General features: G+C 28.5%; 50 protein-coding genes (2 of these 50 cut by a window edge). 35 read left to right on the forward strand and 15 right to left on the reverse strand.

Features of this window, described 5'->3' with window-relative positions:
• The 3 genes from ABDZ93_RS07860 to ABDZ93_RS07870 form a co-directional block, all read left to right on the forward strand.
• Nucleotides 1-4,602 carry the 3' portion of a diguanylate cyclase gene (locus tag ABDZ93_RS07860; protein WP_343825262.1) on the forward strand. Its footprint begins 795 nt before the window's first position, so 4,602 of the gene's 5,397 nt are visible here — the last part of the coding sequence; its start codon lies beyond the left edge, outside the window; its stop codon occupies nt 4,600-4,602.
• 283 nt (nt 4,603-4,885) lie between these two features.
• Nucleotides 4,886-7,813 (forward strand): insulinase family protein, encoded by a 2,928-nt coding sequence (locus tag ABDZ93_RS07865; protein WP_343825263.1) that lies wholly within the window; start codon nt 4,886-4,888, stop codon nt 7,811-7,813.
• 58 nt (nt 7,814-7,871) lie between these two features.
• A complete protein-coding gene (locus tag ABDZ93_RS07870; protein ID WP_425544763.1) occupies nt 7,872-8,387 on the forward strand; it encodes a nicotinamide-nucleotide amidohydrolase family protein in 516 nt (171 codons plus the stop codon).
• Between the two features lie 32 nt (nt 8,388-8,419).
• Here ABDZ93_RS07870 and ABDZ93_RS07875 read toward each other — a convergent pair whose 3' ends face one another.
• The 4 genes from ABDZ93_RS07875 to ABDZ93_RS07890 all read right to left on the reverse strand — a co-directional run bounded on the left by ABDZ93_RS07875 (nt 8,420) and on the right by ABDZ93_RS07890 (nt 11,954).
• Nucleotides 8,420-9,691 (reverse strand): S8 family serine peptidase, encoded by a 1,272-nt coding sequence (locus ABDZ93_RS07875; RefSeq protein ID WP_343825265.1) that lies wholly within the window; start codon nt 9,689-9,691, stop codon nt 8,420-8,422.
• 145 nt (nt 9,692-9,836) lie between these two features.
• The gene (locus ABDZ93_RS07880) at nt 9,837-10,727 is read right to left on the reverse strand and encodes a selenium metabolism-associated LysR family transcriptional regulator (protein ID WP_343825267.1); all 891 of its coding nucleotides are present in this window, start codon (nt 10,725-10,727) and stop codon (nt 9,837-9,839) included.
• Between the two features lie 113 nt (nt 10,728-10,840).
• Entirely contained in the window at nt 10,841-11,272 is a 432-nt protein-coding gene (locus ABDZ93_RS07885) for a DMT family transporter (RefSeq protein WP_343825655.1), read from the reverse strand.
• Between the two features lie 133 nt (nt 11,273-11,405).
• Nucleotides 11,406-11,954 (reverse strand): hypothetical protein, encoded by a 549-nt coding sequence (locus ABDZ93_RS07890; protein WP_343825268.1) that lies wholly within the window; start codon nt 11,952-11,954, stop codon nt 11,406-11,408.
• Nucleotides 11,955-12,296: 342 nt separating this feature from the next.
• Between ABDZ93_RS07890 and ABDZ93_RS07895 the strand changes: the two genes are divergently transcribed.
• The 6 genes from ABDZ93_RS07895 (at nt 12,297) to ABDZ93_RS07920 (ending at nt 18,075) form a co-directional block, all read left to right on the forward strand.
• A complete protein-coding gene (locus ABDZ93_RS07895; RefSeq protein ID WP_343825269.1) occupies nt 12,297-13,553 on the forward strand; it encodes a UDP-N-acetylglucosamine 1-carboxyvinyltransferase in 1,257 nt (418 codons plus the stop codon).
• A gap of 40 nt (nt 13,554-13,593) precedes the next feature.
• The gene (locus tag ABDZ93_RS07900; protein ID WP_343825271.1) at nt 13,594-14,379 is read left to right on the forward strand and encodes an MBL fold metallo-hydrolase; all 786 of its coding nucleotides are present in this window, start codon (nt 13,594-13,596) and stop codon (nt 14,377-14,379) included.
• A 141-nt stretch (nt 14,380-14,520) separates the two neighbouring features.
• A complete protein-coding gene (locus ABDZ93_RS07905; RefSeq protein WP_343825273.1) occupies nt 14,521-15,111 on the forward strand; it encodes a GerMN domain-containing protein in 591 nt (196 codons plus the stop codon).
• Nucleotides 15,112-15,194: 83 nt separating this feature from the next.
• The gene (locus tag ABDZ93_RS07910; protein ID WP_343825275.1) at nt 15,195-15,692 is read left to right on the forward strand and encodes an SEC-C metal-binding domain-containing protein; all 498 of its coding nucleotides are present in this window, start codon (nt 15,195-15,197) and stop codon (nt 15,690-15,692) included.
• A gap of 123 nt (nt 15,693-15,815) precedes the next feature.
• Nucleotides 15,816-16,457, forward strand: coding sequence for a lactate utilization protein (locus tag ABDZ93_RS07915; protein ID WP_343825277.1), 642 nt, complete (start codon nt 15,816-15,818; stop codon nt 16,455-16,457).
• Between the two features lie 283 nt (nt 16,458-16,740).
• Nucleotides 16,741-18,075 carry an FAD-dependent oxidoreductase gene (locus ABDZ93_RS07920; protein WP_343825279.1) on the forward strand — a complete coding sequence of 445 codons (1,335 nt, stop codon included), beginning with the start codon at nt 16,741-16,743 and terminating at the stop codon, nt 18,073-18,075.
• 121 nt (nt 18,076-18,196) lie between these two features.
• Here the strand turns inward: ABDZ93_RS07920 and ABDZ93_RS07925 are convergent, their stop codons facing one another.
• Complete coding sequence (locus ABDZ93_RS07925) at nt 18,197-19,066, reverse strand: fused DSP-PTPase phosphatase/NAD kinase-like protein (RefSeq protein WP_343825281.1); 870 nt, start codon at nt 19,064-19,066, stop codon at nt 18,197-18,199.
• A 254-nt stretch (nt 19,067-19,320) separates the two neighbouring features.
• On the opposite strand from ABDZ93_RS07925, the gene rlmH reads away from it, so the two are divergent.
• The 5 genes from rlmH (at nt 19,321) to ABDZ93_RS07950 (ending at nt 25,675) form a co-directional block, all read left to right on the forward strand.
• Nucleotides 19,321-19,800 (forward strand): 23S rRNA (pseudouridine(1915)-N(3))-methyltransferase RlmH, encoded by a 480-nt coding sequence (gene rlmH / locus ABDZ93_RS07930; RefSeq protein ID WP_343825283.1) that lies wholly within the window; start codon nt 19,321-19,323, stop codon nt 19,798-19,800.
• A gap of 263 nt (nt 19,801-20,063) precedes the next feature.
• Entirely contained in the window at nt 20,064-20,213 is a 150-nt protein-coding gene (locus ABDZ93_RS07935) for a hypothetical protein (protein ID WP_343825285.1), read from the forward strand.
• A gap of 444 nt (nt 20,214-20,657) precedes the next feature.
• Nucleotides 20,658-23,123, forward strand: coding sequence for a GxGYxYP domain-containing protein (locus tag ABDZ93_RS07940; protein ID WP_343825287.1), 2,466 nt, complete (start codon nt 20,658-20,660; stop codon nt 23,121-23,123).
• Between the two features lie 669 nt (nt 23,124-23,792).
• The gene (locus tag ABDZ93_RS07945) at nt 23,793-24,665 is read left to right on the forward strand and encodes a helix-turn-helix domain-containing protein (RefSeq protein ID WP_343825289.1); all 873 of its coding nucleotides are present in this window, start codon (nt 23,793-23,795) and stop codon (nt 24,663-24,665) included.
• A gap of 392 nt (nt 24,666-25,057) precedes the next feature.
• Nucleotides 25,058-25,675: a hypothetical protein gene (locus ABDZ93_RS07950; protein WP_343825291.1), complete on the forward strand. Its 618-nt coding sequence runs from the start codon at nt 25,058-25,060 to the stop codon at nt 25,673-25,675.
• Nucleotides 25,676-26,088: 413 nt separating this feature from the next.
• Here the strand turns inward: ABDZ93_RS07950 and ABDZ93_RS07955 are convergent, their stop codons facing one another.
• Complete coding sequence (locus tag ABDZ93_RS07955) at nt 26,089-27,618, reverse strand: thiol-activated cytolysin family protein (RefSeq protein ID WP_343825293.1); 1,530 nt, start codon at nt 27,616-27,618, stop codon at nt 26,089-26,091.
• Between the two features lie 401 nt (nt 27,619-28,019).
• Between ABDZ93_RS07955 and ABDZ93_RS07960 the strand changes: the two genes are divergently transcribed.
• Nucleotides 28,020-28,814: a class I SAM-dependent methyltransferase gene (locus ABDZ93_RS07960; protein WP_343825295.1), complete on the forward strand. Its 795-nt coding sequence runs from the start codon at nt 28,020-28,022 to the stop codon at nt 28,812-28,814.
• A 308-nt stretch (nt 28,815-29,122) separates the two neighbouring features.
• Nucleotides 29,123-29,935, forward strand: coding sequence for a DUF2225 domain-containing protein (locus ABDZ93_RS07965; RefSeq protein WP_343825297.1), 813 nt, complete (start codon nt 29,123-29,125; stop codon nt 29,933-29,935).
• 141 nt (nt 29,936-30,076) lie between these two features.
• Here ABDZ93_RS07965 and ABDZ93_RS07970 read toward each other — a convergent pair whose 3' ends face one another.
• Nucleotides 30,077-31,399 carry a sodium-dependent transporter gene (locus ABDZ93_RS07970; protein ID WP_343825299.1) on the reverse strand — a complete coding sequence of 441 codons (1,323 nt, stop codon included), beginning with the start codon at nt 31,397-31,399 and terminating at the stop codon, nt 30,077-30,079.
• 543 nt (nt 31,400-31,942) lie between these two features.
• On the opposite strand from ABDZ93_RS07970, the gene ABDZ93_RS07975 reads away from it, so the two are divergent.
• A complete protein-coding gene (locus ABDZ93_RS07975; protein ID WP_343825301.1) occupies nt 31,943-32,932 on the forward strand; it encodes a DUF4003 family protein in 990 nt (329 codons plus the stop codon).
• A gap of 91 nt (nt 32,933-33,023) precedes the next feature.
• Here ABDZ93_RS07975 and ABDZ93_RS07980 read toward each other — a convergent pair whose 3' ends face one another.
• From ABDZ93_RS07980 to ABDZ93_RS07990, 3 genes are all read right to left on the reverse strand, one after another.
• On the reverse strand, nt 33,024-33,470 hold the full coding sequence (locus ABDZ93_RS07980; protein ID WP_343825303.1) for a threonine/serine exporter family protein: 447 nt from the start codon (nt 33,468-33,470) through the stop codon (nt 33,024-33,026).
• Between the two features lie 2 nt (nt 33,471-33,472).
• Entirely contained in the window at nt 33,473-34,252 is a 780-nt protein-coding gene (locus ABDZ93_RS07985) for a threonine/serine exporter family protein (protein WP_343825305.1), read from the reverse strand.
• 235 nt (nt 34,253-34,487) lie between these two features.
• A complete protein-coding gene (locus tag ABDZ93_RS07990; protein ID WP_343825307.1) occupies nt 34,488-34,730 on the reverse strand; it encodes a hypothetical protein in 243 nt (80 codons plus the stop codon).
• 291 nt (nt 34,731-35,021) lie between these two features.
• Between ABDZ93_RS07990 and ABDZ93_RS07995 the strand changes: the two genes are divergently transcribed.
• The 4 genes from ABDZ93_RS07995 to ABDZ93_RS08010 all read left to right on the forward strand — a co-directional run bounded on the left by ABDZ93_RS07995 (nt 35,022) and on the right by ABDZ93_RS08010 (nt 39,599).
• Nucleotides 35,022-35,690, forward strand: coding sequence for a response regulator transcription factor (locus ABDZ93_RS07995; protein ID WP_343825309.1), 669 nt, complete (start codon nt 35,022-35,024; stop codon nt 35,688-35,690).
• A 170-nt stretch (nt 35,691-35,860) separates the two neighbouring features.
• A complete protein-coding gene (locus ABDZ93_RS08000) occupies nt 35,861-36,712 on the forward strand; it encodes a sensor histidine kinase (RefSeq protein ID WP_343825311.1) in 852 nt (283 codons plus the stop codon).
• A gap of 224 nt (nt 36,713-36,936) precedes the next feature.
• Nucleotides 36,937-37,689, forward strand: a complete 753-nt coding sequence (locus ABDZ93_RS08005) for an ABC transporter ATP-binding protein (RefSeq protein WP_343825313.1) — start codon at nt 36,937-36,939, stop codon at nt 37,687-37,689.
• Nucleotides 37,689-39,599 carry an FtsX-like permease family protein gene (locus tag ABDZ93_RS08010; RefSeq protein WP_343825315.1) on the forward strand — a complete coding sequence of 637 codons (1,911 nt, stop codon included), beginning with the start codon at nt 37,689-37,691 and terminating at the stop codon, nt 39,597-39,599. Before ABDZ93_RS08005 ends, ABDZ93_RS08010 begins: the two co-directional genes overlap by 1 nt.
• A 137-nt stretch (nt 39,600-39,736) precedes the next feature.
• Here ABDZ93_RS08010 and ABDZ93_RS08015 read toward each other — a convergent pair whose 3' ends face one another.
• Nucleotides 39,737-40,378, reverse strand: coding sequence for an undecaprenyl diphosphate synthase family protein (locus ABDZ93_RS08015; RefSeq protein WP_343825317.1), 642 nt, complete (start codon nt 40,376-40,378; stop codon nt 39,737-39,739).
• An 81-nt stretch (nt 40,379-40,459) separates the two neighbouring features.
• Nucleotides 40,460-41,113 (reverse strand): glycosyltransferase, encoded by a 654-nt coding sequence (locus tag ABDZ93_RS08020; RefSeq protein WP_343825319.1) that lies wholly within the window; start codon nt 41,111-41,113, stop codon nt 40,460-40,462.
• A 154-nt stretch (nt 41,114-41,267) separates the two neighbouring features.
• Between ABDZ93_RS08020 and ABDZ93_RS08025 the strand changes: the two genes are divergently transcribed.
• From ABDZ93_RS08025 to ABDZ93_RS08070, 10 genes are all read left to right on the forward strand, one after another.
• Nucleotides 41,268-41,954: an ABC transporter ATP-binding protein gene (locus ABDZ93_RS08025; protein WP_343825321.1), complete on the forward strand. Its 687-nt coding sequence runs from the start codon at nt 41,268-41,270 to the stop codon at nt 41,952-41,954.
• Nucleotides 41,944-44,475 carry an ABC transporter permease gene (locus ABDZ93_RS08030; RefSeq protein ID WP_343825323.1) on the forward strand — a complete coding sequence of 844 codons (2,532 nt, stop codon included), beginning with the start codon at nt 41,944-41,946 and terminating at the stop codon, nt 44,473-44,475. Before ABDZ93_RS08025 ends, ABDZ93_RS08030 begins: the two co-directional genes overlap by 11 nt.
• A 60-nt stretch (nt 44,476-44,535) precedes the next feature.
• Nucleotides 44,536-45,210, forward strand: coding sequence for a response regulator transcription factor (locus ABDZ93_RS08035; RefSeq protein ID WP_343825324.1), 675 nt, complete (start codon nt 44,536-44,538; stop codon nt 45,208-45,210).
• A 3-nt stretch (nt 45,211-45,213) separates the two neighbouring features.
• A complete protein-coding gene (locus tag ABDZ93_RS08040) occupies nt 45,214-46,233 on the forward strand; it encodes a sensor histidine kinase (RefSeq protein WP_343825326.1) in 1,020 nt (339 codons plus the stop codon).
• Between the two features lie 117 nt (nt 46,234-46,350).
• Nucleotides 46,351-46,812, forward strand: a complete 462-nt coding sequence (locus ABDZ93_RS08045) for a hypothetical protein (protein ID WP_343825328.1) — start codon at nt 46,351-46,353, stop codon at nt 46,810-46,812.
• Between the two features lie 17 nt (nt 46,813-46,829).
• Nucleotides 46,830-47,252 (forward strand): MarR family winged helix-turn-helix transcriptional regulator, encoded by a 423-nt coding sequence (locus tag ABDZ93_RS08050; protein ID WP_343825329.1) that lies wholly within the window; start codon nt 46,830-46,832, stop codon nt 47,250-47,252.
• 250 nt (nt 47,253-47,502) lie between these two features.
• Entirely contained in the window at nt 47,503-48,717 is a 1,215-nt protein-coding gene (locus ABDZ93_RS08055) for a NupC/NupG family nucleoside CNT transporter (protein ID WP_343825331.1), read from the forward strand.
• A 355-nt stretch (nt 48,718-49,072) separates the two neighbouring features.
• Nucleotides 49,073-49,384: a thioredoxin gene (gene trxA / locus ABDZ93_RS08060; RefSeq protein ID WP_343825333.1), complete on the forward strand. Its 312-nt coding sequence runs from the start codon at nt 49,073-49,075 to the stop codon at nt 49,382-49,384.
• A 57-nt stretch (nt 49,385-49,441) separates the two neighbouring features.
• Nucleotides 49,442-50,305: an NAD(P)/FAD-dependent oxidoreductase gene (locus ABDZ93_RS08065; RefSeq protein ID WP_343825335.1), complete on the forward strand. Its 864-nt coding sequence runs from the start codon at nt 49,442-49,444 to the stop codon at nt 50,303-50,305.
• 150 nt (nt 50,306-50,455) lie between these two features.
• Entirely contained in the window at nt 50,456-50,887 is a 432-nt protein-coding gene (locus ABDZ93_RS08070) for a MarR family winged helix-turn-helix transcriptional regulator (RefSeq protein WP_343825337.1), read from the forward strand.
• A gap of 213 nt (nt 50,888-51,100) precedes the next feature.
• On the opposite strand, the gene ABDZ93_RS08075 is transcribed toward ABDZ93_RS08070, so the two are convergent.
• The gene (locus ABDZ93_RS08075) at nt 51,101-51,376 is read right to left on the reverse strand and encodes a hypothetical protein (RefSeq protein ID WP_343825339.1); all 276 of its coding nucleotides are present in this window, start codon (nt 51,374-51,376) and stop codon (nt 51,101-51,103) included.
• A 268-nt stretch (nt 51,377-51,644) separates the two neighbouring features.
• Between ABDZ93_RS08075 and ABDZ93_RS08080 the strand changes: the two genes are divergently transcribed.
• From ABDZ93_RS08080 to ABDZ93_RS08090, 3 genes are all read left to right on the forward strand, one after another.
• Nucleotides 51,645-53,657: a penicillin-binding transpeptidase domain-containing protein gene (locus tag ABDZ93_RS08080; RefSeq protein WP_343825341.1), complete on the forward strand. Its 2,013-nt coding sequence runs from the start codon at nt 51,645-51,647 to the stop codon at nt 53,655-53,657.
• Between the two features lie 31 nt (nt 53,658-53,688).
• Nucleotides 53,689-54,141, forward strand: a complete 453-nt coding sequence (locus tag ABDZ93_RS08085) for a GNAT family N-acetyltransferase (protein WP_343825342.1) — start codon at nt 53,689-53,691, stop codon at nt 54,139-54,141.
• A gap of 80 nt (nt 54,142-54,221) precedes the next feature.
• Nucleotides 54,222-55,022, forward strand: coding sequence for a MerR family transcriptional regulator (locus ABDZ93_RS08090; RefSeq protein ID WP_343825343.1), 801 nt, complete (start codon nt 54,222-54,224; stop codon nt 55,020-55,022).
• A 46-nt stretch (nt 55,023-55,068) separates the two neighbouring features.
• Here ABDZ93_RS08090 and ABDZ93_RS08095 read toward each other — a convergent pair whose 3' ends face one another.
• Nucleotides 55,069-55,956: a nitroreductase family protein gene (locus ABDZ93_RS08095; RefSeq protein WP_343825345.1), complete on the reverse strand. Its 888-nt coding sequence runs from the start codon at nt 55,954-55,956 to the stop codon at nt 55,069-55,071.
• A 175-nt stretch (nt 55,957-56,131) separates the two neighbouring features.
• Complete coding sequence (locus tag ABDZ93_RS20075; RefSeq protein WP_425544764.1) at nt 56,132-56,332, reverse strand: thioredoxin family protein; 201 nt, start codon at nt 56,330-56,332, stop codon at nt 56,132-56,134.
• A 690-nt stretch (nt 56,333-57,022) separates the two neighbouring features.
• Here ABDZ93_RS20075 and ABDZ93_RS08100 point away from each other — a divergent pair.
• Nucleotides 57,023-57,671, forward strand: the beginning of a protein-coding gene (locus ABDZ93_RS08100; protein WP_343825348.1) for an HAD hydrolase family protein. 668 nt of this gene lie beyond the right edge of the window; the window shows 649 of its 1,317 coding nt (coding positions 1-649); the start codon lies at nt 57,023-57,025; the stop codon falls past the right edge of the window.

Genomic DNA, 57,671 nt, shown 5'->3' on the forward strand with positions numbered 1-57,671 from the left:
TCAATATATAACATGAACTTTAAATATAAAGTTAATAGTGAAGGAAGAGATTTAAATTTTAATATACCTTTAATAGGTAGAAATGAAGAGATAAAAATGATTATGGAGTCCGTAAATCATATAGTTAAATATCATGAAACTAAAAATATCATATTAGTTCATGGAGCAATTGGGGTAGGTAAGACTAGATTATTAAAACATATAAAATACATTATGAACATTAAAGAAAATAAAAGACTTAATTGTTTTTATATGAAAAGTAATAAAGAAGAAGCTACAAAGGTTACTATTACACAGTTATTAAGAAAAATAGTAAGTATTGCAGATAAAAACTTAATTAGCAAATACAAAAAAGAAATAATGCTTTTAGTTCCAGACATATATGGAGACGATAATCAGGAAAGTTTGGATTATTTTAAACTAGACAGCAAAGAAAGGCTTATGCTTATAGCTAAGATATCATCATTCATGCAAGAATATTACCATGATAATCCAGGACTAATTATCATAGATGATATGAATATGTATGATACATTAACATTAAATTTAATGCAATATATGTTGAATAAAACGTATTTTAGAAGCAATGTTCTTATTATTATAGGATATAGGGATGGAGATTGTCTTAATAACAATAATTTCACACAGTTTATTGAATACATTGCAGACAAAGTTGCGTTAAATGTTCATCTTAGATCATTAACAGAGAGTGATTCTGCAAAGATGCTGAGAAATATATTAAATGTTGAAAAAATATCAGATGAATTTATAGGTACATTTTATAAATATTCAATGGGAAACCCATTATTTATAGAAGAATCTTTAAAGGATTTATGCAATAGAAAAATCATATATATAAACGAAGAAGATGGTAAGTGGCATAAGCCTAATAACCATGATATGTATATGCCAATGAATATGGAAAAGGTCTGTGAAGATCAATTAAAAGATGTGGACAAACTATCATATGAAATTTTATATATAATTTCATTCTTTTATACTCCAATGCCAGTAAAAGTTTTAAAAGAAGTACTTGGAACAAATGGAAGCTACGTAGATGATATAGTTGCTCAGTTGGTATCTAAGGGCATATTATATAGTAGCATAGGAGATAATGGATTTGTATATACATTTTACAATAAATTTTTAAGAAGCTATTTATATAAGGATTTAGATCAATTTTTAAAAGAAAACACCCATAGAAAAATAGTAGTAGTACTTGAAGGATATTGTTATGAGGAATTAAATATTTATATAGAAGAACTTATATATCATCTTGAAATCTTAGGGCTTAGTAGAAAACTTATACACTATTATCAAAAGAATGAAGAAAGATTAGAGAGTATTAATAGTGTAAATGAAGCTATAAGATGCAGCTTTAAGATTCTAGAAACCATTGATAAGTTTGAAAATAGAGATGAATTTATTAAAGATGAAATAGAAACTAATATGAATTTGGGTAAATTATACAATAGTATATCTGAAAAAAGTGTTGCTATAGAATATTATATTAAGGCTCGAGAACTAAGTAAACATCAGGAGCTGATAATTACTAGCATAGATATTATGATAGAAATGATATGGATATACATGGATTTATGTAATGAGGCAGAGATAGAGTATTATACAAAGGAGCTATCAAAGGCACTAGAAAATGTAGATTATTTAAAAGGTACTATAGAATATTTAAGAATAAGAATAAGAAATTCATATAATACTGGTGAATATGAGAAAATTAAAGATATATGCAATCAAGGTATAAGTCTTTGCAAAGAAGAGCATATGGATTATAAAGTTGGTTTCTATAATAGTTATTGTAATGCATTAATTGCACAAAGTAAGGAAAAAGAAGCTTTAAAGATATTAAAAGAAACGGTTACTGAATGTTATGAAAAGAACTACATCAAAGCATTACCAAGAATATATAATAGTATTGGAGTAATATATTGTGACTATATTCAATGTGGAGAAGATGCATTAAAGTGGTTTAATAAGCTTCATGACGTAAGTAAATGTGAGGAAAATAAATATTATGAAGTAACAGCTTTGTCTAATATAGGATTCTCAAAATATATTTTAGTAAATTATGATGAAGCATACAATTATCTTAATCAAGGGTCTAATATAGCTACTCAAAATGAATTAATATATATGAATTTTTATAATTATGTGTATATAGCAGCTACATTATATAAGCAAGGAAAGTATTCAGAATGCTTTAGATATATAGATATATGTAATAAGTATATAGAAAGAAATTCAATTTTTGAGCAAGAATTAACACCATACTATATATTAGAATATTATGTAAATTGCTTAATTGGTAAAAGAAAAGAAGCTATGGAGTACTTATTAGAAGGTAAAAAAGCTTTTGATAATACTAATTCTTTAATGAGATATAAAATGGAGCTACTCTGCATTATAAATAAGATACTTTTAGATAGAGAATTGAAGAGTGTGGAAGATATAATTGAGGCTAGTGAAAAGATATTATATATAGATTTAAGGGTATCAATGTTATGTGATGCAATTTTACAACTTCTAAATCAAAACCTAAATGGTATAGCTGTAGAAATGTTCAATTATATTAAAAATTTTGAAGATCAAATAAAATCTAATCTTAATAAGTTAACATTAATATATATTGAAGCTGTTATAGATAAATGTGTTCCTATTAGCATTTTGGAAGAGACATTAGATTTATATAAGGAAATTAAAAATCCTAATTTAACTTGGAAAATATATTATAAAATAGGATATAGCTACTATAACAATGGGAATAAGGCTAAAGCAGCTTTATATATTTCAGAAGCTTGTGATATAATACAGGATATTTTATTGCAAATACCTAAAAATTATAGAAAATCTTTTTTGCAGAATGAAGGAAATATGGTAGCTTGTTTTGAAATATTATTACAAATAAAAAGCTACTATAATCAAAGAAAAGGAATAAAGTTAGATCGAATAAGTATTAATGCAACAGAAAATATCGAAGACTTATTTCAAATTATATTAGAGAGTGATTTTATAAATGATGAATTTATAAAATCTTTAAAGAATTCATCTCAAGATTATTTAAAAGATATTGATAGTATTGAGGATTTGCTAAATAATTTATGTGGAAATAGTCAAGATAGTATGGAGATTATATGCAAGTATATAAGTTATATTAGCCTAGCAACTAAAACTAGTATAATAATAGAGAATAACAACAGATTTTCTGTAGTAGCAAGTAATGATAATATTTTAGAACTGCCTGAGGATATGTCTATAGTTAACATAGCTAGAAATAAGGGAATACCTATTAGGTTAAGCAGAAAAGTTATTAGTGATGCAAATGGGAATATATTAAGTTATGATATTGAAAATAATATAAAAGCAGCTATGTGTATACCTATAACTAAAATTTCTAGAAATAGTAGGGGTATGAGTAAATATGATTATAATCATGATGTGGTAGGATATATATATGTAGAAAGTGGAAGGAAACTAAATAACATAAATCAGAACTCAATCGATCAGTGTGTAACTATAGGTAGAATTTTATACATGATAATTGATAAACTCAACATTAAGAGAAATTCCACTATAGACAAGTTAACTAATACATTAACTAGAAGATATTTGGAATCGTTTATTCATGAACAGATAGATAGGTCCTTTAATCTTAACTCTGAATTTTCAACTATAATGGTAGATATAGATAAATTTAAAACTATTAACGATACCTTTGGACATAGAATGGGAGACCAAGTATTAAGTAAGATATGTGAAGTAATAATAAAAAATATTCGACAAGTTGATGCAGTAGGAAGATATGGGGGAGAAGAGTTTATTATAGTATTGCCTGATACTGGTATAGAGGAAGCTAAGAATATAGCTGAAAGAATTAGAGTGAAAATTTATGAAGCCAAAGTTATGGGAGATAAGAGAGCGGTAACAGTAAGTTTAGGTGTAGCTAACTATCCTAATCATACAACTACCTATGAGGAACTTATCGAAAAAACAGATCAAGCTTTGTATGCAGCTAAAAATAGTGGACGTAATGCTACAAGAGTATGGGATGAATCCTATGGTTCTAAAATAAGCACTACTAATAAATTAAGTGGTATATTTGTGGGTAGTGAAAATCAAGACTATAAAAATGTATCTACTTTAATTGAATTCATAGATTTGATTAATGCAGAAGGGGATGTAGATGAGAAAATTGCCATTACAATCAATAGAATTACAGAAATTACTGAAGCTGACTCATGTACATTATTTACCGTAGAACAAGGAAAATTAGTAAATAGATATTCTAAAACTACAGGTAAAACTAATGATGAATTTGATGAAATACGTAACTACAGAAGAATTATGTCTGCAATAGAATCTGAAGAAAACATTTGCGGAGTAGATTGGGACTATTTAGATGAATATGATGAAATTAGAAATATTCCTGATTTAAAATCTAATATTATAGCTTTACTTAAAGGCAAACTAGATATAATAGGAGTAATATATTTAATTGCATCAATCAATCATAAGGAATTTACTTATGATGAATTAAATTTTGTTAATACTCTAGGTAAAATAATTGTTCCAATCCTAAAAGAATAGGGATAGTACTAAATTCATAGGTATGAAATTAGAGAACTAGTTTCATACCTTTTATTATAATAAAAGTTGATAATTAATAAAAAGTTAAAAATCTATATTTTTACATATGGTATATATAATATATAATTTAAATAAGAGTTATAGTATTTTTCAATATAGATTAAAGTGCTTATAAGTTATTTAAAATTTATATTAAAATATAATAATGAATATTAAAGTTTAGGAGATAAATAATAGTAGTACTATTAAAAGACAACATAATAAAATAGCTAGGAGGAGAAAGATGAATTATAATTTAGGAAAAATATATCATGGATTTAAGTTAAATAGAGAAGAAAAGGTTGAGGAAATAAATTCTATAGCTAGAGTTTTTATTCATGAAAAAACCGGAGCGAAGTTATTGCATCTGGAAAATGATGATTCTAACAAAGTATTTGCAATAGGTTTTAAAACACCGCCGAGTGATGATACTGGAGTTGCTCATATATTAGAGCACAGTGTACTATGTGGTTCACGCAAGTTTCCTACAAAAGAGCCTTTTGTAGAACTTATAAAGGGTTCATTAAATACATTTTTAAATGCTATGACTTTTAGTGATAAAACTATATATCCACTAGCAAGTAAAAATGAAAAGGACTTTTTGAATTTAATGGATGTATATTTAGATGCAGTTTTTTATCCTAATATATATAATACTAAGGAAATTTTAATGCAAGAGGGTTGGCATTATGAATTAGAAAATGATGAAGATGAGCTAACTTATAAGGGTGTAGTTTATAATGAAATGAAAGGCGCATTTTCATCACCAGATGGAATGTTAATGAGAGGTATTCAAAAATCATTATTCGAACATAATACCTATGGATTTGAATCAGGTGGAGATCCAGAGTTTATACCAGATTTAACTGAAGAAGAGTTTTTAGGGTTTCATAGCAAATATTATCATCCATCCAATAGTTATATATTCTTATATGGTGATGGAAACTTAGATGAGAGGTTAGCATTTATTAATGATAATTATTTAAGTAACTTTGAAAAAAAGGATATTGACGCTGAAATATTACCAGAGAAATCCTTTAAAGAAATGAAAGAAGTTGTTACTGAATACTCTATTTCTAATGAAGATAATGAAAATGAAAAAACATTTATGGCATTAAATTTTGTTACTGGAGAATGTACTAATGATGAACTATATATTAGTTTAAGTATTTTAGAATATCTATTATTAGAAACTCAAGGAGCTCCATTAAAACAAGCAATAATTGATGCTAATCTAGGAAAAGATGTATATGGAAGCTTTGATAATGGAATTTTACAACCGGTATTTAGTATAGTTCTTAAGAATAGTGATGAAAGTAAGAAAGAAGAATTTAAGAATGTGGTATTTGATACATTAAAATCTTTAGTTAAAAATGGAATTGATAAAAAACTTATAGAGGCATGTATCAATATTACAGAATTTAAGTTAAGAGAAGCGGATTTTCAGGGAATGCCTAAAGGCTTATTCTATTATATGACAGCTATGGATAGTTGGCTACATGATGGAGATCCTTTAATTCATTTAAAATATGAAAAGAACATGGAAAAAATAAAAAAGGCCCTAACTTCAAATTATTTTGAACAGTTAATTGAAAAATATATATTAACCAATAAACATAGCTCATTATTAGTATTAGTTCCTAAAAAAGGTTTATCTGATGAAAAAGAGAAAAAACTAAAAGATGGATTAAAGGCGTATAAAGAAAACCTCTCCTTAGAGGAAATACAAGATATAATTAATGAAACAAAATCATTAATAAATAGACAGAATACCCCTGATCCAGATGACATATTAGAAACTATACCAGTATTATCTATAGATGATATAGATGAAGAAGTTGAAGAATTAGATATTATAGAAGAAGATGCGTCTGGAGTGAAGCTACTTCATCATGATGCATTTACGAGTAAAATTGCTTACTTAGATTTTATGTTTGATAGTAGAACCATAGCACAAGAAGACATTTCATACATAAGTCTATTAACCACACTATTAGGAAAAATTAATACTAAAACCTATAGTTATGTAGATTTATCAAATGAGATACTAATTAATACAGGAGGGGTATATTTTAAAAATGAAGTATATGGTGACAGTAAAGATATCCTTAAATATAGTTCTTATCTTGAAGGGCATTGTAGTGTAGTAGTAGATAGAGTGCCAAGGGCTTTAGAAATATTGTCAGATATAATTAAGAATACCTCCTTTGAAGATAAGAAGAGAATAAGAGAACTGATAAGAGTACTGATATCAAGAATAGAAATGAGGCTTATGGATAGAGGACATCAAGTTGCAACTACAAGGTTAGGAGCTTATTTTTCTCCTGCTTATGCCTATATAGAAAAGACTTCAGGATATGAGTATTATAAGTTCTTAAAGGAGATAGAAAATAATTTTGATGATAGAATAGATAGCGTTATTCTAAAATTGGAATCTATAATGAAGAAGGTATTTAATAAAAATAGTTTAATAGTAACGATAACAGGTAAAGATGAAGAAGTTGATGCTGTAAAGAAGAATATATCTAAGATATTAGAAGTATTATCTGATGAAGAATTACAATTTAATAAGTATAGTTTCTATGAAGAAAATAAAAATGAAGGAATGCTTACTCCATCTAATGTTCAATATGTAGCAAAAGGATATAACTATAAAAAATTAGGATATGAATATACAGGAAAGTTATTAGTACTAAAGACTATAATTGGTATGGATTATCTATGGAATAAAGTTAGAGTACAGGGCGGAGCTTATGGAGCCTTTGCTAATATAGTAAGAAGTGGGAACTTAATGTTTGCAAGTTATAGAGACCCTAATATAAAAGAGACCTTAAAGACTTACGATAATGCTGCTAACTACTTAGATAATTTTACAACCACAAACAGAGAAATGCTAAAATATATCATAGGAACTATAAGTGAATTAGATATGCCATTAACTCCATCCATGGCAGGAGATGCGGCAGCTAGTTACTATATAAGAAGAATTTCTAAGGCAGATAGACAACAAGAAAGAAAAGAAGTATTATCAACTACAGTTAAAGATATTAGTAACTTCTCAAAATTAGTAGCAGATGTTATGAATATGAATTATATAGTAGTACTCGGTAATAATGGTAAAATTAAGGAAAATAAAGACGTATTTAAAAACTTAGAAAATGTGTTTAACTAAGGGGGGAGAAATTTAATCAGAGTTATAATTTGTTTATGAATTCTGACTAAAATTAATTATGATAAATAATAGTATATATGAAGAAGGAGAGATTACTCTAGAAGATACAATAGGAGAAATGCTAGTTAATAGAGGTTTAACCATTTCTACTGCAGAATCCTGTACAGGTGGAATGGTTTCATCGCGATTAATTAATTATCCCGGTATATCAAAAAGTTTACTTGAAGGAGTAGTGACCTATAGTAATGAAGCTAAGCTCAATAGAATTAATGTAAAAAGGGATACTCTTGAGAAATTTGGAGCTGTTAGTCATCAGGTAGCAGCCCAAATGGCTGAAGGAATAGCAAAGACGTCAGGGGCTGATATAGGAATATCAACTACGGGAGTAGCAGGTCCAGGAGGAGGAACTGCTGAGAAGCCAGTAGGAAGAGTATATATAGGACTATATTATAAAGGTAAAGTTACTACAAAAGAATTAAATCTTTCTGGAGATAGACAAAAAATAAGAGAGCAAGCTACAATAAGTATTTTAGATATGCTAAGACAAGAATTATTAAATGCTAAATTTATATAAAAAGTAAAGCACCCCATATAAGTAAGGGTGCTTTACTTTTTATGTTTATGCTTATTTTTGTTAGCCGTATTATTTACAATAGAAGCTAAATCTGTACCAAGTAAGTTGTTAATATTTATATATCCATTACCTTGTTTATATTTTTTATCATTTATCAAAATTGAATTTATTTTCAATAAGGTATATATATCATCAAAGGTAAAATCGTTGTTTATTTCAAATAATAGTGCACAAATACCTACTATAAAAGCACAGGATATAGAAGTTCCACTACGAATAGTATAGGGGGATGCAAGAGGTGTTGGATATATCCTTTCACCATCTCTCTCAGATATATAGTTACAGTCAGTGTTTAAAGAGATAATATCATCACTGGCAGCCACAAAGTCAGGTTTTTTTAATGTTTTATTAGAGCCACAACAGGAATAGTCACTTATTCTATAAGTAGAATCTGTATCTATGCCACCTATAGTAAGTACCTTATCAGATAGAGCTATACCTCTTATAGTATCTTCTTTATCTTCATTATTACCAGCAGGTACAACTATTATTATGTTTTTATTTCTAAACATAGTAAAAATTTTGTCATACAGAGATAGAATAAACTTATTTAAAGTTATTATCTCAAAAGGTGCACATATTATCTTTATATTAAATTCATCAATATTATTATATAAACATTCTAAAGCAAATAAAGTAGCCGAAATATATCCTTTACCAAGCTTATTAAAGGCCTTCACCATAACTAAGTGGCTATCAATAGCAATTCCACGTTGTTTTGCTTTTTTATTAGTACCTTCTCCACATATTAATCCAGAAATAAAAGTCCCATGACCATTGTCATCATAAGGGTATGTTGAACCATTAATTACATCAATAAACTTTTTTACTTTGTTTGATGGGGTCGATAAATCTATGTGGGGATATACGCCACTATCAATTATACCAATGCCTATGCCTTTACCAGAGATATCCCTATTTTTTAACATTTCAAATCTTTTATTATCTAAAAAAATTCCATTGGCATGAAGTATATTTTTGTTGCATAAAAATGCTATGTCGTCAATACATATATATTTGACTTCAGGAAGCTCTATAATTCTTTTAATAGATTTTTTGTTAGCAAGTACACATAAACAATGTAAGGATTTAATATTATATAAAATTTCACCCTTTGATGATTTAATTTTTTTCTCTATTGAATTTTTGATGGTACCATATTTTATTATAATTCTATATCTATTATATATATCATTATCTATCATATATTTAAGATTAGGGTCAAGTTTTTTATTAAAAAGCATAAAATACTCCTTATATACTCATTACACTTATTAGTATATGTAAACTAAAAATATTTGTTAAAGGTTTTAGAAAGTATAAAAATTAAAAGCTAAGACTGGAAGTTTTTACGTTCCAGTCTTAGCTTTTAAAACTTTTTAAGTTTTATTATAAATTGTATATGTTCTTACACATAGAGTAAAAAGCTCTGGCAATAGGGGTAAGCGTTCTTTTAGAACTTACTATTAAGAAGAGATCTCTTCTTAAGTCTACATTTTCTACTCGACTTATACGCATGTCACCACTAATAAATCCATCATCACATAGACTTTTACTAATAATAGAAATTCCTAATCCTAGATTGATAAGTTTAAGTTGAGCATGGACACTATTTACCTCACAAAGAACTTTTAATTTCTTAGGGTCTATCTTATTAGCATGAAGCTGAGCTTCTAAAGTATGTCGAGTGGCAGATTCTTTTTCTCTTATTATAAAAGGATATTTTACTAAATCATCAATAGAAATAGTCTCAGGTAAATTTAATTTAGGATTAGAAACAATAACAAGTTCATCATCCATTATCTTATAACTATTTATTTTAGAATTATCTATGATTGTACCAACTAAACCAATTTCACATTTTAGATCTATGATATCTTTAATTATAGATACAGAACCTTGTTCTTTAATGTTAAATTTAACATTTGAATAGAGTTCACTAAACTTTGAAACAAGTGTAGGTAGTAAGGAATTACAAGGAGTAGTACTAGCAGCAATGTTTAAAACACCAGTAATATTATTATTGAAGTTAGATAGATCGGTGATAGCATTATTCCTTAAATTTATAATATCATTAGCATATTGTAGAAAAGATTCTCCTACAGGTGTAAGATTAACTTCCTTAGATGTTCTATCAAATAATTGAATATTAAGTTCTTTTTCTAAACTAGAAATATGAGAACTTATAGTAGGTTGAGATAGGTAAATAGCATTTGCAGCCTTAGAAAAACTTCTAAGTTTAGAAACTGTAATAAATGCTTCTAATTGTTTAAAATCCATAGTCTACCCCCTATTAAAAATAATTTGAGATTCAATATCTCGATTTATTTGAAAAAAAGTTTTTTGTTTATGAAGTGCTAAAACTCCTTACGAAAAAATAGAAAAGATAGAAGCTATCCTTTCCATTTAAAAATTATAATTCCAGCTATCATTATGACAACACCAATGCATTCGCGCATTCCATATCCAGCTTCATTAGTACCAAACCAACCAAAATGATTGATAAGTGCAGCTGCAATAAGTTGGGCAATAAGAATAGTTGCTACAGCTATAGCTGGACCGAGACTAGACATACCTTTGATTACGGTAAAGGTAATAACAGTGCCTAATACACCAGCTAGAAGATAGATCTTGTTAGCATCTTTTAAATTTCTAAAGGTACCGTCACCAGCAAAGAATAATACTACAAGTGCAGTTACAAGTGCAATAGCCTGAGTTAATACTGTAGTTTCCCATAGTCCAATTTTTTTTGAGAGTTCTGTATTAAATACACCTTGAACGCTCATAGTTACCCCTGCAATTATCGAGAAAATTATACCCCACATAAAGTTTTTCACCATCCTTTTAAAGATAGCTTACCCGAATGTGTATATAATTATTAAAAATTTAAGGGGTACATCTCTGCTTAATTTTATCAAGTATAAAATTTGAATGGTAGAAAAAAATTTATTTATAATATTAAAATTCCTTTAAATCATAACTTTTAACTAAGGTATCTCGCCTATTATTAAGTTGTTTCCAAATTTCGATTTTATTTATCTTAGCGAGATTAAATAGATTTGTTTTATCTTTAGTTTCATCTAAGGTAAATAAATTGTTTGAATAAGCTTTTCTAATTGCGTTATTAGCATTAGAAATAGGCATATTAAAGTAGGATAGTGTTGAGAAATCTTTAACACTTATGCCATGAGTATTAAACATGTCAAACATACTTCTAGATATCTTATTTATGTACCCTTTATCTTTAACTTTTAAATTTACAGTATTAGATGTATCGTTAATGAAAATATCATTATCAATTCCAACTTTAAATTTTTTATAAGGAGATAAAATTTTTGAGATTATCTCATCTAATTTATCAAGCTCTGCATTAGAAACAGAACCCAGAGGAATGTACAAATTAGATATGTTTTTATATAACTTATATTTCTTGTTTAAAAATTTTTGGATAGATATAATGTCATCAACAGATTTATCATCTACCAATGCAACTAAATAATATTTCATTTTTTCCTCCCGTATGTAGATTTTTATTATAAAGTATTATATCATTATAAAATACTTTAACGCTACAATTAACAGTATTATAACATATAATAATAGGTTATAATAGACATATAATAGTTAATTATATTTTTAACTATTATATCAATATAAGAATTAAATATAAAAATTACACGTATAAATTTAAAATTTTTATTAAAATATACGAACATTGTGATATAATTATAATTATGAGATTTTAACAATAAAAAATTAAGTTTAATTGACATAGATATAGATAGACATGGAATTAAGTTAACATATGTAAAGTATGGACATTATATAAATAGTGAGGATGATACCTATATGGAAAAATTAGTTATAAATGGATATAATCCATTGTTTGGAAATGTAAATATTAATGGCGCAAAAAATGCAGCTGTAGCAATTCTACCAGCAGCAATTTTAGCATCTAAGGGAGTTTGCACAATAGAGAATGTTCCTAATATAGAAGATATAAATTGTTTGGAAATTATTTTAAAATATTTAGGATGTAAAGTACAATCAAGCTGTAATTCAATTAAAATTGATAGCACAAATATAGTAACAACCAATGCTACAATCCCAGAAGTAAGGAATATGAGAGCATCATATTACTTATTAGGATCACTATTATCTAGATTTAAGAAAGCTAGAGTAGAGCTTCCAGGGGGATGCCCTATTGGAGATAGACCAATAGACCAACATATCAAAGGATTTGAAGCTTTAGGAGCTACTGTTACAATAGAACATGGTGCAGTAAATCTTGTTGCAGAAAAATTAGTTGGAACAACTATATATTTTGATGTAGTTAGTGTAGGGGCTACTATAAATATTATGCTTGCAGCGGTTCTTGCAGAAGGTACTACAGTTTTGGAGAATGCAGCAAAGGAACCACATGTAGTAGACGTGGCCAACTTCTTAAATACTATGGGAGCTAATGTAAAGGGTGCTGGAACTGATGTAATAAAGATTACTGGAGTAGATGAACTTTCAGGATGTAATTATTCAGTTATACCAGATCAAATTGAAGCTGGAACTTTTATGATAGCAACAGCAGCTTGTGGTGGAGATGTTACATTAAATAATGTAATACCAAAACACTTAGAGTCTATTTCAGCAAAACTTGTAGAAATGGGAGTAGAAATTATAGAAGATGATGATAAAGTTATAGTTAGAAGTGGAAGTAACCTTAAAGGTGTAAACATAAAGACTTTACCATATCCAGGATTTCCAACAGATGTACAACAGCCAATGAGTACTCTTTTAACTATGGCTCAAGGTAGAAGCATTGTAAATGAAAGCATATATGAATCAAGATTTAAACATATAGATGAGTTAAAGAAAATGGGTGCCAACGTTAAAATAGAAGGTAGAATAGCTATCATAGATGGCGTTGAAAATTTGTCTGGAGCTAATGTTAAAGCCACAGATTTAAGAGCTGGTGCAGCTCTGGTTATTGCAGGTCTTGCAGCTAAAGGAAAAACTGAAGTTGAAGGCATTGAACATATAGATAGAGGATATTTGTATATAGAAGAAAAATTTAAAGCTTTAGGTGCAGATATTAAAAGAGTAACTATATAATTTTTATGTTCATTTTAGATATTAGATTGAGGAGATAATTATGAAATTTTGCCCATTATTTAGTGGTAGCAGTGGGAATAGTATATTTGTATCAGAAAATAACAGTAACATTCTAGTGGATGTTGGAATGCCAGGTAAAGCTATCGATAAAGAATTGGGGGACATAGATATAGATCCTAATTCTATAGATGGTATATTTATTACTCATGAACATTCAGATCATATTAAAGGGGCTGGAGTATTTTCAAGGAAATATGATATTCCGATATATGCACCAAGTCTCACTTGGGAAGCTATGGAAGGAAAAATTGGGAGTATTAAGGAAAAAAACATAAAAATAATAGATGGTAAATTTACTGAAATTAAGGATTTAACCATAGAGAATTTTCCTACACCTCACGATGCAGCGTCTCCTAGAGGTTATAGAATACATGGTTTAAAAAAATCATGTTGTATAGCTACTGATTTAGGTCATTTTTCAATAGAAGTAAGAATGGCATTAGAAAATAGTGATATGATTTTAATAGAAAGTAATCATGATATAGAAATGGTTAAATTTGGACCATACCCATATCCATTAAAACAAAGAATATTAAGTGCTAGAGGGCATTTATCCAATGAAGATTGTGGTAAAGCTATAGTAGATATTTTAAAAGGAAATCATAAAACTATATATTTAGGTCATCTTAGTAAAACAAACAATTATCCAGAGCTTGCGTATGAAACTGTAGCAAGTGTATTAAGAGAAAATAATATTAGCGTAGAAAAAGATGTAGAATTAAAGATGTGTAATAGAGATAGACACAGTGTATTATCAGAAATATAAACAGAGTTCTTAGCTTCTTTGAAGCTCTAGAAATCATTATCCAGGGACGTAGCCACTCTTTACTCCCACTTTGAAGAAGATGGTAGTATTAGAGTGTGTAGTCATCGGATAAAAAGCTTAGTTAGTAATAGGAGGTGTAGAATGAAAAAGAAGACCTTTAGTTTAGTATTAACAATAGTAGTAATTGTAATAGCATTAATTGTAGGTGGAGTTTATCTTGCGAAAACTATGAGTATAAAGAAAGATAAGGCAAGTATATTAAGTAAAGAAAAACTTGAAAATACTAAAGGAGCTACAGCGGATGATGGCTATATTGATATAACCTTATATTTTGGGGGAGATACTGGAAAGTCTGAACTTATAAAGGAAGAGAGACTAATTAATAGTGAAGATTTAATCGGTGAGATGATTATGCAAGAACTCATCAAAGGACCAGCTAAAGTTAGTGAAAAAAGCAAACCGATTTTACCAAAGGAAACAAGACTTTTAAGCTTTTCTATTAAGGATGGTATAGCAAATATTAATTTAAGTCCAGAGGCTATCTTTAAGATGTCTGAAGTTCAAGAAGAAACAATACTTAAATCTATATCAAACTCTTTGAGTCAGTTAAAATCTGTGAGTAAAATAATGATTACAGTAGATAATCAAGGTGTTGAAAGTTTAGGTGGAAACTATAATATATCAAAACCATTTACCAAGGATGAAATAGTTACTTTAAAAATACAGAAATAAGATATTATTGAAAGATAAATAAAAATTTATTATAATTAATAAGATAGATAAACAAATTTTGTTATAAAGAAGGAGAAAATAACATGAGCATATATAGCAATTGGACAAATTATGTTGTAGAGTTTGTAAAGGAAAATGGAGAACCTGCATTTTGGAGAGAGTATGCAAAGGTTGAAAAATCAATATATACCAAAGCATTAGCAATTGATGGCGGTGTTATTAGTGGAAAGTTCTCTGAACTAGTTAAAGAATTTGACGTTAATGAAATTTACTTTATGGGATTCCTAGATGGAATAAATGAAAGTATAGATAAAGAATTAGATCTTGAAGCTATAGAAAGTGATTCAGAAGTTAGTTTCAAAATAGATTATGAAAAATTATACTTCAATATGCTTGATTCTAAAGCAGATTATCTTTATACATTATCACAGTGGGATAGAATATTCTCACCAGAAAAAAGAAAAGAGATACAAAAAGCGTGGAGAGAATCAAAAACTGTAATAAATGAAGTTAAAATTGGTAGAAATGATGCATGTCCTTGTGGTAGCGGTAAAAAGTACAAGAAATGTTGCGGAAAATAATATAAACATTAGCCCTAGTGAAGCTTTTATTCATTAGGGTTTTTATTTATGTATTGTTGTAGGATATTCTATATATGGCTATAATATAATTAATTATATTATAAATTTACAGGGGGATTGTTTATGGATAAAAATATGAAATGGCTAAAGGAAAGTAGAGTTAATACTACAATTAATTCACTTAAGAAGAATGGTATGAATGGTTGTTTAGTAAATAGTCATGAAGAGCTAATTGAGAAAATTAATGAACTCACTAATGATGGGGATACTGTAAGTTGTGGTGGTTCAATGAGCCTATTTGAAACTGGAGTTATTGATTATTTAAGAAGTGGTAAATACAATTTCCTAGATAGGTATGAGGAAGGTTTAAGTAAAGATGATTTGAAAAAATTATATAGAGACACGTTCTCTGCTGATGTATATTTTACTAGTACTAATGCAATTACAGAAAAAGGAGAGCTATACAATGTTGATGGCAATGGAAATAGAGTAGCAGCTATGTTATACGGTCCAGATAAAGTTATAATTATAGCTGGAGTAAATAAAATTGTAACGAATATTGAAGAGGCCATTAAGAGAAATGAAAGAGTATCAGCACCTGCAAACTGCAAAAGATTAAATAGAGCAACTCCTTGTGTAAAAGTAGGCCATTGTATGGATTGTTATAGCGAAGAGAGAATTTGTAATGAGTATACTGTAATAAAAAGACAGGGAAATAAGAATAGAATACATGTAATTTTCTTAAATGAGGAATTAGGATACTAAAAGTTAAATATAGATATTAGAGTAGAGTTTATGATATATCATAAACTCTTTTTTTACAATTCTACGATATTTCATGAAAACTTAAGAAAAATTAAGAGAATGAAAGCTTATCTATTTATATATACTAATAGCAATATTGAATAAATTGAAATTTGATGTAATATATTATTAGATAATGATTGTTAAATAACAAACGTTATCATGAGAATATAATTAAGGAACTTTCACAATATAATATAAGAATAAATTTTATTAAGGTGTAAATTATAGGAGGTCATGTATTATGAAAATTGCAGTAGTAGGATGTACACATGCAGGAACGGCAGCAGTAGTAAATGCAAAACAACTTTATCCAGATAGCGAGATTACAGTTTATGAAAGAAATGATAATGTATCTTTTCTTTCTTGTGGAATTGCTTTAAGTGTATCTAATGTAGTAAATGAACCAGAAAAATTATTTTATAATTCTCCAGAAAACTTAAATAACCTTGGTATAAATATGAGAATGAGTTATAATGTAACTGACATTGATATGGAGGAAAAGACAATTACAGCTACAAATTTAAAAACTGCTGATATAGTTAAAGAAAAATATGATAAATTAATTTTAACATTAGGATCATGGCCAATAGTACCTAATTTTGAAGGAAGAAACCTTAAAAACATATTACTATGTAAAAATTATAGTCATGCAAAAACAATTATAGAAAGCTCAGCTAAAGCCAAGAATGTAATTGTTGTAGGTGCTGGATATATAGGGGTAGAACTTGCTGAAGCCTTTGAAATAAAAGATAAAAATGTAACTTTAATAGATGCAGAAGAAAGAATAATGAGTAAGTATCTTGATGAAGAGTTCACAGATATAGCAGAGAAAGAATTTAGAAACCGTGGAGTAAAGTTAGCTTTAGGTGAAAAAGTTCAAAAGTTTGAAGGAGAAAATGGCAAAGTATCTAAAGTAATAACTGATAAAGGTAGTTATGAATCAGATTTAGTAGTACTTTGCATAGGATTTATACCGAGTACTAGTTTAGTAAAAGGAAAATTAGATACTCTTCCAAATGGAGCAATAATAATAGATGAATATATGAGAACTAGTGTTAAAGATGTATTTGCAGCTGGAGATTGTTGTGTTGTAGAATATAATCCAGCAAGGGATAAGAGATATATTCCTCTTGCAACTAATGCTGTAAGAATGGGAACCTTAGTGGCTAAAAATCTAGTAAATCCAACTCTTAAGTATATGGGAACCCAGGGAACTTCAGGAATAAAGATATATGATAAATGTATAGCATCTACAGGGTTAACAGAAGAGGTTGCTAAGAAAACTACATCTATGGATATTGACTCAGTAATGGTTAGTGAAAATCATAGACCAGAGTTTATGCCTACCTATAATGAAGCAACCATAAAACTTGTTTATGACAAAGCTACAAGAAGAATTCTTGGAGGACAGATTATTTCTGATGAAGATTTAACTCAACACATGAATACCCTATCTGTAGTAATACAAAATAACATGACTATAGAAGAACTAGCAATGACAGATTTCTTCTTCCAACCACACTTTAATAAACCATGGAGTTTATTAAATACTGTAGCTCTTAAAGCATTAAAATAATAAATAAATGTATTGTTTATAACTTTAAAATAACTCATCATAATTGTTATGATGAGTTATTTTTATAGTAAAATGTATTATACTTTATTAAATTCAATAAAAGTAATAACAGTTAAAGTTTCTACGAAATCTGTTTATTAGAGCTAGATTCATTGGATTTGCATTTATTATAAAAATTATTTAAAAAGTTAAATATATCTCCTGAATAAAATTTATCACTGGTCTTTTTATCCATTTTAGATAATAAGATTTGGCGTGTAATAATGTCATTTAAGTTAACTTCTTTACAATTTTTCATAATATCATACATTATCATAAAAGTAGTAGTTCTCTCAAGTCCTTCTTGACCATGGAAATGGAACCAACTGTTTTCAGGTTGATTTTTCACAACATCAATAAAATAATTTACCATAGCATCAGTAGGTATACTTTTATCTGTTACAGGGATACGAATATAAGATAATGAATAAGCCTTAGTTTGATCAGATTCATTTTGAATTTTTGAAGGTATTACAACATCTTTAAAACCCTCTAAAGAAATAGGTTTATTAAGTGGAATAGAATTTAACCTAGAGTTTTCATCAGCAATAATTTCATTTACTGTTAAACCTTTGTTTGCATCGTTATTTGCATTTCTCCAACTGACAGGAATACCATCAATAAATCCATGAGATTCTTCTCTTAAATCAATAACAGTTATTGGATAGTTTCCTATAGAGCTTTTCATTAAAGGTATTCCGGTTTTAGAAAATTGACCACTACCAGAAATATTAAGTTTGTCTAGACCAGATAAATTTATATTCTCTGAGGGAGTAATTTGATCTGTGCTCTTACGAAAATATTTTGGTAACTGATTAGCAGTTGGAGAATCTATTGTTAAGGTTACAGTTGAAATAGGAGTAGCATAAGATATAACAGAACTAAAAGACATCATTATAGATAAAAGTATAGTTAAAGAAACAAATAAATTTATTTTGTTAAATTTTCTCATGTGTAGACACCACCTATATAGTATTTAATTAGCATCTATTATAATTTTACCTATGACATTCTAAATTATTCATAGTAAAATATAGTTATTATTTTATATATGATAATATAGAACTATAAGACTATGTATATATTTAACTATGAAACTATATAACTATTTAACTAGTTGTTTTGTTCATGCGGGTTTCAGAGGTTTTACTATTTAAATAGCATTATGTGTTTATGAATTTATGGAAAATTCTAGGAGGGGATTTAGTGAATATAACATTAATGACAGTAGGAAAAATAAAAGAAAAATATTTAAGAGATGCTATAGATGAATATTCTAAGAGATTATCAAGATACTGTAAGCTTGAAATAATAGAACTTCAAGATGAGAAAACACCAGATAATGCATCGGAAAAGGAAGAACTTCAAATAAAGGATAAAGAAGGCCAAAGCATATTATCAAAAATAAAAGATAATGCTTATGTTGTAGCCATGGATTTAAAAGGAAAGCAAATTTCATCAGAAGAATTTGCAGATTTCATAGGTAACTGTGGATTAGAAGGAAATTCTAATTTAGTTTTTATAATAGGAGGAAGCTTAGGGTTATCAGAGCAAGTTATAAAAAGAGCTAATTACAAAATATGTTTTTCTAAAATGACCTTTCCACACCAATTGTTCAGAGTAATGCTTCTAGAACAGATTTATAGAGGATATAGGATAATAAAGGGTGAACCGTACCATAAATGATGTAGACTTACCTTGAAACTATTGATATGACAGGTTTTAGTATATGCTATAGTGGCCTAAACCCTATCATAAATTATTTAGAGACTTAATAACCTAAAGATGTACTTTAATAAAAAAGAAGTATGTGGTATAAAATTCATAATAATTATATAGTTGTAAGTGTATTAATATAAGAAGTTATGGTGCTAGATTAGGACAATACTCAATATGTTTTGCACAACAAGCTAGGGAAAGTAGTTTAACATAATAAGGAGAGCTATCTAATGAAAGATAAATTCATTATAGCTCTAGAAAATAATGATTTAGATGAAATGAGGAAAATTCCAAAAGGTGATTTGCACAATCATATTACTAGAGATGGAAATAAGAGATATATTCAAGATTGGGCTGGAAAGCAGATACCTAAATGCTAAAGTTTAAAGATCTCAATGATATGAATAAGTGGAATGCGCAAAACATTAAACCTTTATTATTTGGTAGGCAAGGCTATGAGAAGAAAATCCGATAAGGGTATTAAATATAGATTAAGCAGTAATAAATTTGAAAAATTGTACTTTTTAACTGTTACGTGAACGGTACAATAAATAAATGAGGTTCTTAAATGTATATTATACCTGAATGATAAGTTTAGTACTTTATTTTATTAAAATAAAGCATATTAACTATTTTTTATAAATTTAATTATAGTTCTTAAATTTAAATAATAGAATCTTCCTAAAGTTAACTTTTGAATTATGATGGAATTTAAAGCAATAATAAAAAGTATAAAATGAACAATCTGTATATTGGTCAAGTTCTTATCCTATACTATGCTTAGAAGAATAAATGATTGCGGTATAGGAAAGAAGGGATTGTAATTGCATAAAAAATTGAAGGTATATGTACTTGTTTTATTAACAATGCTAATAACTATTTTTTCATCTTTTACAGTAAGTAAAAATGTAGTAGCTGAAGGTCCTGATGAAAATAAAGTAAATCTTGTCTTAGATTCGTTAACTTCCGATAATATTCTACCTAAAAACTTTCGTAAAACTTCAGATTTAACAATTATAAAAGATAATAAAAATTTAAATCTTAACGGATTAGACAAATTAAATATTTCTGGAAGTCAGCAATTTTCTGAACACAACCTTTCACTTTTAATAAACGCTATAGGAACTTCATCACCAATAACGGTGGTGGATTTAAGGCAGGAATCTCATGGGTTTATTAATGGACTTCCAGTTAGCTGGGCAGATTCAAAAAATAACGCTAATACAGGACTAACTAGAGAACAGGTTTTAGCAGATGAAGCTAATAAATTAAAAAGTATTGAATTGAATGTTCCTATTACTTTTTATAATCATCCTGAAAAAACTATGGTACCAACAAAAGTTCAAGATGAAAATGAACTTGTTAGCTCTAAAGCTTTATCTTATAATCGAATACCAGTTAGAGACGGTGGAATACCTACTGATGATATGGTTGATTATTTTATAGAATTTATTAATGCTCAGCCTAAAGATTCTTGGTTACATTTTCATTGCAAACATGGTGTAGGAAGAACTGGCACCTTTATGATTATGTATGATATGATGAAAAACAATAAAGAGGTTAGTGCCGATGATATTATAAGGAGACAATTAGCGCTAGGAAACTATAATGAAAAGGCTATCCAATCTTTTTATAATAACGAAAGAATAGATTTTCTAAAAAAGTTTTATGATTATTGCAAAATAAATGGAGATAAATACAATATAAAGTGGAGTGAGTGGAAGAAAACTTCAAGCGTTAATGGAGCAGTAGCTTTTCATGCTGCTCCAATATTTAAGCTTTCCTCCAACTATATAAAAAATCCAATAATACCTAAGTTTTTATATGTTATATCCCAAGATACAATGACGTCCAGCGAGAAGACGATGGTAGCTAGCCTCCAAGGGATAGTTAATGGCCAGTGTTCTTCTCAAATATATACACTTAATTCTTATCAGCCTGATTATGAAATATGGCTGGAAGATTTAAAAAATAATTATAATGTATCTTATGAAATGCTTTCAGATCCCTGGAAATTATTAAATATATACAAAGACTATATAGATGGATATGTGCTTTATAATAATAGGGTATCAAAAGATCCTTCAATAAATAATGCTTGTTCTCTTGCTTCTTTAAATAAAGCAATAGCTATTGATGAGGTTATAGAGCCTAAATTAAGGAGAGAGGGTATAGTAAAAATTATTGGAGATTGTAGAAATACTGATGAAGCCTGGGCATATGATAACCTATGGGATAAAGGGTTAAATCATTCAATAGTAATTCAGCTTTCACCTGAAAAGGAAGCGCCATTAAGAGATTATGCTATAATGGCTAAGTGTTTAGTATTTTATGAAGATAGTATAGATAAAACAATCCTTAGAGATAAAATATTTTCTTCTATGCAAGATAACTCTATTTGTTTAGGCTGGGGGCCAGATGAGTTTATTAATGTTAGTACAGCTTCAAAATATGGCGTAAGTGTAGTTGCTGCAGACTGGTCTTATAATTTAACATCTTTAAGTGCTTTTCCATCACTGCCTGTCACTAAAAAATTCTCAGTATCACTTCCTAAAAAAAATGCACATTATGTTACCTTTATAATGTCTGATGGAGACAATCAACAATGGAATCTTGGAACAAACTATGGCTCTTCCAAATGGTTTGGTCATCCCAATAGAGCTAAACTCAATTTAGGCTGGTCAATGAGCCCTTCTATATATTATTTAGCGCCTACTGTTTTTAATTTATATTATAAAAGTATAAGCAATGAGAAAACTAATAATAACTTCATGGTATCCCCTTCTGGAAATGGGTATATTTATCCAAGTAAATTTGATCCAAGTAAATTAGACATATATATTAATGCATTAAATGATTATATGCAGAAGGTAGATGAAGAGTATGTGGCAATAATAGATGATTCAGCCTTCAATAACATTGAGCTTTGGAATAAGTTTACTAAAGGAGTTAGTATTCAAGGATTGTTCTATCTTGATTATCATAGACATGATAAGTATCAAGGAAAAATATTATGGTCTAATAATAAACCTATAGTATCTTGTAGAGATATACTTTGGAATAACCTGGAAAGTGAAGAAGAGTTAGTAAAAAAAATTAATGACAGAGTAAATTCAGGTGAGATAAATGTATGCAGCCAAGAGGCATATACTTTTGTTTATGTTCATGTTTGGAGCAAAGGTGTTAATGATGTTGAAGCGGTTATTAGAAGACTAAGGGAAAATCCTGATGTAATAATAGTTCCTCCAGAAGCATTTATGGAATTGATAAGGAAAAATGTAAAGTACTAGATGGGTAAAATTCTTGGACTAGACATTTTATATGAAATTAGGAGAGTACAGAACAATCGTTAATGTTACTTAATGTGTGAAATGTCTACGGTATACCCGTTACGGTGAACCGTACCATAAATAAATGAGGTTTTGGCTTAAGCCCAGTTACATTACCTAACTAAGGCTATTTTTGTGCGTGAAAAACTGTATCACAAACAATAACACATTTACAAAATATGTTATTATAAAAAACAAGCAATTTTTACGTGCAAGATAAATAGGATTTGGGTGGAGACTTAGTTATGAAAAAATATTATAAATTTCAATTTAGCAAATAGATTAATACAATGGAATTGCAGATAAGCCACATCAATTTTACTTTAAATTGATGTGGCTTTTTTAACTACCTATTTTATACTTCTATATGAATTTTGCGAGTTAATTGTTGACGGTGAACCGTATCACAGATGAGGTAGACTTCCACTAAAAGCCATGATTTGATTAGTGTTAAGACACTAAAGTTATTAAAGTGCATTAAAAAGTGCTAATCTTTAAGGGAGTGGCACTTTTTTTATCTCTAGTTTTATATCAGAATAAAAAGCTAATTTACAAAAAAGCAAAAGATGTCCTTAAAGTATTAATACTATGCATTATAATTAAATTACGTTGCAACGGGGAGTGAGTTTTATGAGTTATGTTGAATATCTGCAGAAATCCATAGATTACATTGAAGAGAATATTAAGCAGCCTATCACAATTGAAGCTTGTGCTGAGGTTGCAGGATTCTCAAAATATCACTTTTACAGGCTATTCACCTTATTTGTTGGAGTTCCATTAATGGAATATGTGAGAAAGAGACGACTAGCTTACGCAATGCAGGATGTGAACAGAGGAAAACGTATTATTGATATTGCGCTTGATTTTGAATATGGCTCAGAACGGGCATTCCGAAGAGCATTTCAAAACGAGTATGGCGAATCACCAGCTAAATTTAGGAACAAGCATTATGCTATACCAGAAAAACCAATACTTAAAGAAAATAAATCTATAATTTGGGGAGGAATAAATATGGAATATAATTTTAGTGATGTAAGGATTGAAAAACTGGATACTATGTATGTGGCAAGTTCATGTGTAGTCAGCGATAATCCTGAGGCAGACGTAATAAATTTTATGACAGAATGGATGGAAAACAATAATATTGACATTAAATCAAGACAATTCGGATTCGATGTTCCTGTTTCAGAAGAGCAAAGCCAGAAGTGTCTTAGAGGATATGAGTATTGGGTAAAAGTAAAAGATAATAATAATATATCTGAAGGAGTGAAACTGAAAAAAATAGATGAATGTGATTATGCGATTTTAAGAATAACAAACCCGTTTTCAAATCCATTTGAAGTTATACCTGCCGGATGGAGGAGATTAGCGGAGTGGGTAAGACTAAATGGATATATGCCCGATTGCAGTAAAAGTAAAGTCTATAAGGAACGATACTGGCTTGAGGAAAAGCTTGAGGAAAATGGTGCTACGTACTTGGACCTCTATTTTCCACTAAATTAATTTCACTTAATGTATTACTTTAAAGGTTCTACGTAATAACCGTTACGGAGAACCGTACCATAAGTGAGCCTCCAAATTTTATATTTGGTTAGGTGAACTTACTCATTCGAACGCATGAGAGAAGGATTTTCATTTAACTTAAGCTATAGTTTGCCTAAGACTATTTTTTTAGGTGAAAATACCGTATCATAAGAAAGAAGGATATTTAAATATAGTATAATTAAAACTTATTATGTGTCCTCATTACTTTCTTAACTTGTTTTGTTGAAAGAATCATTGCAATCATATAAAGTCCTACATCAAAATAAGAAAATATATATAAGTTTATCAATAGATACTCTTATATAATTTTGTGCAAAATATAGATATACTTGTAGATCGGAAGTGAGAAAATGAACCATAAAATACAAAGAATTAATAGCTATGAGGATGATAGGTTTGATAAAGATATCTTAAATCAGCATGGTGCTTTTATTGTTGATGAAAAGTATAAATGCAGCTTTAAAATAATAAATAAAGATTCTGCAATTGTATTCTTTGATAAGGAGATTGATGTGTTTCAATTGATAGATGAATTTAGATTTTATTCTGAGCACATTATTAATTTCTATGACAAAAGTATGAAATTAATAAAAGCTTTTACACCTATTAATATATTTCATATAACTATTAAAGATATTCAGCCTTCACAGTTTTTCGTGGATATAGACAAAGTTAAAGCTGTAGAGTCTTTTATAAAGAGTGGAGAAGATATTACTGTTCCTTTAGCAAAAATAAAGGATTCTTTTATATCTTTGGATGGACATACTAGACTTTATTATGCAGTAAGTAAGGGGTATTCCAAAGTAAAAGGATATCTGACAGAACCAGGTGATTATCTAGAGGGCTTTGTAGAAGAAGCAAGGAAAAGAAAAGTTTATTCACCCTATGATCTTGAATTAATATCCCATGAAGAATATAAGATAAAGTGGTATAAGTTTTGTGATGGCTTTTTCAGTGAAAGGGAATAAAAGATTGAAAGCTTTAATGTAATCTGACAGTAGATTTTATTGAGATAATAAGATATTTGTTATTAGTTAACTGCATTACTTTTCAAATTAAATTATTATATTTAGTATATTATGAAAAGGAGTAGTTAGAATCAACACCTTTTACAGACTTTAAATCTTTAAATACTTTTGTTATTTTATCAATCCTTAATTCTATTTTCAATCCTTCTAAAAAAATGAATAAACCCTTGTCTTATCATTAGTCTATCAATGATAGGACAAAGGTTTATTCACCTTTTATATAGGTTTTATAAAGAGTTTGGTAAATTAATATTAAAGGTTGTATGACTATTTACGCTTTCTGTTTCTAATGTTTCACCATGGCGCTTAACAATTTCTTTGGCAATAGCAAGTCCTAGTCCTGAGTCTGATAATTAATGACTAATATTAGCTGTTGGATATAGTGTAGTTCCTCCAATTGAAACATTTATTTCATTTGTCAATGGAACATTATATTCATTAATAACTGTTCTCCACCATTCCCAAGCAAGACCTGTACACTCTCTTGCAAAAATTCTTATATTTTTTGTATTAGCTGGAAGTGGAATTACTGTAGAGTAATGAGCTGTTTTGTCCTCCCAACTTCCATCCCATGTTTTATGTTCCAGTACTTCTTGTCCATTCTCATCATAGGAAAATTCATCCCAAGATATATCGAACTGAGCAACATATGCACCGTAATGGTCAAGATTTATTTTTCCTTTAGAATATTCAGTAGATGTAGTTTCAATATAATCAGTTTTGTTATGAACTGCTGCAACTGAATTATCTTTTAAGAAGACACTTGTATATGATATAGGATATGCTGGATTTTTAGGATTAAATTCAGCATTATTTTTAATTACATTTCGTATTTCTTCAAAATCCTTTGTAATAATCTTGTTATGCTCTTTAGAATCTCCACCTAATACAACAGCAGTATATGAGCTTTCTTCCAAAATATCATTATATTTTGATTTAGCCTCTACGCTATTATCATTAAGCAATGCTTTAAATGCAGCTTGTACATCCTTGCTTTTAGAGGTTGTTTCTAATTTAACATAAATTGTTCTACCATAGGCTACATTTGATACCATAACAGGTGGTGCTGAATTACTTACTCCTTTACGCGTTAACTCTTTAAAAGTAACGCTATCATCAAAAAGATTTGATGGATTGTTAGGAAGCTCTGCACTTACGGTATAAAATATTTGCTTATATGCGGCAACCATAACTTTCTTTTCTCCATTTGAAATTGCATCAAAATCAATTCCAAGTGAACCATTCATAACTTTAGCGTTAACATTCAGAGCACTTGATAGCTGAGATTTGCTATAAACCATAGATTCTGAGTACTGCATTCTTGCAGGCAGTGTATGTGTTGTTGAGTATTTCTCATTCCAAGTAGATATTAACCCATCTATTTCTCCAGACACATTAGCATATGTTGGATTTTCAACTATTACTGTATTCTCTTTTTTCATACCTGGTAAATCTATACTAATATTTAAAGGTTTTCTTTTACACACCAATAAATTAGGTTGGTTTTCAACAAAACCATTATCGGCAAGTTGTAATGCTCCAGGATATGTGCGATCAGTCATAGAATCAATAATTGAAATGTCTACTGGCGAAGTTGTAAGTGATTTCTTATTGCGTTCAATTACTACAAATTTTCCTTTTGATCCTAAGCCTTCTTTTGGAACAAAACTTTCTATACTATCACCATTTGATGCCAGGATTTGATTTCTATCATAATTTAAGTTTGCTATACCGCTATCAATTTCTTCTGAGGGACTTGGTTGGCTCACTGATTTAGCTGTAGGTCCTTCAGCAAAGATGATAAGTGGCTGTTGAATAATGCAAAAACTAACTAACAAGCATATCAATAATTTAAATTTCTTTGTATAATTTAAGAATTTCACACTAGTTGCCCCCTTTTTAAATATATTAATAAATGCTCTTTATGAACAAATATTGTTATTTTTGCTATTGTTTTATATTTGTATATATTATACAATACATTTTCTGTATAATCAATGTTAATTTTGTATCAATGTTTTTTAAAATTCAAATATATTTTTATTTCTATTAACTACATGTAAATTTTATAATGAAATAACATAATTTTCATGATAAGATTTGTATATAGGCATTTGAAAGAGGTGAAACTCATTATGAGAAACAAACTAGGTAACTACTCAGTGCAGTTAATGTAATCTGATAGCAGATTGTACTGAGATAATAAGATATTTGTTATCAGTTAACTGCATTACTTTTCAAATTAAATTATCATATTTAGTATATTATGAAAAGGAGTAGTTAAATGAATAGAGAAGAGTTTAAAAATTATTTAAAAAATGAGGAAAAGCAGGTGTTTCAAGGATGGGATTTTTCGTATCTTGATGGTAGATGGGATGGAGAACATATACCGTGGGATTATGAAAAAATATTATTGTCTTATTTAAAAGCAGAACATAGGCTTTTAGATATGGGGACAGGAGGAGGAGAATTCCTACTTACTTTGGACCATCCATTTTATAATACGGCTGTAACAGAGGCATATCCACCTAATGTTGCAATTTGTCAGGAGAAACTGAAACCACTTGGGATAACAGTTAGGCAGGTATTTGATGATGCAGTATTGCCATTTGAAGATGCTTCTTTTGATATAATAATTAATAGGCATGAATCCTATGATATTAGTGAAGTTAATCGAATATTAAAGACAGGTGGGTGTTTTATTACTCAACAGGTAGGTGTAAAAAATGATGTTGATTTATCAGAAAAGTTAATCAATAATTTTAAGCCATCATATCCTACTCATGACTTGAAGCATAATATTAAAGCTTTTAAAGATAACGGATTTGAAATTCTTCAATCTGAAGAGTCATTTACTCCTATACGTTTTTATGATACAGGAGCGTTGGTATACTTTGCAAGGATAATAGAATGGGAGTTTCCGGATTTTTCTGTTGATGCTTGCTTTGAAAACTTATGTAAAGTAGAAAGAGAATTAAATGAGATTGGGTATATAGAAGGAACAGAGCATAGATTCCTTGTTGTTGCTAAGAAATTAGAAATGTCTAATAAGACAGGAAATATTTTACTTAATTATTAGAATAAGAAGTATTTTTATTTATAGATTACTCACTTGAGTGAGATAGGATGAATTGTACCATAAATAAATGCTAAATTTACGAAAGTTTAATAATAAATGATTTAAAAAAATTAACTCCAACCTTGAGTAGGCTGGAGTTTTTTGTGTGTATAAAATTATATTGTAATAAACCTTTGTTTTTTTATATTAATTTGATATAATATAAATTTATGGTAGTAAAATTACATATATTTAAATACACTTGTTAGTTTAGATTGCTATAGCGTGTGATAAATGAAGAATATTACTAAAGTAGGGGGCAACTTAGGGTGAATAAAATTTTTTCTTCGTTAAAATGCTTAGGACTTAATTATGAAGACGATATAGAATTATACACAAAGAAAGAAGATAAATACGATGAGGAAACAAAAGATAAAAAATCAACAAAAGTTGATATAAATACATTACTTTATGATAAGAAGGTTACTTGTCCAGTTTGTTTAAAAGCTTTTACATGTAGAGTTGTAAAGGCATATGTTCCCAAAATGAAATCAAAAGATACAGATGCTTTTATAAGATATGAGGGGGTAAATCCATATTTTTATGAGGTATTGGTATGTCCAACATGTGGATATGCAGCATTAAAAAATGATTTTCAGAAAATACAATCCTATAAACGTGAAGTTATACTTGTAAAGATAGGCAATCAATGGCAAGGGAAAGAATATCCTCAAATTTATGATGAAGAGATCGCAATTGAACGTTATAAGATTGCGTTACTAAATGCAGTTCTAGGGGAATTCAAAGATAGTACAAAGGCCATACTCTGTTTGAAAATTGCATGGATGTATAGGCTTTTAGAAAAGAAAGAAGATGAGAGAGAATTTTTAGAAAAAGCACTTCAAGGATTTGTTATTGCTTATGAAAATGAACGAACTCCAATATATGGATTGAGTATTTATTCTTTACAGTATATTATAGGTGAGTTATATAGAAGAATAGGGGACTATACAAATGCAAAACTATGGTTGGGAAGAGTTATCTTAAGCAAGGCAGATCAAAAACTTAAAGATAAAGCTAGAGATATGAGAGATTTGACAAAAGAATTAGAGATAAAAGTAAATGAAGCTACTTGTGAATAGAGACATATGATTGTATATTAATAAGGTATTTAAAAGACTTGTGGTCAACTACTACAAAATATTTAGATTTTAACTAATATTATAATAAAGCCTATAGTTTAATTTTGTGAAAACTATAGGCTTTATTAAATTCTTTATATATTAACCAATACCACCATATATTAGTCCTAAAATTATTACAATAATAGTTGTTGGTACGAAAACATATTTTCCAAAATTCATAAACCACATTCCAATTTTATATTTTGAACCTAAATTTAACTGAGCTAGAGTTTCATTTCTATCAAGTATGTAGAAGAATACAACAGCAGTTATTAATGCTCCCAATGGAGATAGCACTATAGTAATAAAGTTTGTGAAATTGTTAAATAAAGAACTGCTTAAACTTAATGGTATAGCTAGTATAAAAGCTAAAGTAGCTGTAATATAAGTAGTTTTCTTTCTACTCCAATTAGTTAAATTCATAATTGCTTCTACAGGTCCCTCTAACATAGCTATTGAGGATGAAATAGAAGCAAAAATAATACTTAAGAAGAATAAAGAACTTACTACTTGTCCTAATTTCATAGTCTGGAATATATTTGGTACAGTTACAAATAGTAAAGCAGGTCCAGAAGTAGGATTTAGATCTAAAGCAAATACTGCAGGCATTATTACAAAGGCAGCAAGTATAGCAGCCAGAGTATCAAATGATGCTGTAGTGATAGCACAATTAGGTATATCAAAATTTTCATCTGTATAACTACCACACATAACCATACAACATCCTGTTAAAGATACTGTGAAAAAGGCTTGTCCTAGAGCCATAACCCAAGTACTTGGGTTTAAAAGGTAGGACCAATCAGGAGTAAGAAGATACTTTACACCTTCTATTGAACCTGGTAAACTTAATGATTTACCAATTAGAAGTATAAATATAATAAATAATAAAGGCATAATTATTTTATTTATTTTTTCTATACCCTTAGAAATTCCAAAACTAACTATTACTAAGGTTATAAGAACAGCTAAACCATGCCAAAATACTGCAATATTATTATTTATAAAAGTAGTGAAGTAAGACTCTGTATTTATAGTTAATATTTCACCAGTTAAACTTATGAAAAGGTATTTTAATACCCAACCAATAACAACTGTATAGAACATAAATATACCAGTTAGTCCTAAGGTCGGAATTATAGATATAATAGAGCCATGTTTAATATTTTTTTCTTTGAATATCTTTTGAAGAGCACCCATTGATCCTACCCTAAACTGTCTACCAAAGGAAAACTCAGCAATTAAACCAATTGTTCCAAGTAGCACTACGAAAATAAAGTAGGGTATTAGGAATGCAGCACCGCCATTTTCACCTAATTTATAAGGGAACATCCATATGTTTCCTAACCCAACGGCAGCTCCAACACATGAAAGAATGAAACCAAAGTTACTAGAGAATTTTTCTCTTTTTTTAGTATTTTGCAATTTTAATTACCTCCTAGAAATATGATATAAAATATTTATAATAATAAAAAAGACTCATAGATTACACTATGAGACCCTTAACCTAGGATATAAAAAAGCCTCATAGTTTATCTATGAGGCTAAATTTATTGCAACATAAACTCTTTAGCTATCATAGATACAAAACACTCCATTGGTGTGGTTTGTATCTATAATAATTGTTATATAGACACAAACCTATCTAAAAAAGCTAAAGAAAAAGCTATTATTTAATTTTGAAATTGATAGGTTTGTTTTAAAATTCATAATCTTATCTCCTAATACGATATTTTATGTAATGTATCATATCATTGAAAAAAGTAGAAGTCAATAGATAGACACAGAATATATAGTTATAGGGTTTATAGGTATGAATGAAATATAGAAGAGTGGAATTAAAAATGATATAATAAATTATATGAAAATATAGTAATTATTTACAATGATTCTATTATAATAGTATTACTATAAATTAGGAAGTGGGATTATAGTCAATATGAGAATTAAAAGGAGAAGGTTAAGATAATGAATACGAGAATTGAAAACAAATTAGATATATTTGCAGATTATACAATACAATTAGGTAAAGTACTGAAATGGGATTATAGGTTGTCACATATGTTATGTTCAATGCTATATACCAATGAGGAACGTATATTAGATGCAAATCGTATAAAGGAAATGAGAGATTACATTAAAAAGAATACGTCAATATTTTCTAGTTTTAAAGGAACTACTCTCCCAATAATAGCAACAATGTTATCTTTAGATGAAAGTCCAGAAAGACTCTTTACTAAAACTCAATTGTTATATGATAAAATGAAACAACAAAATTTTCGTGGTTCGGAGTATCTTACCATTGCGGCAATGCAAGTTGCTAAAATAAAAATTGAGTCTGAGCATGACAGGGTTATTAATCGCATGAAGGAGTTTTATGATAAATTACGAAAAGTACATCCATTTTTAACAAGTACAGATGATTATATTTATGTTGCAATGGTTGCAATGACAGACATTGATTTGGACTTGGCTATCAGACGTGTAGTAACTATAGAAAATAGACTAAAGCCAATCCTTGGTGGTGGAAATGATATGCAGGCCTTGGCACTTGTGTTACTTATTACGGATAATGATGATGATGAATTATGCAGTAAAGTTTTAGAGCTCTATAAGTGCTTGAAGGATAAAAAATATAAATTACACTATAACGGAACAATGTCAACTCTTGGAGTTCTTGCCATGACATCTAGTAATATGTACCTCATAGCAGAAGAATTAGTGAATGGTGCAGAATATTTAAAAGATAAAAAAGGGTTTGGAGCATTTTCCATTGGTAAAGTGCAACGTGCTATGTTTTCTGCAAACTTTGTAGCACTTCAATATGTTGGTGATATGAAGAATAATCTATTAGAGGGAACCATATCTAATAATATTACTAATATTATTATTGCACAACAGATGGCAACCATTGCTGCAACGATGGCAGCAACCTCAGCAGCAAGTTCAGCAAATTAAAATATAAATATATGTGTAACCGTCTATACACATAAAGAACCCGGTGAGGGAAATAACTACCTTCACCGGGCATTTTTTTATTTTGCTATTTTCATATTTTACTACGCTTATACTTATAATTAGTGAAATGATATACAATAACTGAAACAACAATGATTCCAACAGCAATACCTAAGGCTGTTTTAAGTGTATTAAGAGCATAAATATCAAAATTTGTTTTATTTCCCATTACAGCATAACTCATAGAATAGTATAAGCTACCACCAGGTACAAGTGGTACGATAGATGGCAATAGAAATACAGTTGTAGGTGCTTTATGAAGTCTAGCTAAAACTTCGGAATATGTAGTAGCCAAAATTGCAGCTATCATATTAGATATAAATATATCATTGAAATAATAAAAAGAAAGTAGATAGATACACCAAGTAATAATACCTCCAATAGATGCATACAGTATCCTTTCCTTTTTTATATTAAATAATAAGGCAAATCCAAGGCTACCTATGTAAGCAGTAATGATTTGAATTAAATACTTCATTATTATAATATACCTCCTAATAAAATCAATGAAATAGCAAAACCACAGGCTATGGCTATGGCAATTAATATTGATTCAGTTAACCTTAATAGGCCAGCTATAATATCACCACAAAGCATATCACGAACAGAATTTATTAGTGCAATACCTGGAATAAGAAGCATAATATCACCAATAATAATTTTGTCAACATTAGTTCCTATTCCTATTTTGGCAAATAAAATTGCAGCTAACCCTGTGATAATTGAGCAAACAAAAGTATATATTAATTGGTTAATGCTTTCTCTTTTGATAAAAGTATCAATAAAGAATATAAGTATACCAATAATTGCAGTTGCAATAGCATCTAGGAGATTACCACCAAAAAAGACAGCAAAGCCACTAGAAGCTAATATGTATCCTAGACAGGAACTCCACTTTATACAGTGTTGATTTACTGATAGCTGTTGTACTTTTTTCTTTATTTCATTGAAAGAAGGTTTAGTTTGACATATATATCTAGATAAGGAGTTAAGCTTCTCAAGTTGACTAAGGTCTGTTCCATAGGAGTAAATCCTTCGTGTTTGTGTTAGAGTTTCTTCATCACTAGTTTTTATAGTAGCTATAATTAATGATCTTATTGAGAAAACATCTATACGGTCAATTTCATAAACCTTACAAATACGAATAATTGTATCTTCAACACGATTAGTTTCACCACCAACTCGTAGCATATGCTCACCAATATCTAAGGAAAGGCTTAGTATTTTGGACGCTTCAATTGTGATTTCATTCTCCTTCATAAATGTCTCCTTTAAGTTAGTTTATATTCCCATATTTATAATATTAGAATATAAAGATTATTACAATGAGATAATTCTAATAAGTTCGATTTATGTATTTTAAATACAAATAGATGTTAGTCAGAAATAAAATGTTAAAGAGAAAAATCAAAACACCTGAATAGTATTTTAACTAATCAGGTGTTTCTTTATATTCATTTATGAATTACCACAAGGGTGAAAAATCCTTAAGTTACTACCAGAATAATCCACGTCTACAGCAGTTGTTTCCAAAGCCACCAAGACCACCACAACCCAATAATACCAACCATATTAGCCATTGGTTATTATCACAATCACAACCAAAATTAGAATTACAATTACGGTTTGTAAATCCTGTACAACAGGAGGTTGGACATCTGTCACAACATGAATGTATATTACAACAACAGCAGCAATCACATTTGCAATTAGAATGACGTCTTCTATGACTACTCATATATATTACCTCACTTTTTATATTTACTCCTAAGATTATGTTTTGGGAGTATGTAATATAAAAGGAATTTGAAATACACTAAAATAAATATATATGATTTATAAAGATGTATCTCACTATTATGATATGAAGATATTGAATTTAAGTTACAGGATAATGATGATTAAAGTTGACATGTGTAAATGATTAAATAAAATAAGGAATATTTTAATGAGTTTGTTTTTTATTGTATAATGTAATAAATGTAAGTAGTGTTTGATATTTAAATATAAAAAGATAAGAGGAGAAAGTATGAAAGAAATATTATTAGTAGAGGATGATTTAGATTTATCAAAGGTGTTATCATCATCATTAAATAAATGGGGATTTGAAGTAAATTTAATAGAGAATTTTGATAGCATACTAAAAGAGTTTATAGAAAAAGAGCCACAGTTGTTAATAATGGATGTTAACTTACCTTATTATGATGGTTTTTATTGGTGTAAGAAAATTAGAGAGATTTCAAAAGTACCTATTATATTTTTATCATCAAGGGATTCTAATATGGATTTAATTATGGGGATTAATAATGGAGGAGACGATTATATTACAAAACCATTTTCCATAGAAGTTTTAATAACCAAAATAAATGCATTGCTTAGAAGGACATATGATTATGCAGGGAGTGAGTCTATAATTTATTACAATGATGCAGTTTTAGATATAGAAAAATGTACATTTAAATACGGTAATAATACTATAGAGTTAACTAAAAATGAAATTAAGATATTGTCTGTTTTAATTAAGAATAGAGAAAAGGTTGTATCTAGAGATAAGCTTATGATGAGCCTTTGGAATGATGATGAATTTGTGAGTGATAATACATTAACAGTTAATATAACAAGGCTTAGGAATAAGATTAAAGAAATTGGACTTGATGATTTTATTAAAACAAAGAAAGGTATAGGTTACATGGTTTAATGGACATAGGGAGATTTATTAAAGAGAAATCATTAAGTGTAGTATGCTTTGTAACTATATTTATAGTAGTAAATTTATTTTTATTTTGCCTAACTTCATTCAAGAATAATTTAGGAGATTTGATCTATATAGATTTTATTATTACAGCGATATACTTAGTGTTTCTATTTATGGAATATAGCAAGTGGAAAAAAGTATATGGAGATTTATATAAGTTGATGGATGATAATAAAGGGATTGCCATTAATGATATTAATGGGGAATCGTTAGAAGAAGAAATAATGACTTATATTATTAGGAACAAAGAATATGACAAGTATAAAAATGTTAAATTATATGAAGAAAATTTAAGGGATATGGAAGAATATATTTCTAAATGGATTCATGAAATAAAGATTCCTATAAGTGCTTTAAATATCATATCAGAGAGAATAGAGGATGAGGATATAGGCCATAGTGTAAAAAATGAAGTTGAGAAGATTAATTTTTTGGTGAATTCAGTTATGTATGGAAGTCGATCCACAGCTTCAGCTGAAGATATATTCATTAAAGAGGAAATATTAAAAGAAATAGTAAAACAAAGTGTAAAGAATAATGCTTTTTTTCTTATTAAAAATAATATAGAAATTGAAATGAAAGATCTAAATTATAATATTTATACTGATAAAAAGTGGTTATCTTATATTTTAGATCAAATTATTAATAATTCTATTAAATATATAAGAGATTTGGGGAAGTTACAATTTTATGCTAAAGATGAAGGAAAGTATATAGAGTTATACATAAAGGATAATGGAATAGGGATAGCTAAAGAGGATATAGATAGAGTTTTTAATAAAGGCTTTACAGGAACTAATGGAAGAAATACAGTATATAAATCTACTGGTATGGGCTTATACTTCTCTAAAAAAATTATAGAAAGGTTAGAGCATAAAATAGAAGTTGAATCAATTCAAGGAGAATTTACAGTCTTTAAAATAAGATTTTATAAAATATCAGATTATCTAAAAAGTTTGACCTAATTAAAGATGTACCTATGTAAAGGTAGGTAGATGATGTGCTAGTTACAAGATTAATTATCTATGAAAAAATGTTATGATTAAACTTCAATGTTACTAAAATGTAATGTTAGAGCTTTAAAAGTAACTTTAAGAGAGGGAAAACCAATATAAAAACTATTAGAATTAAATTAGGGTTAGATATGAATCTAATAAAAATTAAGTGTGATTATATTGGAGGAAAAAAAGTGAAAGAAATATTAAAATTAAATGATGTTGATAAAGAGTATGGAATTAAAGGTTTTAGGAATAAAGTTTTAAATAAGGTTTCTCTTACAGTTAATGAAGGAGATTTTATTTCTATAATGGGTCCTTCAGGATCTGGAAAAAGTACTTTATTAAATCTGATATCTACATTAGATAAACCAACTAAAGGTGAAATAATACTAGATGGAGTAGATATAACTAAAGTTAAAAATAAAGAGCTATCTAAACTCAGAAGAGATAATATAGGATTTATATTTCAAGACTATAACCTTTTAGATAATATGAACTTAATGGATAATATAGCATTACCTCTTGCATTAGGTAAGAAAAAAAGTAAGGACATAGAGGACAGAGTTATAAAAATTGCAGACTTATTTGGTCTTAAAGACCATTTGAAAAAATATCCCTATGAGTTATCAGGTGGACAAAAGCAAAGAGGGGCTGCCACTAGAGCCTTAATAACAAATCCTAAGGTTATATTTGCAGATGAGCCAACAGGAGCTTTAGATTCAAAGTCATCTTCAGATTTACTAGAATGTTTGAATAGGGTAAATAAAGAAGAAAAGGCAACTATTATAATGGTTACTCATGATGCACTAAGTGCCAGCTATTCAGACAGAGTTTATATATTAAGTGATGGAGAAATAAAGTGTCAACTTAATAAGGGAACTGATAGAAAAGAGTTTTATGGAAGGATAATAGACTTATTAGCATCTTTAGGAGGTGCAAAGTAATGAGTGTTTTCCAGATAGCCTATAATAATTTTAAAAACAACATAAAAGTGTATACTATGTTCTTTATCTCAATGGTATTTTCAGTAGTTATCCTAAGTAACTTTATGATACTGATGGATGGAAATGCTTTGAAGTATTTGGGTGATTTAAATGAAGAGTATGCAAAACTTGTAATACAGATGTTAACTTTAATACTTGTAATATTTATGTTTTTCTTTATATGGTATTCATCAAATGTATTTTTGAGAAATAGAAAAAAAGAGATTGGTATTTATACTTTTATGGGGTTGGACTCTACTACAATTGGTAGAATATATTTTATTGAAATTATGCTTATAGGATTAAGTTCATGTTTACTTGGTACAGGGATAGGTGTTGTATTATCTAAATTATTCCAAATAATAGTATTTAAGCTAGCTGAGTTTGATATAAATATTACTTTTAATGTAACCTTAAACTCAATAGTATATACGGTTTTAATATTTCTTGGAATATTTCTATTTATGAGTTTAAAAGGACTTATAAGTATTATTACAAGTAATGTGATAGACCTTTTAAATGATAGTAAGAAAACAGAAAAAATGCCTAAGGTAAATTGGAAGATATATATAATTTCATTTATATCACTAGTCTTAGTTATAGTTGGATATTATTTAATACTTAAAGATAAAATGAATGCATTTACTACATTACTTTTAGTTTGTGCAGGTACTTACGGATTGTTTGGAACTGTGTTACCAGTAGTATTTAATTTCTTTATTAAAAGAAAATCTATTTTATATAATGGGGAAAACATAATAACTATTAATAATTTAGCTTATAGATTAAGAAAAAATTATACAACCTATGCAACTATAGCAATTCTTACAGCATGTACAGTAACAGTATTAGGTACGTCAGTTGCAATGAAGGCATCATATGATGAATCAGATGCTAATAATAGATTATATTCAATATCTTTCTCTTCATCAAATGAAATAAACAATAAAGAAGGTATTAAGAAAGTTTTATCTAGTATTGGAGAAGAAAAATATGAATTAAGCACTCAGGTTTTAAAGGCTAAAAGTACATTTAAAGATGTACCAGATTATCATAATGATGATTATATAGTATTATCTTATAATCAATTAATTGATATTTTAAAGATAAATGAGAATGTAGATAGCCTAAGCAAAATAAATGAAGATATGGTTAAGGATGATCAAGTAATTTTCATCCAGAGACCAGGAACAATAGGTAGTCTTCGTAGCTATGATAACATAACTGTAAATGACATGGAGTTTAAAGTAAGTGAAAGTAATATTAGATTACGTACTTTAGGTTCAGAGTTAAATTATATAACTATTGTTGTAAATGATGAAAATTATGAGAAAATAAAAGCGAAGAGTGAATTAGTTAATTTCTATGGCATTAAGATAAATAATGAAGAAGAATTTCTTAATATGGAAAAATTAGAATCTATCACAAATGAGTTAAGTAAATATGTTGATATAGAAACAACTCATGCTACACTAGGAATATATGAAAGTAAGGGAATTGAATGGATGAAAGGTATTTATGCAATAGGAGCATTTTTATTTTTAGTATTTATTTTAGCAGAAGCTAGTATAATTTATATTAAGATATACAGTGATGCAAAGGAAGATAAAAGTAAGTATAAAATATTATTAAATATTGGAGCATCTAATAAAGAGTTAAGAAAGTCTATAAATAAAGAGGTTGCACTATTTTATGTAATACCAGTAGTAGTAGGCTTAATTCATAGTTACTTTGCTATTAGAACTCTAGGAGATTTTCTATCTATAGATTTAAATAGTACTTATATTATAAGTGTATTAGTAAGTATGCTTATATTTGGAGTTAGTGCAATTATTTCAATGAAGACATTTAAAAAGATAGTTAAGGTATAAAGTATTCTGCTTATAACTTTCAGTTTATTTATTAATAGAGAGTGTTAGTTTTATATAGTAGAAGTAAAATTTTTGAATAGATTAAAAAGATATTTAAAGTAAATTACTTTAAATATCTTTTTTTTACTGAGCTTATTTTAACCACCAAGGGTAACATCTTGTTCATTATACCAGTTTAAAGCATTATAGAATTCTGTAGAAGTGAAATCAGGCCAATAGGTGTCTATTACGTAAAAATCAGAATATACAGACTGAATTGGTAAAAAACCACTAAGCCTTCTTCGACCTCCCCATCTTATGATTAGATCAATTCTAGAAATATCCTCTGAATGTATGAAAGGTAGAATATGTTTATTAGAGGAATTGGATTTTTTCAATAGATTTAAGTCCCACTCCCATCCATAATGGATTAGGAAGTTTACCTTAATACCACCATTACCAAATTTTTTTCTAGTTGTAAAGGGAATTAAAGCCCTAGGAAAAGCACTTGACTCAGTATTCCCAATAACTAATATTTCGCAATCCTCTTTTGTTAAAAGCATTACAGAATCAATGCAAGCTTGTATAAAAGCAAGCTTTTGATCAGAGGGACGTTTTGTGTTATCTATAGTAAAACCATAGAATGTTAATTCTTTTATATTTTCTTTTTGGCAAAGTTTAAATACTTCAAGACCAGGATTTATGCCATGTTTATATCCTCTATCCTTGGTTAGGTTATTTGATAAAGCCCAGCGTCTGTTGCCATCAGGAATTATTCCAATATGATTTGGTACTCTCATATGACCTCCATAAAATTTTAAATTATAATGTTATGGTTTCCATAAAAACATAAAATAAACATGAATTTTCATTTTATATAATTATTGTTTGAACTTTTCTGGGAATTGTTTGATTATTCCATCTGAAATTGTATCAGCCAGCTTAATGATATGATCTACACCTTGGTCATATGCTTTAATATCTGCTTTCCAATCCTTATTTACTCTTGCAACAACTGCATCTGTAAGTAGTTGTAGATGTTTATGTAACATATCTTTTAGAGTCTTATTTGAATAGTTAGGATTAGCGCTGCTTAAAAAATCAGCTATTTTATCTGCATTTTCGTACCATAATTTATTATACTTTTCAAAATCTTCTTTGGATCCACTTTTAGCTGCATTAACAACCTGACCAGCAATTGTTATATGTTCTCTTAATAATGATGCAAGCTGATTTCCAGCTTCTTCACCGTAATAAGGTTTAATTGAATTACCAATATCATCTTGATTTTTAAGAAGTCTTTCCAATACATCATCTCTATCTTCTAGAGAAGCTAAATCACTTATAAGAAAGCTTCTAGTCCATGCTACATGATCCATCCAAAGTCTTCTTTCTGCCATTTGTAAGTCAGCCATGGATTTTGTATATAATTTGTCTTTTAAGGATATATATTCTGTAGCTTCACCCTGAGTAGGAAATAAGAATATAATGGATAAAAACAAGACAAATAGTGAAGTTTTAAAAAAATTTTTCATTTTATACACTCCTTTTTAGTTTAAGTTTTAATTAGTTTATACAAATAAATATATATATATACGAGTAAATAATATTATTATTTTGTCAGAAGATTGTAAGACGTTGATGATAATATACAAGGTATAGCAAATAATTATTGTGGAGTGATTTAGAATGAATATATTAAAGACATATAAGCTAATTAAAATTTATGGGGAAGAACCTAATTTAGTTAATGCCTTAGACGATGTAAGCATAGATATAAATGAAGGTGAATTCATAGCAATAATAGGCACATCAGGCAGTGGTAAGTCTACATTGCTTAATATGCTAGGAGGACTAGATAGGCCTACTAGTGGTGATGTTTATATATTAGAAAAGAAATTAAGTGATATGAAGGATGAAGAACTTACAATTTTCAGGAGAAGAAATATAGGATTTATATTTCAAAACTATAATCTAGTTCCAATTTTAAATGTTTATGAAAATATAGTTCTCCCTATAGAGTTAGATGGTGTTAAGATTGATAAGGAATATGTAGACTCAATTATTGACACGTTGGGTTTAAAAGAAAAGCTTACTAATATGCCTAATAACTTATCTGGAGGACAGCAGCAGAGAGTTGCAATTGCAAGGGCATTAGCAACAAAGCCTGCAATAATATTAGCGGACGAGCCAACAGGAAATCTTGATAGTAAAACAAGTATGGATGTTATTGGACTTTTAAAGATGACTAGCAATAAATTTAATCAAACTATGGTTATGATTACCCATAATGAAGAAATTGCACAGCTTGCTGACAGAATTATTAGAATAGAAGATGGTAGGGTTGCAGTAAGAGGTGATAATTATGATGTTTGAAAATAATAATAAGGAAGTAGTTAAGAGAATAATTAAGAGATCCATTAGAGCTAATAAAACAAGGAATATATTTGCTATCGTAGCTATAATTTTAACTACCTTTATGATTTCAACTGTATTTAGTATAGGAATTAGTTTTGCAAAAAACTATATGGTGATGAATTTGCGTATACAAGGTACAACGGCTAATACAACTTTAAAAGAAGCAACTAATGAACAGTATGAGAAATTAAAAAAACTAGATATTTTTAAAAGTGTAGGATATCAAATTAATGTAGGTAGAGTTAAGGCAGATTCTTTAGATAAGAATAAAACAAAAATAAACATAGAATATCATGACAGGATAGATTGGGAAAATCAAATAATCCCTTGTATAAGTGATATTGAAGGAGATTATCCTGCTAAAGAAAATCAAGTTATGGCATCTAGGAAATCACTAGAGTTTTTGGGATTAAAAGATGCTAAAATAGGGGATAAAATAAAGATTTCTTATACAATAAAGGGAGAGGTAAAAGAATCTGAATTTATTTTAAGTGGTTATTATACTAACTATGATATTGTTCAAGACACAGGATATTTAATGATTTCAGAAGAATTTATAAAGAAAAACAATCTATCTTTAGAGAAAGATGGAACTCTACTTATGACTTTAAATAACAGTGAAAAAGATAATGCACAAGATATCTTAGAGTCAGAGATTAGGTGTAAACAAGGACAAGGATTCAAATATAGCTATGATATAACTGAAGAGTCATCAAGTACTGCAATTGTAACTATAATTATAATAGTAATTATTTCTTTGTTCATAGTACTTAGTGGATACTTACTTATTTATAATGTTATGTATATATCAGTTACTAAGGATATTAATTTTTATGGACTTATAAAAACTATCGGAACCTCACCACGACAAATAAAGAAGATAGTTAAAGGTCAAGTTTTAAGGTTAGCTACAGTAGGTATTCCTATAGGATTAGTACTAGCGGTTATATTTTCTTTTATAATTGTACCAATAACTATGGGTACTTTTAAGGATGGAGGATACAATGGAAGTGCAATGCCATCTGATATATCCTTTAGCCCCATGATTTTTGTTGGAGCAGCGCTATTTGCGTTATTAACAGTAATATTAAGTTGTAATAAGCCAGCTAAAGTTGCTAGTAGTATCTCACCAACAGAAGCTTTAAGATATTCAGGAACAAAAATAAAGAAACAAAAGAAAAATAGAAAGTCAACTAATGGAGGAAAGCTTTATAAGATGGCTTGGTATAATGTGTTTCGTGATAAAAAGCGTGCAATAGTTGTATTTCTTTCATTATTTATGGGTATTATGACATTTCTTAGCGTAAACACCTTCCTAGATAGCCTTGGTGTAGATAATTTTATAAATAGATATAAGAAAAATGATTTTGAAGTTCAAAATATTAATACTGATAAGGAGAAATTAGATAAACCTTTAGTTGATAATATTAGAAGTATGCAAGGAGTTAAAAATGTTGCTGTTACAAAAGTAAGCTTAGCGGAGCTAGATATGACTGATAACTTCTTTTTACCTTTAATTGAAGAAGCAAGTATAAAGGAAGGTATGTCACAAGAAGAATTAAATGTATTTTTAAATAAAGTTAAAGAAGATCCAAGTATATATTTTAGTTGGATTCTTGGAATAGATGATGACCTTATAGAGAGATATAATGAAGAGGCTAAAGAGAAAATAGATATAGAAGAATTTAAGAAAGGAAGCTTAGCTTTAATTAAGCCAATATTTTATGACGGAAAGGATAAGTCACTTTATAGTGAATTAAAAGGTGAAAATTTTAGTATTAAAGATAAAGACACCGGAGTTATTGCTAGATATAAAGCGCAATTTATCAGTGATACTAATGGAAACTTACCTTATGGATTAGGTGGAGTATTGGGTGCACCAACAATTTATATTAGTAATTCAGCTATGGAAAAGTTAGATAAAGATGCAGCTTATTATTTATTACAAGTAAATGTTGATGAGATATATGAAGCTAAAATTAAACAGCAATTAAAGACATTAACTAATAATCGTGGATTATGGCTTGAATCTAAAAGTGATACAATAAAAGAGTTTAATAATACATCAATGGTAATGAAGATACTCGGGGGAGGAATTTCTTGTATTCTTATATTAATTGGAATTTTAAATTTCATAAATGTGATGATTACAGGAGTTAGTGTTAGATTGAAGGAACTTTCAGTAATGGAAAGTATAGGCATGACTAAAAAACAAATTAAAAAAATGCTTACATTTGAAGGTCTATATTATGCAAGTATAACTACTTTATTTATTTTAACATTAGGAATGGGAATTATATATGGAATAGCAGAATTAACAAAACAGATTGCAGATTATGCAGAGTTTGTATTTCCAACAGTTTCGCTATTAATCTTAGTGGTATTTATATTTGCAGTATGCTTAATTACACCTAGCGTCGTATTTAAAACATCTTCAAAAAAAAGTGTGACTGAACGTATAAGAGAAACTGAAAATTAATCTTAGGTGGCAGATTTATACAATCTGTCACTTTTGTTATAATAAAAAAGAGGTGATGTAATGACAACAATTTTGATTATTGAAGATGATAAAATCCTCAATAAAGGTGTTACCTTTGCATTAAGAAAAGAAGGATATAATATACTTTCAGCTTATACTAAAGATGAAGGAAAGACTTTAATTCAAAATAATGAGATTGACTTTTTATTGCTAGATATAAACTTGCCTGATGGGAGTGGGCTGCAGCTATGTGATGATATTAGAGGAAGCGTCAATTTTCCTATTGTATTTTTTACTGCCAATGATACAGATGAAGATATGTTACAAGGTTTTGAAAGTGGTTGTGATGATTATTTAGCAAAACCATTTTCCTTGGAAATATTAAAACATAAAGTTAATGCTATATTGAGAAGGCAATCAGTTGATACTAAAGATATTTTTCAATATAAAGATTTAAAAGTAGATTTTGATAGAAAATCTGTTTTTGAAGGAAAAAATCAAATTAATTTAACTAGTACTGAATATAAGCTTTTAGAACTACTTGTTAGAAATAAAGGGAAGGTGATGACTAAGGAAATGCTTCTAGAAAAGCTTTGGGATGTTAAGGGTAATTTTGTAGATGAAAATACTTTAAGTGTAAATATAAGACGTATACGCAAGAAAATAGAAAAAGATTCTAAAAATCCTAGGTATATTATTACGGTTTTTGGTATTGGATATGTGTTTGGAGAGTAGCATATGAAAAGTAATTTTTATAATATGAAAAATATGATTCAAATATTAATTATATTAATTTGTTCAGCATTTACTACCTTCATAGCTTTTGCAGTAAAAAATCTTAACGTAACTATTATCTCAACTATTTTTTCAATAATAATTATTTTAGGATTTTATATGTATGAAAGAATATTTAAAAGCTATATTGAAGAAATACTTATAAAGCTTTCAGATATGTTAGCTATAATGGCTGATATGAAGGATAAAGAAATATTCTCTATGGTTGAAGATTCGGTTTTCTCAAAGCTTCAATCACAAACTATTAAGTTAAATCGAGTTTTAAAAGCTCAAAATAAACAAATAGAAGATGACAAGAATGAAATAAAGTCATTAATTTCTGATATAGCCCATCAATTAAAAACACCATTAACAAATTTAAAGATGTATGGTGAGTTTCTTCAATATGATAATTTGACAGAAGAGGAGAGAAGAGAGTTTCAAGAAACAATTATGGTTTCTTTAAATGAACTTAGTTTCCTGGTAGAAAGTATGATTAAAATGTCTAGGCTAGAAATTGGAGTAATTCAGATAAAGCCAGATTATGAAAGTTTAAATGAAACTATATTATTAGCAATAGGTCAAATACGTAAAAAGGCAGAATGTAAAAATATAATTTTAGAGCTTAATGAAAAGGATAAGGTTACAATTTTACATGATAGAAACTGGACTATAGAGAGTGTATTTAATATCCTAGAGAATGCAGTAAAGTATACAAAAGAAAATGGAGTAATTAATATTTCTATACAAAGTTATGAAATGTTTGCAAGGATAGATATTGAGGATAATGGTATAGGGATTAGTGAAGAAGAGCTACCTAAAATATTTAGTAGGTTTTATAGAGGGAAAAATGTTGGTGATGCTGAAGGGATTGGTATAGGACTTTATTTAGCAAGGGAAATTGTTTCAAAACAAGGTGGGTATATTAAAGTAAAATCAAAAAAACAGGGAACTATATTCTCAATATTTTTACCTATTAAATAAATTAATTATCTTATAAGATTGATTGACATTTTTAATAAATGAGCATAAAATAGTTTGCATAGGAACTAAAAGGTTCTAATGCGAACTATTTTTATTTATTTTATAGGAGATGATATGATGAAAAATTTAGATAAATACATTCTAAAGGTAGGAAAGAAAACTTTATTATTAATAGCAGGATTAGTTTGGGGATTTGCAGGATTTAGAGTATTTACATTAGGTCAAGGAGATGTACAAATAAATCATGGAAATTGGATTATTAGCTTAATTGTTGCTAGCATAGTGTTTTATGCATTCTTTAAATTCATATTTAGTAAAATGTCTAGAAAGCACACTAGAAGAATTATGAATAGTAGTTTACAAAAACATTGTGTATTCTCATTCTTCGATTTTAAGAGCTATTGTATAATGGGGTTCATGATATTCTTTGGAATAACTATAAGAAATCTCGGAGTTTTTAATCCTGTTTATGTGGGAACTTTTTATATGGGATTAGGCGGAGCATTATTTATGGCTGGAGTGTCTTTCTTAATTAATTCATTAAATTTCGAAAATACCAAGCTAAAATATAATAGTTAAATTTAGGAGAGGTTTATATGAAATATGATTCGTTTGAAATATCAATGCTCATAAAAGATATATATGCAAGCACCATCGGTATAGTTAGTGAGAATCTAAAAGATAGTGGACTTACCCATCAACAGATAATGGTTATTAAACTAATTGCACATAAGGGGAAGGTTAATATATCTCAATTGTGTGATGAGATGTCCTTAGCAAAGGGAACTGTTTCGGGTATAGTATCAAGGCTAGAGAGATCTGGATATGTAAAAAAGGTTAAGAATGAAGACGATAAGAGGAATACCTATGTTACATTTTCAGATAAAGGGATAGAATTTGCTAAGGAATTTAGAAATCAAATTAATCAAGGTTTTGATAAAGTATTTAAAAATTTTACAGAAGAAGAAGTACTAGAAATGAGAGATTATTTACTAAAGATAAGAAATAAGATTAAGTAAAATCAAAAAAATAGGGAACTGTATTCTCAATATTTTTACCTATTAAGTAAATTAATTATCTCATAAGATAAATTGACATTTTTAATGATTCAACATAAAATAGTTTGCGGAGGAAATGGAGTGTTCTAATGCGAACTATTTTTAATTTGTTTTATAGGAGGTTAATTATTAAGTATTTTTACTAATGAATAGTAGATTATATTGAAGATAACAATATAATAGAAAAATTACAAAGGATAAAGGTGATTCAATGAGCATATTAAATAGCATTATAGGTATTATATTTATTTTTATAGTGGCATTCTTACTATCAAATAATAAGAAGAAAATAAACTGGAGAACTATTATTATAGGATTTTTAATTCAATTGGGCTTTGCAGTTATAGTTTTAAAGTCAGCTGTTGGAAAAAAAGTCTTACAGAAGATAGCGACAATGGCAACGTCAATTATCGGGTATGCAAATGAAGGAATAAATTTTTTATTTGGAGCAGCTATACCTACTAATGGAGGAATGGTTTTTGCTTTTCAAGTATTGACCGTTATTATATTTATTTCATCTTTAGTTTCTGTATTGTACTACTTTGGAATAATGCAATTTGTTGTAAAGATAATAGGTGGCGCTTTAGCAAAACTTTTAGGAACTTCTAAGCTTGAAACTTTGTCAGCAGCTGCAAATATATTTTTATCACAAATAGAATCACCTCTTTTAATAAAACCATATATCAATAAACTATCTACATCAGAACTCTTTACTGTAATGGTTGGAGGTGTAGCTTCAGTTTCAGGTTCTGTTTTAGTTGGATATTCACTTATGGGGATTCCACTAGAATATCTTATCTCAGCAAGCTTTATGGCTGCTCCAGCAGGACTTATAATGGCGAAAATGATATTTCCAGAAAGTGATGCAAAAGCCTTAGAAGATAAAATTGAATTAGGAAAAGATGACTCAGTTAACGTGGTAGATGCAGCAGCGAAGGGAGCATCAGAAGGGTTAGGTTTAGCGCTAAACATAGGTGCCATGTTACTTGCATTTATTTCTCTTATAGCTTTAGTAAATGGAATAATAGGATTTATTGGTGGACTTGCGGGGATAGAGGGATTAAGTTTAGAAATGATACTTGGATACACATTCTCACCAGTGGTTGCAATTATAGGAGTTCCTTGGAATGAGGCTTTAACAGCTGGGTCTCTTCTAGGACAAAAGATAATTTTAAATGAATTTGTTGCCTTTAGTAAATTAGGACCTATAATAGGTGAACTTTCACAAAAAACTGCAGCCATAATGACTTTTTCATTATGTGGATTTGCAAATATATCCTCAATTGCTATTTTAATCGGTGGAATTGGAGGAATGGCACCAAAGAGAAAGCATGAAGTTGCAAAGTTAGGATTAAAAGCTGTAGTTGCAGGTACTTTAGCAAATCTTTTAAGTGCAACTATTGCAGGACTTTTAATAGGATTATAAGACTATTAGTGATATGGTAAACATTATAAAAAAATTTTAATGATAGTAGTTCATTTTAAGATAATTATATTTTATAAAAATGAGATATATTTTTATTAAGTGTTAAAAACTTCATAATAGAAAATAACATTAAAATAAATAAAACCTATTGAAGTATGAAATAATAAGTTAAAAGGGTTTACTATTATTAAATCTAAAAAATAAGATTTAATTATATAATTATAATAAAAATAATTTTTTAAAATTACTTGACATTTGATTTATAAACATGTAAATTGATATTAACAAATTAAATTGAACAAAATTTAATTTATATAAATAATATCTAAGTAAATTGATTTTAGGAGGAATAAAAATGGCAAAGATAGTTAATTCAGCTGAATTTAATAATGAAATAAAAGATGGTGTTGTAGTAGTAGACTTTTTCGCAACATGGTGTGGACCTTGTAAAATGTTAGCCCCAATATTTGAAGAATTATCAACTGAGATGAAAGGTAAAGTTAAATTTATTAAGGTTGATGTAGACCAATGTCCTGATATAGCGATGAAATATAGTGTAGCATCAATTCCTACAATAATAGTATTTAAAGATGGAAACAATGTAAATACTACAGTAGGGTTTATACCAAAAGAAAGAATAAAAGAAATTGTAGAAGCTTATCTATAATAAAAATATAGGAGATTACTCCTATATTTTTAATCTGCAAATTTGGAGGATAGAGCTATGAGTGAAAGATATGATATTGCAATAGTTGGTAGTGGTCCAGCAGGAATATCAGCAGCTTTAAATGCAAAAATAAGAAATAAGAGTTTTGTGATATTTGGCAGTGATGAACTTTCAAATAAATTAGTAAAGGCTCATGAAATTAATAATTATCTAGGTTTCTATGGTAAAAGTGGTAAGGAAATTCAAGCAGCGTTTAGCAATCACTTAAGAGCTATGGATATAAAAATAACAGAAGAAAAAATAAATAATATATATGCTATGGGAGATTACTTTGCTTTAATGGTAAATGATAAAATGTATGAAGCAACTTCAGTAATATTAGCTACAGGAATTCAATACGGTAAGCTGTTCCCTGGAGAAGAAAAACTTTTAGGTAAGGGTGTTGGATATTGTGCTACCTGTGATGCACCGCTTTATAAAAACAAAGTAGTTACAATAATTGCATATAGTAAAAAAGAAGAGGAAGAGGCAAACTTTATTGCTACTTTAGCATCAAAGGTATATTACATTCCTATGTATAAAGAGTTTGTAAATGTTCATGCATCTATAGAAGTAGTAAATGATACGCCTATGGAAATAACTGGTGGAGATAAAGTAGAAAAGTTAGTTTTAAAGAATAAAGAAATTACTACTGACGGCTTATTTATACTAAGAGATAGTATATCTCCAGGTCAATTAGTTCCAGGATTAAAAATTGTAGACAATCATGTAGAAGTTGACAGACAAATGCAAACGAACCTAAAAGGTTGCTTTGCAGCAGGAGATATAGTAGGCAGACCTTATCAATATATAAAGTCTGCAGGAGAAGGAAATGTGGCTGCATTATCAGCAGTTTCCTATGTAGATTCAAAGGAAAAATAAAGGAAGAGATATTTGTATGAATTATTTATAATGTTATTCAAATTATTTGTTGTATTGACATATAAATTTTAAAATTGTAAAATAATCTCAAACAATATGATTTGTTAAAAATTAGTTTTAATAAGTCATTCTGTGAAATGGAGAATTTATATGAAGAATTGTGAATGTATTAAACTAGAAAATCAAATATGTTTTTCTCTATATGCAGCATCTAGAGAGGTAATAAAGTTGTATAAGTCTATTCTTGATAAGCATAATCTTACTTATACACAATACCTAGCTATGTTAGTGCTGTGGGAAGAAGAAAAGATGACAGTTAAGGACATTGGAAAAAGACTACATTTAGACTCTGGTACTTTAACTCCATTATTAAAAAAACTAGAATATATGGGGTTAATTACAAGACATAGAGATGTAAATGATGATAGAGTAGTCATAATAGAATTAACAGGAGCTGGATTAAAGCTAAAAGGTGAAATTTTAGATGTGCCAGGAGAAGTATTTTGCAAATTAAATATATCTAATGATGAAGCAAAGGAACTTAAACGTAATTTAGATAATTTATTACAAAGTTTAGAGTAGTAGTACAAAAATTTAATAATTAGAATTAATATTCATACAAAGTTAGTTTTAGAAATAAATTATAGATATAAACAGAGTTCTTAGCTTCTCTGAAGCTTAGAAATCGTTATCCAGGGACGTAATAGGTCTTTATTCCCTCTTTGAAAAAGATGGGACTAGTCATCGGATAAAATATAAACCTCTTTAGATTTTGACTAAAGAGGTTTTCATACGTTAAGCTTTAACTTTAATAGAGTTTAGTAAGTACATAAAAATTGCACTAGTTCCTAATATTATGCAAAGACCTTGAGTAATTGCTGTGAGAGTTAGAATTAAGCCAGCATCTTTTATAGGCAGCTCAACCTTTTGAGTGATAATTAAGGACAGTAGAGGATAAACAAAGGCTCCGATACAGTTAATCATTTTACATAAAAAAAGTATATAGACTTCTTTTGGTAGGCTCATATAGGTGCTAAATATATCATTAAATTTACTTTTATTAATATGCATAAAATCTCCCCTCAAATAACATATAAATTTAGCTTTTTTAAATTTTCTTCTTAGATTGTTTAAATTAGTCTTCTTTCTGTTTTACATCATACAATAATTTTTAAAATATATGTAAAAAATTCACTTTTGTTTTTTCAAAATTTATTGAATAATAGTATATATAAACTTACAATAGATATAGTAGTTTATTTATTGAATAGAATAGACAAGCTTATATTTAAACTGTGAAATACGCAGTAAGAAAATATATTTTATAAGGGGGATATCAATGAAAATTAATTTAAAGAAACTAAGCTTAATTATTGGAACTATAATTATAGGTATAGCTATATTTACAGGTTGCTCTAAGAAGGATGAAATAAAGGATGCCTTTAATATTTATAAAGATGCTTGGATTAAGCAAGATTTTAAAAGTATGTATAATATGCTTTCAGCAGATTCAAAAGCATATATAAACGAGGAAAAATTTTTAGAAAGATACACCAATATATACGGTGCTATTGTAGCTAGTAATATGGAGATTCAGATAGTAGGGGAAAAGGAAAGAGATAAAAAGTCATTAGAAATACCATTTACTATGACTATGAATACAATGGTAGGAAAAGTGGAGATTAAAGATTTTAAAGCAACCTTAGTTAAAGAAGATGATAGCTATAAAATAAAGTGGAATGAAAGTTTAATATTCCCTCAAATGAAACCTGAGGATAAGGTAAGGGTTGAAGATTATTATGCTAAACGTGGAAGTATATTAGATAGAAATGGAAACTTTTTAGCACAAGATGATATAGTGAAGTCAGTAGGAATTCATCCAAGTAAATTTGAAAATGAAAAGGCTGCCAAAATAACAGCTATGGCAACTGCATTAGACATAAGCGAATCTTATATAGAAGAACAGCTGGCAGCTAATACTAACCCAGATCACTTTGTACCAATAGTATCTGTCCTTCAATCTGATTCTGAAAAATTAAATAAGCTTTCCACTATAGAAGGAGTTATAATTAACAATAAAAACTCTAGAGTTTACACCGGAGGAGAAGCTTTTGGAAATCTAATCGGATATGTGGGAGCAATTACATCAGAAGAATTAGAAAGTAATAAAGATAAGGGCTATTTACAGACAAGTCTTTTTGGAAAAGCAGGTCTTGAGAAAGTTTATGAAGATATATTAAGGGGTCAAGACGGTGGAGAAATATATATTGAAAGAGGAGAAGAAAAAATATCTATAGCTAAAACAGAAGCTAAAAATGGACAGGACATAAAACTCTCAATAGACCCAGAGCTTCAAAGTAAGATATACAGTGAAATGAAAGGTGAGAAGGGAGCATCGACTGCAGTAGATCCTAAAACAGGAGAAGTCTTAGCTATGGTAAGTTCACCTTCCTATGATCCAAACGTATTTGTAACTTATAAGACAAAAACTTTAAGTGATAAATGGGAAGAGCTTGATGGTCAGCAGTTTGATAATAGATTTAATAATGTATATGCACCAGGTTCTACAATGAAACTTCTTACAGCTGCTATAGGATTGGATGAAGGTGTACTTAACCCAGAAGAAGGCATGGATATTAAAGGACTAGAGTGGCAAAATAACTCTTCATGGGGGGGATATAAGGTTACAAGAGTAAAGGATCCTGGTAAGCCCATAAACTTAAAAGATGCCACAAAATACTCAGATAATATATATTTTGCAAGAGTAGCATTAAATATAGGAGCAGATGCGTTTATAAACGGAGCTAAAAACTTTGGTATTGGAGAAGAGGTAACTTTCGAATATCCAATGGAAACTTCTCAAATTAGTAATGAGGGTACTTTAAGTAAAGAAATACTTCTTGCTGACACAGGTTATGGTCAAGGTGAGGTACTTATGTCACCATTAGATATTGCATTATCATATAGTGCGTTAGGAAATAATGGAGATATAATGCAACCAAGACTTAACATTGGAGAAAATGTAGAAGCAAAAGTATGGAAAAATGCCATAAAGGCAGAAAAGGTACCAGCTTTAGTAGATGCTTTCTCAGCTGTAATAAATGATGCAGATGGAACAGCTACCACTGCAAAAGTAGACGGATTTAATATAGCTGGTAAAACTGGAACCTCAGAAATAAAGAAAGACCAAAAGGATCAATCAGGTAAAGAAAATGGATGGTTTGTAGCTGTAAATACAGATGACTCTAAAATTGCTATATCTATGATAATAGAAGATGTTAAGGATAGAGGTGGTAGTACAATACCAACGGCTATGGTCAAGAATGTCATGGAGTATTATTTGAAAAAGTAGATATTTTTTATAGTGAAAGAGGATGTGCAAAATGTTTAATATTGAAATTATCTCAGGTTCAAAGGAACTATTAGAATATGTAGGTCCACTATGGGATAAACTTAATGATCATCATAAAGATAATTCTATAGATTTTAAAGAAAAATATGAGAAGTTCTCCTTTAAGGAAAGAAGTAATGGATTTCTTGCTTACAAGAAGGACAATATAAATATTAATCTAGTTAAAGACAAAGAAATATATGTTGGATATTGTGTTTCTACAATAAATAATAGTTTTGTAGGAGAAATTAGTTCCTTATATATAGAGGCCGAATATAGGAAGTATGGGATTGGTGATGAACTTATTAAAAGGGCTATTAAATGGCTGGATGATAACAAGGTTAGTAAAAAAATAATAGGAGTAGCTGTGGGAAATGAGGATGTACTTAAGTTTTATGAAAGATATGGATTTCGTAGTAGGACTATTATTTTAGAGCAGTGTTAACAATGGGAGACAGTAATATGTCTCCTATTTTCTTATAGGATTATAACTTAATTATAATTAACAGGTGAGGTGAAAATAAAGTGAAATTTAGTATAGGTGAGATGGCTAAACTACATAATATAAACATACAAACTTTAAGATACTATCATACTATTGGGTTATTAGTTCCTATAGAAGTAGATTCTCAATCAGGCTATCGATATTATGATGATACTTCTAGCCAGATGTTATGGAAAATAAAAGCGCTACAGTCCACAGGATTGTCTCTTAGTGAAATTAAGAAGCTTTTAAATGGAAATATATCTGAAACAGAAAGGATGTTTAACAATTTAAAAAATGTAATTGATGAAAATATAGAAAATTTAAAGAAAGTTTCTTATTATGTAGAAGAGCAATTAAAGCATATAAATGATTTAAAGAAAGGAAATTATTTTATAGAGCCGAGAATTATGGTATTAGAAAGAAGAGAAGGATATCTAATAGATGTAAGTGAAGGAAATACTATAGATAATGTAGTAAAGGCTTTAGTCAGCTTTGATAAAAGTAACAATATTAGTGTAGAGGTTATGTTTAAACCTTCAAGATTAGTTACTATTAATGAAAAAGGAGAAGTTCACCTTAAAAGTTACTTAGCTATTAGCAAAGGCGAGAAATTAGAGAATTCCAATAATAAATATATATTAGAAAAGGGGTTATATGCAGTTATTGATCATGTAGGAAGTCCAGATAGTTTAGAAGAAAGTTATGATAGACTATTAAATTATGTTAAGGAACAAGATATGTCGGTACAAGGAATTGGCATAGAGGAGTTAATTATTGGATCTAATATATCTAGTAACACTAAAGAGTGGGTAAGACAGATTCAAATATTATTAAAATAACAAAAGATATGAATGAAAGATTTTCTACTCATTCATATCTTTTATTTTAATTATTATTTTTTAGTATTGGAAAATCCTCTCCCTCAATCCACGTAAATCCATAAGCTTTAAGAGCTTCTATAAAGTTATTGTTACCGATACAAGACCAATTTGCTTTATAATGAAGTCCAAAATATCTTTGGGCCATATTAATATAGCCTTGCTTTTCTATAGATGCAATAATATTATTACTATATTCTTCACCACCTATATCAAAAGTCACTTCTTTCATTGATTCCATGTTAACTGGACTAAGAGGAAATTTCTTAGAATGATACTTTTCATTTTGTAGTTTTACTAAAGTATCTATAGGTAGATCTTTATAGCTTTCCTCATGAACTATGGCTTCTACACCTAGCTTTGGAGCAGGAATTAAAGGTTGATTTGGATATCCAATACTTAAAAGGACTACAGGGAATACACCTTCAGGAATATTAAATATGGATTTTAATTCCATGAAACAACTTTCTACTGTACCTATATATACAGAACCTAAACCTACAGAATCAGCAGCAGTGCAAATATTTTGAGCACATATTATTGTATCTTGAAGAGCAATCCAAAAATGTCTATAGCTTTTGGTAGCTACAAAAGGAGCATCAGAGGCTTCACACCAACGTTGAATTCTCCTCCAGTCAATGCAGAATAGAAGATTAGTAGGAGCATTTTTAACTAGTGATTGCATATCGCATTCATCAACTAAACGTTCCTTAATTTTATCATCAGTTATTTTTATTATTGAGTAGGGTTGAAGATTTCCTCCTGTAGCAGCATGTAATCCACAAGATATAACCTGGTTTAATAATTCATCAGGAATTTTCTTTTCTAGAAAGCTTCTGCAACTTGCACGTTCACATAATAATTTGATAGTTTCATTAAAATATTCTTTGTTCATAATATCATCTCCTAAAAATAGTATGTTATATGTCAAAGGTTAAACCCTATAGTGACTATAGAGTCAATGAAATTTTTATAAATATAAGCTAATTTTAATAACAATTTAATAGCGACATATATATAAATACCTTTTAGTTATTATATAAATTACTAAAAGGTTGAAAAGAGTATTATTAAAACAGTAAATTATAATATCTATTTATATTTTTATCTAATTCATTAATAACAATGAACCTGGATTCTCTTAATGTCTCTTTACCTTGAGTAAAAAGCAAAATTGTAGGAGCTATAAAAACCGAAAATTCTGCACACAAGGAAGGTGATTCATCAATATTAATTTTTATAGATTTAACCTTAGGGTAATTAGAAAGCATATTATCTACTTTACCAAGTAGATCATCACTTCCTCAAAAACATCTTCCAGTAAAGAAGCATAAAAGTAAGTCAGAAGTGTCAATTAATTTTAAAAGGTCTTCTTTAGAATTTAAGCTATTCATTATAGGAACCTCCTATTAAGTTTATATATTTATATTATCTAATAACATATAACCTTATTCATTAAAAAAGTCAAATCAAAACTTCTATAAATATATCATTTAAATATCTTATTAATAAGTAGAAAGATACTGACTCCTAAACAAAGAAATATAATAATAATAATTATAGGTATGAGTTTAAAAAATTCCAGCATGAGTTTCTCCCCCTTAAAATCCTATATTTATATTTATACTTAATTTGGAAATATAATGACAACAAATTCCATATATTGAGGATAATTATATATTTAAAATGTGATAAATGTCAATATGAATTATGCATATGAATTTCAGAATAATTAAAATTCATAGAAGTTAAAAACTATAACTCTACAGGATCTTAATAATACATAGTAAAAGAAATATAACTTTGAAGTTAATGTATAAATAAGAGGTTAATGAGAAATGTTTTATTTATAAAGTATATTTGAATATTTATATCTAAATTAGAATACGTTTAAATACCAAAAGTCATAAATACTCGTGATATAATATATTGTAAATTATAAGTTAAAGAAGGTGATTTTAATGCCAAGAATAGGAATGAGAATTATAAAGTCAGCAGTGGCAGTCTTTGTATGCTTTTTAATTTATTTAATAAGAGGAACGGGAATGCCCTTTTATTCAGCTATAGCCGCAATCTTATGTATGCAACAAGGGGTTGAAAGTACCAAAAAGGTTGGTTTAAATCGTACCATTGGAACCTTAATTGGAGGTGCCTTTGGGGTTGTTGTACTACTATTAGAAAGAAGGTTTATACCTGAAGCTATGCTAGGGTTAAGATATTTATTGGTTTCTGTAGCTATTATACCTTTAATTTATACTACTATATTGCTTGAAAGACAAACGGCATCATATATTAGTTGCGTAGTATTTTTAAGTGTAGCCATAAATCATGGAGAGGATATAGTTCCATATGCTTTTGCTATTAATAGAATTATAGATACTTTAATAGGAATTTTTGTAGCTTTAGGAGTTAATGCTATGAGGCTACCTAAAAAGAGAAATACTAAGATTTTGTTTGCAAGTACATTAACGAATACTTTAATGGATTCTAAAAATCAAATTAGTGCCTATACTAAGGTAAAGCTAAAGGAAATGATAGAAGAAGGAGCACTAGTAACATTAGTAACAGATAAAACTCCAGAAACAGTAGCACCTATAGTTAGTAGTATGG

The organism is Clostridium subterminale (genome assembly GCF_039521425.1).
In the GTDB taxonomy this organism is placed as follows: domain Bacteria; phylum Bacillota; class Clostridia; order Clostridiales; family Clostridiaceae; genus Clostridium_J; species Clostridium_J subterminale.

Bases quoted from the DNA above. Each gene is read 5' to 3' on its own strand.
- ABDZ93_RS07865 (WP_343825263.1), top strand. From the start codon at position 4,886: ATGAATTATAATTTAGGAAAAATATATCATGGATTTAAGTTAAATAGA.
- ABDZ93_RS07870 (WP_425544763.1), top strand. From the start codon at position 7,872: ATGATAAATAATAGTATATATGAAGAAGGAGAGATTACTCTAGAAGAT.
- ABDZ93_RS07875 (WP_343825265.1), bottom strand. From the start codon at position 9,691: ATGCTTTTTAATAAAAAACTTGACCCTAATCTTAAATATATGATAGAT.
- ABDZ93_RS07880 (WP_343825267.1), bottom strand. From the start codon at position 10,727: ATGGATTTTAAACAATTAGAAGCATTTATTACAGTTTCTAAACTTAGA.
- ABDZ93_RS07885 (WP_343825655.1), bottom strand. From the start codon at position 11,272: ATGTGGGGTATAATTTTCTCGATAATTGCAGGGGTAACTATGAGCGTT.
- ABDZ93_RS07890 (WP_343825268.1), bottom strand. From the start codon at position 11,954: ATGAAATATTATTTAGTTGCATTGGTAGATGATAAATCTGTTGATGAC.
- ABDZ93_RS07895 (WP_343825269.1), top strand. From the start codon at position 12,297: ATGGAAAAATTAGTTATAAATGGATATAATCCATTGTTTGGAAATGTA.
- ABDZ93_RS07900 (WP_343825271.1), top strand. From the start codon at position 13,594: ATGAAATTTTGCCCATTATTTAGTGGTAGCAGTGGGAATAGTATATTT.
- ABDZ93_RS07905 (WP_343825273.1), top strand. From the start codon at position 14,521: ATGAAAAAGAAGACCTTTAGTTTAGTATTAACAATAGTAGTAATTGTA.
- ABDZ93_RS07910 (WP_343825275.1), top strand. From the start codon at position 15,195: ATGAGCATATATAGCAATTGGACAAATTATGTTGTAGAGTTTGTAAAG.
- ABDZ93_RS07915 (WP_343825277.1), top strand. From the start codon at position 15,816: ATGGATAAAAATATGAAATGGCTAAAGGAAAGTAGAGTTAATACTACA.
- ABDZ93_RS07920 (WP_343825279.1), top strand. From the start codon at position 16,741: ATGAAAATTGCAGTAGTAGGATGTACACATGCAGGAACGGCAGCAGTA.
- ABDZ93_RS07925 (WP_343825281.1), bottom strand. From the start codon at position 19,066: ATGAGAAAATTTAACAAAATAAATTTATTTGTTTCTTTAACTATACTT.
- ABDZ93_RS07935 (WP_343825285.1), top strand. From the start codon at position 20,064: ATGAAAGATAAATTCATTATAGCTCTAGAAAATAATGATTTAGATGAA.
- ABDZ93_RS07945 (WP_343825289.1), top strand. From the start codon at position 23,793: ATGAGTTATGTTGAATATCTGCAGAAATCCATAGATTACATTGAAGAG.
- ABDZ93_RS07950 (WP_343825291.1), top strand. From the start codon at position 25,058: ATGAACCATAAAATACAAAGAATTAATAGCTATGAGGATGATAGGTTT.
- ABDZ93_RS07960 (WP_343825295.1), top strand. From the start codon at position 28,020: ATGAATAGAGAAGAGTTTAAAAATTATTTAAAAAATGAGGAAAAGCAG.
- ABDZ93_RS07975 (WP_343825301.1), top strand. From the start codon at position 31,943: ATGAATACGAGAATTGAAAACAAATTAGATATATTTGCAGATTATACA.
- ABDZ93_RS07980 (WP_343825303.1), bottom strand. From the start codon at position 33,470: ATGAAGTATTTAATTCAAATCATTACTGCTTACATAGGTAGCCTTGGA.
- ABDZ93_RS07985 (WP_343825305.1), bottom strand. From the start codon at position 34,252: ATGAAGGAGAATGAAATCACAATTGAAGCGTCCAAAATACTAAGCCTT.
- ABDZ93_RS07990 (WP_343825307.1), bottom strand. From the start codon at position 34,730: ATGAGTAGTCATAGAAGACGTCATTCTAATTGCAAATGTGATTGCTGC.
- ABDZ93_RS07995 (WP_343825309.1), top strand. From the start codon at position 35,022: ATGAAAGAAATATTATTAGTAGAGGATGATTTAGATTTATCAAAGGTG.
- ABDZ93_RS08000 (WP_343825311.1), top strand. From the start codon at position 35,861: ATGGAATATAGCAAGTGGAAAAAAGTATATGGAGATTTATATAAGTTG.
- ABDZ93_RS08010 (WP_343825315.1), top strand. From the start codon at position 37,689: ATGAGTGTTTTCCAGATAGCCTATAATAATTTTAAAAACAACATAAAA.
- ABDZ93_RS08015 (WP_343825317.1), bottom strand. From the start codon at position 40,378: ATGAGAGTACCAAATCATATTGGAATAATTCCTGATGGCAACAGACGC.
- ABDZ93_RS08020 (WP_343825319.1), bottom strand. From the start codon at position 41,113: ATGAAAAATTTTTTTAAAACTTCACTATTTGTCTTGTTTTTATCCATT.
- ABDZ93_RS08025 (WP_343825321.1), top strand. From the start codon at position 41,268: ATGAATATATTAAAGACATATAAGCTAATTAAAATTTATGGGGAAGAA.
- ABDZ93_RS08030 (WP_343825323.1), top strand. From the start codon at position 41,944: ATGATGTTTGAAAATAATAATAAGGAAGTAGTTAAGAGAATAATTAAG.
- ABDZ93_RS08035 (WP_343825324.1), top strand. From the start codon at position 44,536: ATGACAACAATTTTGATTATTGAAGATGATAAAATCCTCAATAAAGGT.
- ABDZ93_RS08040 (WP_343825326.1), top strand. From the start codon at position 45,214: ATGAAAAGTAATTTTTATAATATGAAAAATATGATTCAAATATTAATT.
- ABDZ93_RS08045 (WP_343825328.1), top strand. From the start codon at position 46,351: ATGAAAAATTTAGATAAATACATTCTAAAGGTAGGAAAGAAAACTTTA.
- ABDZ93_RS08050 (WP_343825329.1), top strand. From the start codon at position 46,830: ATGAAATATGATTCGTTTGAAATATCAATGCTCATAAAAGATATATAT.
- ABDZ93_RS08055 (WP_343825331.1), top strand. From the start codon at position 47,503: ATGAGCATATTAAATAGCATTATAGGTATTATATTTATTTTTATAGTG.
- trxA (WP_343825333.1), top strand. From the start codon at position 49,073: ATGGCAAAGATAGTTAATTCAGCTGAATTTAATAATGAAATAAAAGAT.
- ABDZ93_RS08065 (WP_343825335.1), top strand. From the start codon at position 49,442: ATGAGTGAAAGATATGATATTGCAATAGTTGGTAGTGGTCCAGCAGGA.
- ABDZ93_RS08070 (WP_343825337.1), top strand. From the start codon at position 50,456: ATGAAGAATTGTGAATGTATTAAACTAGAAAATCAAATATGTTTTTCT.
- ABDZ93_RS08075 (WP_343825339.1), bottom strand. From the start codon at position 51,376: ATGCATATTAATAAAAGTAAATTTAATGATATATTTAGCACCTATATG.
- ABDZ93_RS08080 (WP_343825341.1), top strand. From the start codon at position 51,645: ATGAAAATTAATTTAAAGAAACTAAGCTTAATTATTGGAACTATAATT.
- ABDZ93_RS08085 (WP_343825342.1), top strand. From the start codon at position 53,689: ATGTTTAATATTGAAATTATCTCAGGTTCAAAGGAACTATTAGAATAT.
- ABDZ93_RS08095 (WP_343825345.1), bottom strand. From the start codon at position 55,956: ATGAACAAAGAATATTTTAATGAAACTATCAAATTATTATGTGAACGT.
- ABDZ93_RS20075 (WP_425544764.1), bottom strand. From the start codon at position 56,332: ATGCTTTCTAATTACCCTAAGGTTAAATCTATAAAAATTAATATTGAT.